The sequence below is a fragment of the Streptomyces sp. NPDC002133 genome (assembly GCF_040296405.1).
Classification (GTDB): Bacteria; Actinomycetota; Actinomycetes; order Streptomycetales; family Streptomycetaceae; genus Streptomyces.
Genome location: NZ_JBEOXF010000055.1, coordinates 1 through 49,456, shown reverse-complemented (window position 1 = coordinate 49,456; position 49,456 = coordinate 1). Strand labels below are relative to the sequence as shown.

At 68.2% G+C, this 49,456-nt stretch carries 33 protein-coding genes, 1 tRNA gene and 2 pseudogenes; 14 read left to right on the top strand and 22 right to left on the bottom strand.

Translation table 11 applies throughout. From position 1 onward, the window contains the following. Nucleotides 1–297: 297 nt before the first annotated feature. Together ABT078_RS33840 and ABT078_RS33835 are read right to left on the bottom strand one after the other, a co-directional pair. Nucleotides 298–780, bottom strand: a complete 483-nt coding sequence (locus ABT078_RS33840) for an ATP-binding protein (protein ID WP_351234631.1) — start codon at nt 778–780, stop codon at nt 298–300. A 125-nt stretch (nt 781–905) separates the two neighbouring features. Beyond that, complete coding sequence (locus ABT078_RS33835; RefSeq protein ID WP_351234629.1) at nt 906–2,132, bottom strand: IS110 family RNA-guided transposase; 1,227 nt, start codon at nt 2,130–2,132, stop codon at nt 906–908. A gap of 389 nt (nt 2,133–2,521) precedes the next feature. On the opposite strand from ABT078_RS33835, the gene ABT078_RS33830 reads away from it, so the two are divergent. Continuing rightward, nucleotides 2,522–3,337: a helix-turn-helix domain-containing protein gene (locus ABT078_RS33830; protein ID WP_351234627.1), complete on the top strand. Its 816-nt coding sequence runs from the start codon at nt 2,522–2,524 to the stop codon at nt 3,335–3,337. Next, complete coding sequence (locus tag ABT078_RS33825; RefSeq protein WP_351234625.1) at nt 3,334–3,546, top strand: DUF397 domain-containing protein; 213 nt, start codon at nt 3,334–3,336, stop codon at nt 3,544–3,546. Before ABT078_RS33830 ends, ABT078_RS33825 begins: the two co-directional genes overlap by 4 nt. A gap of 52 nt (nt 3,547–3,598) precedes the next feature. On the opposite strand, the gene ABT078_RS33820 is transcribed toward ABT078_RS33825, so the two are convergent. The 3 genes from ABT078_RS33820 to ABT078_RS33810 all read right to left on the bottom strand — a co-directional run bounded on the left by ABT078_RS33820 (nt 3,599) and on the right by ABT078_RS33810 (nt 12,855). Beyond that, on the bottom strand, nt 3,599–8,590 hold the full coding sequence (locus ABT078_RS33820) for a class I SAM-dependent DNA methyltransferase (RefSeq protein WP_351234623.1): 4,992 nt from the start codon (nt 8,588–8,590) through the stop codon (nt 3,599–3,601). A gap of 24 nt (nt 8,591–8,614) precedes the next feature. Continuing rightward, the gene (locus ABT078_RS33815) at nt 8,615–11,485 is read right to left on the bottom strand and encodes a DEAD/DEAH box helicase (protein ID WP_351234621.1); all 2,871 of its coding nucleotides are present in this window, start codon (nt 11,483–11,485) and stop codon (nt 8,615–8,617) included. A gap of 125 nt (nt 11,486–11,610) precedes the next feature. Then, the gene (locus ABT078_RS33810; protein ID WP_351234619.1) at nt 11,611–12,855 is read right to left on the bottom strand and encodes a serine/threonine-protein kinase; all 1,245 of its coding nucleotides are present in this window, start codon (nt 12,853–12,855) and stop codon (nt 11,611–11,613) included. Nucleotides 12,856–13,170: 315 nt separating this feature from the next. On the opposite strand from ABT078_RS33810, the gene ABT078_RS33805 reads away from it, so the two are divergent. Then, a complete protein-coding gene (locus ABT078_RS33805; RefSeq protein WP_351234617.1) occupies nt 13,171–13,386 on the top strand; it encodes a hypothetical protein in 216 nt (71 codons plus the stop codon). Between the two features lie 199 nt (nt 13,387–13,585). Continuing rightward, nucleotides 13,586–18,778 (top strand): PDDEXK-like endonuclease domain-containing protein, encoded by a 5,193-nt coding sequence (locus ABT078_RS33800; protein ID WP_351234615.1) that lies wholly within the window; start codon nt 13,586–13,588, stop codon nt 18,776–18,778. Nucleotides 18,779–18,856: 78 nt separating this feature from the next. Here the strand turns inward: ABT078_RS33800 and ABT078_RS33795 are convergent, their stop codons facing one another. Continuing rightward, nucleotides 18,857–21,028 (bottom strand): UvrD-helicase domain-containing protein, encoded by a 2,172-nt coding sequence (locus ABT078_RS33795; protein ID WP_351234613.1) that lies wholly within the window; start codon nt 21,026–21,028, stop codon nt 18,857–18,859. Between the two features lie 667 nt (nt 21,029–21,695). Here ABT078_RS33795 and ABT078_RS33790 point away from each other — a divergent pair. After that, nucleotides 21,696–22,472, top strand: a complete 777-nt coding sequence (locus ABT078_RS33790) for a transposase (protein ID WP_351234611.1) — start codon at nt 21,696–21,698, stop codon at nt 22,470–22,472. A 187-nt stretch (nt 22,473–22,659) separates the two neighbouring features. Here ABT078_RS33790 and ABT078_RS33785 read toward each other — a convergent pair whose 3' ends face one another. The 12 genes from ABT078_RS33785 to ABT078_RS33730 all read right to left on the bottom strand — a co-directional run bounded on the left by ABT078_RS33785 (nt 22,660) and on the right by ABT078_RS33730 (nt 34,796). Next, nucleotides 22,660–22,959, bottom strand: coding sequence for a hypothetical protein (locus ABT078_RS33785; protein ID WP_351234609.1), 300 nt, complete (start codon nt 22,957–22,959; stop codon nt 22,660–22,662). A 403-nt stretch (nt 22,960–23,362) separates the two neighbouring features. Next, nucleotides 23,363–25,444 (bottom strand): DUF262 domain-containing protein, encoded by a 2,082-nt coding sequence (locus ABT078_RS33780; protein ID WP_351234607.1) that lies wholly within the window; start codon nt 25,442–25,444, stop codon nt 23,363–23,365. Nucleotides 25,445–25,502: 58 nt separating this feature from the next. Then, nucleotides 25,503–26,351 carry an 8-oxoguanine DNA glycosylase OGG fold protein gene (locus tag ABT078_RS33775; RefSeq protein WP_351234605.1) on the bottom strand — a complete coding sequence of 283 codons (849 nt, stop codon included), beginning with the start codon at nt 26,349–26,351 and terminating at the stop codon, nt 25,503–25,505. 1,373 nt (nt 26,352–27,724) lie between these two features. Further along, the gene (locus tag ABT078_RS33770; protein WP_351234603.1) at nt 27,725–28,525 is read right to left on the bottom strand and encodes a hypothetical protein; all 801 of its coding nucleotides are present in this window, start codon (nt 28,523–28,525) and stop codon (nt 27,725–27,727) included. A 186-nt stretch (nt 28,526–28,711) separates the two neighbouring features. After that, a complete protein-coding gene (locus tag ABT078_RS33765) occupies nt 28,712–29,122 on the bottom strand; it encodes a hypothetical protein (protein WP_351234601.1) in 411 nt (136 codons plus the stop codon). A gap of 1,080 nt (nt 29,123–30,202) precedes the next feature. Continuing rightward, nucleotides 30,203–30,400, bottom strand: coding sequence for an NUDIX domain-containing protein (locus ABT078_RS33760; RefSeq protein WP_351234600.1), 198 nt, complete (start codon nt 30,398–30,400; stop codon nt 30,203–30,205). 92 nt (nt 30,401–30,492) lie between these two features. Further along, a complete protein-coding gene (locus ABT078_RS33755) occupies nt 30,493–30,861 on the bottom strand; it encodes a hypothetical protein (protein WP_351234598.1) in 369 nt (122 codons plus the stop codon). 68 nt (nt 30,862–30,929) lie between these two features. Further along, nucleotides 30,930–31,778 carry a hypothetical protein gene (locus ABT078_RS33750; protein ID WP_351234595.1) on the bottom strand — a complete coding sequence of 283 codons (849 nt, stop codon included), beginning with the start codon at nt 31,776–31,778 and terminating at the stop codon, nt 30,930–30,932. Between the two features lie 66 nt (nt 31,779–31,844). Further along, complete coding sequence (locus ABT078_RS33745) at nt 31,845–32,621, bottom strand: hypothetical protein (RefSeq protein WP_351234593.1); 777 nt, start codon at nt 32,619–32,621, stop codon at nt 31,845–31,847. 1 nt (nt 32,622) lies between these two features. Then, nucleotides 32,623–33,603, bottom strand: coding sequence for a radical SAM protein (locus ABT078_RS33740; RefSeq protein WP_351234591.1), 981 nt, complete (start codon nt 33,601–33,603; stop codon nt 32,623–32,625). 309 nt (nt 33,604–33,912) lie between these two features. Continuing rightward, complete coding sequence (locus ABT078_RS33735) at nt 33,913–34,335, bottom strand: DUF6415 family natural product biosynthesis protein (RefSeq protein ID WP_351234589.1); 423 nt, start codon at nt 34,333–34,335, stop codon at nt 33,913–33,915. 53 nt (nt 34,336–34,388) lie between these two features. Then, entirely contained in the window at nt 34,389–34,796 is a 408-nt protein-coding gene (locus ABT078_RS33730) for an ATP-binding protein (RefSeq protein WP_351234586.1), read from the bottom strand. A gap of 244 nt (nt 34,797–35,040) precedes the next feature. Between ABT078_RS33730 and ABT078_RS33715 the strand changes: the two genes are divergently transcribed. The 4 genes from ABT078_RS33715 (at nt 35,041) to ABT078_RS33700 (ending at nt 38,793) form a co-directional block, all read left to right on the top strand. Next, complete coding sequence (locus tag ABT078_RS33715; protein WP_502981435.1) at nt 35,041–36,441, top strand: helix-turn-helix transcriptional regulator; 1,401 nt, start codon at nt 35,041–35,043, stop codon at nt 36,439–36,441. Further along, nucleotides 36,438–37,325 (top strand): aminoglycoside phosphotransferase family protein, encoded by an 888-nt coding sequence (locus ABT078_RS33710; RefSeq protein WP_351234584.1) that lies wholly within the window; start codon nt 36,438–36,440, stop codon nt 37,323–37,325. The genes ABT078_RS33715 and ABT078_RS33710 overlap by 4 nt, the downstream gene beginning before the upstream one ends. A gap of 195 nt (nt 37,326–37,520) precedes the next feature. Next, nucleotides 37,521–37,856 carry a hypothetical protein gene (locus ABT078_RS33705; RefSeq protein WP_351234582.1) on the top strand — a complete coding sequence of 112 codons (336 nt, stop codon included), beginning with the start codon at nt 37,521–37,523 and terminating at the stop codon, nt 37,854–37,856. Between the two features lie 160 nt (nt 37,857–38,016). Beyond that, nucleotides 38,017–38,793: a transposase gene (locus ABT078_RS33700; RefSeq protein WP_351234580.1), complete on the top strand. Its 777-nt coding sequence runs from the start codon at nt 38,017–38,019 to the stop codon at nt 38,791–38,793. Here the strand turns inward: ABT078_RS33700 and ABT078_RS33695 are convergent. Further along, nucleotides 38,750–38,956, bottom strand: a pseudogene (locus tag ABT078_RS33695) (hypothetical protein); the annotation flags it as partial. The gene ABT078_RS33700 and the pseudogene ABT078_RS33695 overlap by 44 nt on opposite strands. A gap of 878 nt (nt 38,957–39,834) precedes the next feature. Here ABT078_RS33695 and ABT078_RS33690 point away from each other — a divergent pair. Next, nucleotides 39,835–42,123, top strand: coding sequence for a tetratricopeptide repeat protein (locus tag ABT078_RS33690; protein ID WP_351234578.1), 2,289 nt, complete (start codon nt 39,835–39,837; stop codon nt 42,121–42,123). Nucleotides 42,124–42,181: 58 nt separating this feature from the next. Here the strand turns inward: ABT078_RS33690 and ABT078_RS42950 are convergent. Both ABT078_RS42950 and ABT078_RS33685 read right to left on the bottom strand, forming a co-directional pair. Next, nucleotides 42,182–42,280 (bottom strand): annotated as a pseudogene (locus tag ABT078_RS42950) (hypothetical protein); the annotation flags it as partial. Between the two features lie 272 nt (nt 42,281–42,552). Further along, the gene (locus ABT078_RS33685; RefSeq protein ID WP_502981438.1) at nt 42,553–44,877 is read right to left on the bottom strand and encodes a M4 family metallopeptidase; all 2,325 of its coding nucleotides are present in this window, start codon (nt 44,875–44,877) and stop codon (nt 42,553–42,555) included. Nucleotides 44,878–45,405: 528 nt separating this feature from the next. On the opposite strand from ABT078_RS33685, the gene ABT078_RS33680 reads away from it, so the two are divergent. The 4 genes from ABT078_RS33680 (at nt 45,406) to ABT078_RS33665 (ending at nt 47,953) form a co-directional block, all read left to right on the top strand. After that, the gene (locus ABT078_RS33680; RefSeq protein WP_351234574.1) at nt 45,406–46,551 is read left to right on the top strand and encodes a LuxR C-terminal-related transcriptional regulator; all 1,146 of its coding nucleotides are present in this window, start codon (nt 45,406–45,408) and stop codon (nt 46,549–46,551) included. 141 nt (nt 46,552–46,692) lie between these two features. Next, nucleotides 46,693–47,148, top strand: a complete 456-nt coding sequence (locus ABT078_RS33675; RefSeq protein WP_351234572.1) for a bacteriocin immunity protein — start codon at nt 46,693–46,695, stop codon at nt 47,146–47,148. Between the two features lie 172 nt (nt 47,149–47,320). After that, nucleotides 47,321–47,851, top strand: coding sequence for an SMI1/KNR4 family protein (locus tag ABT078_RS33670; protein WP_351234570.1), 531 nt, complete (start codon nt 47,321–47,323; stop codon nt 47,849–47,851). An 18-nt stretch (nt 47,852–47,869) separates the two neighbouring features. Further along, nucleotides 47,870–47,953 (top strand) — tRNA-OTHER (locus ABT078_RS33665). A gap of 267 nt (nt 47,954–48,220) precedes the next feature. Here ABT078_RS33665 and ABT078_RS33660 read toward each other — a convergent pair. Further along, nucleotides 48,221–48,730: a GNAT family N-acetyltransferase gene (locus tag ABT078_RS33660; protein ID WP_351234568.1), complete on the bottom strand. Its 510-nt coding sequence runs from the start codon at nt 48,728–48,730 to the stop codon at nt 48,221–48,223. Between the last annotated feature and the right edge of the window lie 726 nt (nt 48,731–49,456).

Here is a 49,456-nt window from a genome sequence, read left to right as displayed (position 1 = left end):
CTTGCCCTTTTTGTCCAACGTCTCGTACTCCGCGAGGATCCTCGCCTTGTACTCCGCGGTATACCGGCGCGGACCGGTCGAACGGGCTTCCACCTGCGGATCAGGGGTCCCGTGGTCATTCGTGCTGGCCACCCGGGCACTACTCCTTCTCCGCCCTCGACTCAATGAATCATCCAGTATGCCTGACTCGATCTACTTTGACGGAGAGGGCACCACTGACATCGGGTTACCCACGCCATGGGGCGAGCGGGCTGAATCCTTCTACGCGGTGCCTTGTTCCTCCTCCGGCAGAATCGATCAACGTATCCGCGGCGGCTGTTCCTGGGCCGCCCGCTCCACAGAGGCACCGTGACGGGAGGGCGCGACGTTCACTTCTGCCCACACGGTTTTGCCGGGGCCGGAGAGGCGGTCGGTGACGCCCCAGTCTTCCGCGAGGGTGGCGACGAGGAGGAGGCCGCGGCCGGACTCGGACTCGGCGTCGGGATGCGTGGGGTGGGCGAGGGTGGGGCGGCACTCCGTGCGGGTGTCGGAGACCTCGAGGCGTAGGCGCTTGCCGTCCGGCTCCGCGAGGAGGCGGACGTGGAAATCCCGTCCGGGCACGCGCCCGTGCCGTACGGCGTTGGCGCACAGCTCGGCCGCGATCAGGGTCAGAGTCTCGTTGACGGTGCCGTCGTAGGCGTGGCCCCAGGAGTCCAGACAGCGGGAGACGAGAAGCCGGGCGAGGCGGGCCCCGCGCGGGGTGCACGTGAAGGACATTGCGAACTCGGTGTCGGCGTCCAAGGCTTGAGTTTGGGTTCGGGGCGTGTGCATGGAGCCAGCGTTGTGGCTCGAAGTGGCCCGCCACCAGCGCGGTGGCATGTACGGACGCACTCTGTACGTGGTGAGACACCCCATGTCGTTTGGTGTCAAGCGGCATGGGGGCGGGCGTGGTGTGACCAGGCGGTGGCTTCGTCGTAGAGGGTGCGGGTCTTGAGGCATCCGTGGAGGATGCCGACGAGGCGGTTGCCGACCTGGCGGAGGGCGGGGTTGTAGCCGGCGTCGCGGGCGCGTTGTTTGTCGTAGTAGCGGCGGGCGCCGGGTGAGGCGTTCAGGGCGGAGCACGCCTGGCGTTGCAGGGCGTCGGCGAGTCGGTTGTTGCGCACGTAGCGGGCCTGGACGGTGTGGCTCTTGCCGGAGGCCCTGGTGATGGGGCTGGTGCCGGCGTAGTTCTTGCGGGCCTTCGCGCTGGCGTAGCGGGTGGGGTCGTCCCCGAACTCGGCGAGCACCCGGGCGCCGGTGATCACCCCGATGCCCGGCATCGAGAGGTAGATCTCAGCGTCCGGGTGCGCGAGAAAATGTGCTTTCACCTGCGCTTCCAGCTCGGCTATCTGCTCATTCAGGGCGATCAGCAGCTTCGCGTGGGCGGTGGCGGCGACCGCGTAGGCGGCCGTGACCGGCTCGGGCAGACCAAGGTGCTGCTCGCACAGCGCGGTCTGGATCGTGGCGGCCTTCGCACTCCGGTTGTGCCGGCGGTGCCGGGTCAGGACGGCGGTGATCTGCGTGCGAGTCAGCTTCGCCGCGGTCTGCGGGGAGGGTGTCTTGATCAGCAGTTCCAATGCATCCGTGCTGGTCAGCTCCAAGTCCGCGTAGGCGTTCAGGGCGGCGGGAAAGTACTCGCGCAGGGTGTTGCGCAGCCGCTGGAAGGCGCGGGTGCGTTCCCAGATGAGGGTCTGGTGGGCGCGGGCGACGACCTTGACGGCCTGGGCCTGGTCGCTGTCGCCCGCGACGGGAGGCAGCTGGGCGCGGTCGATGCGGACCATGTCGGCGAGCGCGTGGGCGTCGCCCTTGTCGCTCTTGGCGCCGGAGGTGCCATACCGCTCCTTGAACCGTGCGGCCTGCCGCGGGTTGATCGCGTACACCTGGTAGCCGGAGGCGATCAGGGCCTGTACCCAGGGGCCGCGGTCGGTCTCGATGCCGACGATCACCTCGCCCGGGACGGGGTCGTCACCGCCGTACTTCGCCACGAGTTCGTGGAGCTTGGCGATGCCCTCCACGCCCTCGGGCAGTCTCGCGACTGCCAGCTTGCGGCCGCTCTCGTCCTGGACCTCGACATCGTGGTGGTCCTCGGCCCAGTCGTCGCCGATCAAAAGCAACTTGCCCTCCTCGCCTGGTGCTTCACGTGTCGTGCAGCCTGCGGAAGACACGGCACGCTCCCTAATGGATCCAGTGCTCACGCCATGCTCGGCGGGCACGCCACCCCATCAGCGGTCTGGCCTTCCGGCCGACCAGCAGGGGCACGGTCTCACCACAGAAGTCGGATGCTTCCGGGGCTTGGAGTGCTCACCTGCCAGCGGCTACGGCACCGAGTCTCACCGACCCGGCAGCTCCCATTAGGGGCGCCAGTACGCGGTGAAGGGGGAAGTGACGTAAAGGGGAGGGACAAGTACAGGCCGTGTCCGTATCGTAGACCGAGAGTTACGGTCGGCGAGCTGTACAGGCCGGTTCTGTACGCGCGGTTCTGCACGTGGGGGAGAGATCACCGTTGACGGGCCAGGGCGACAGCGAGGCGGGGTTCCTCCAGTGCTTCGGGCAGCAGTTGCGGCTGCTGCGGACGGCGAAGGGGCTGACGCGGGCGGAGCTGGGTGCGCTGCTCGGCTACGGGGAGGATCAGGTCGCGTCGGTGGAACTGGGGCGGCGGATCCCCAAGCTGGGGTTCATCGAGCGGGCGGATGAGGTGCTGGAGACCGGCGGCCTGCTCACGGTGATGAAGGAGGAGGTCGCTAAGGCGCGGTATCCGGCGTTCTTCCGGGACGCGGCGAAACTGGAGGCGGAGGCGGTTGAGCTTCATGTGTACGCCAACCAGGCCGTTCCGGGGTTGTTGCAGACGGAGGAGTATGCGCGGGCGGTGTTCGAGATGTGGCGGCCCCTGCTTGACGGGGAGACCGTAAATCAGCGCGTCGCAGCTCGACTGGTCCGCCAGGAGATCTTCTCCCGCAGGTCGATGCCTACGATCAGCTTCGTTATCGAGGAAAGCTCGCTGCGTCGACCACTGGGTGGACGCGAGGTCGCGCGCGGCCAACTGGAGCAGATTCTGCTTTACGGGCATCGGCGCAACGTCGAGATTCAGGTCATGCCGACTGAGCGCCAACAGCATGCTGGACTCGGCGGGCCGTTCACCTTGATCGAGACGCGGAAAGCGCGGAGGATCGCTTATGTAGAGGTGAACGAGCACAGCCGCCTCTACAGTGAGCGACCGGTGGTCCGGGGCTTCGAAGAGCGATACGGCATCCTGCGAGCCCAGGGCCTGACGCCGACAGATTCGCTGTCCTTCATTGAGAAGCTGCTGGGAGATACATGAACGTCGTTGACGCTGGCCTGACACCCAGCCCTGAGCTGTGCTGGTTCACGAGCTCCTACAGCAGCGGTGCGGGTGGGGAGTGTGTCGAGGTTGCTGCCGCACCCGCAGTTGTGCGAGTGCGCGACTCGAAAGACAAGGCCGGGCCCATCCTGAGCCTCACGTCAGACGCTTGGCGGGAGTTCGTCGGCTTCGTCGCCAAGCAGATGTGACCCGCCCGGTGCCCCGTGACCGATCACGGCCGGTCACGGGGCACCGCCATGTCTACGCGGACCAGCGGCCGGCGGCGATCTCCGCGTCCAGGCGGGCCTGGAAGTATGCGTGGGCGGCGCGCATTTCGGCCTCGCGGTCGGCCTTGTAGAACGGGGCGACGTAGCCAGCCAAGGGCGGGGTGGTGTCCGGGTTTTCCAAGTGGGTGAGGAGGGCGGGGTAGGCGTCCTTCGCCTGGCCCACCCCCTGGGCATGGAAACTCTTCGCGATCTTTCTGCCCTTCGCGTCGAAGTACATTTCCGACTCGTACTCGGACAGCACCGCATAGCGACCCTGGTAGATCGCAGCCAGCTGATCGGCGGTGATGCCCAGCCAGACGGAGACGAGCGCGTCGATCTCGACGAGCGCTGCCCGCCGTTCGTGCTCCGAGCGCAGAGGCGTGCCGTACTCCCACGTGGGGCCAAGACCCGAGGCGAGCGGCTTGAGGTGGGGCCACCCCTGGTACGCCCAGTCCTCGTAGCCCGGCCATGTGGGGTTGTACAGCTCCTCCCACAGGGGGGCGTAGGCGTTGGTCAGGCAGTTGAGGCGGAGGGTGCGCAGGAGGAGAGGGGCTGCCAAGGGGTGGTCGGCGACCGGGGCGGGCATTCTGTATGCCTCGGCATTCCGAAGGTGAGAGCGACCGGTGATGCGGAGCAAATAGTCCAGGGGGAGAGCTGCCCAGAATCCAGCACTGAGTGCTGTGAGCCCGTTGCCCGTGAAAAACATGGATTGCACAGCGTCCACATGTGCGGGACCGGGAGGGATGACGGCCGCGAAGAGGCTGCGTTCGTTCGCAGGTGGAATCATTACTCGCCACGCCAGCCGGAAATAGTCCGTGTACGGCCGACCCTCCCATGCGTCCTGCTCGGCGACGTAGCTGTCGCGGTCAGTGGCACGCACGTAGTTGGTGTGAGGTACAGCGTCCTCGGGCAAGGCTGTGAGATCCCAGGTCGTGTAGTCCTTGTTGCTCTTGCAGGGAATATTGGGCTGCTTGTTGAACGGTGTGCCCACCGCGAAGTGCGGCCCTTGCAACACTACTTCGGAGAAATCCTCAGGGGCGGATGACTCCCAGCGGATGAAGCCGTCCTCCCTGCCCATCTTTTCGTGGTAGCCGGCGCTGATCCGGGCAGTAGCTCCAAGACGAGTAGTCACCGCCGCCAGTGCGTTGATAGCCCCTTCTTCGTACACCGTTACCGGGTAGAGTAGGGCCGCCTGGGCGTCAGGAACACTGTTGTCACCGGCCAGCCGGTTCCACTCAGCGAGCCGCTTCTCGTCCACCGTCACCAGTCGAGACCGGTGAGGTCGGAGGTCCCATTCACCTTTGTGCTTCAGCCCGGGCACGGGGCCCGTGCCGTCGTAGGTGAGGGAGCCGGTCAGAGCTTCGGGCGCGTACAGCCATGCGGCCTGGACGAATGAGACGGGCTGCCGACAGCCGTAGATGTGGATGCCGAACTCGACGTGGTTGTCGATCTCCGCAAAGAGTTGCTGCTTTCGCTGGTTGACGAAGTGCGCATGTACCCGCAGATGCCTGTACGCGGCACCGCGGAGCGCTCCCTCCTTGACCCCGCTGAAGTGGCTGTCGGGGTGCAGCAGTCCGGCCATCCCCGGTTCTGCCGTGTTGGCCCATGTCCGGCACATGAATGCCCGATACAGATCCGGCTGTGTCCCGGCCAGCAGGGGGTATGTCGTCACGTTGCTCAGCATCGCGACCGTGCCCGTGTTGGAGGCCAGCTCATCGAGAAAGTACTCCCGAGCCTTCGTGTCTTCCCCCAGCACCTCACTCTTGCGCAGCCGCCACTCCACCACACCCGGCTTGTCCGCCAGCATGAACCAGGGTTCCAGCTCCGCGAGCACGGTGTCTTCCTGCCACCGCGGCCGCACCCAAGGCGGGTTCCCCACCTGCAGATCGAACCCACCGTGCCCTGCGAAAACGGACGCGTACTCCAGCTCCCAGTGGAAGAAGCCCTGCCGCTCGGCCACATCCTTCGCCACCGCCGCCCACGGATACCGGGACTCCAGCCAGTACGACCGGTCCATGCCCATCCAGTCGGGCAGTTCGTCCTCGTACCGCTCGATCTCCCTCAGCGAGTCGAACGATGCCACAAACGAGTCCGGCGGCACGTCGTCCGTGCCGAGTAGGGACTCCGCGTAGTCGAGCCAGTCGTCCAGCCCGACCAGCGGGATCACCGGGCGGCGCTCCTTCGGGCTGGCCTTCCGGGTGCCGCCCTTCGGGGCCTTGCGCTTCAGCTCGCCCGTAACGACCTCGCCGAACAGGTCCTCCGACTCCCACTCCATGAGCACCGATGAGTCGACCTGCACCGCCTGCCGCTGCGCCGCCCCCGCCCGCTCGTACACGTCCGCCGAACCATCCAGCAGCGCGGCCTCCTGTACCGGCCAGAACCACAGCGCGCACCACGTGTTCATCAGCGTCTTGAGGCGCCAGTACGGCGTGTCGACCGCTTCCAGGTCGGCCAGTACCTTCTCCCGTTGCACCGCTTCCTCAGGCGTCCGCAGCCAGCCGTCCTCCGCGCCCCATACGTCGATGCGGCGCGAGATTTCACGCTCGGAGATCTCCAGGCGGTGCAGGACCAGGCTCCACAGGTACTCAGCACGGCGAGTCAGCGCCTGAAGTCGCTTGGTATGGGCGGCGGTTGGGGACTTGGTGAGGGCCTTACGCCATGCCCCGAGCGCATTAGTCTCGTCCGGCGCCAGAACTTTGGCCTCCTTCTCGCCAGCTACCGCGCCCCACTCCTTCGCCGGAAGGAGGAAGTGGTACACCGAGCCGTCCGGAATCCCCTCAGGCGACCCAGCGCTCACCGCGTCGAGCGGGAAGCGTTCCGGCGTCGCCGTCAGCCACGCGCCCTTCTTCAGCTGCTCCGCGCGGTACACCTCCCGCCGCCCGCCGATGAGCGAGTTGCCGCGCCGCAGATGCAGCCCGAACCACGGCGCCTCCATGCCCGGGTGCATCGTGTTCAGCCACAGTGACACCTCCGCCAGCTCGACGGCCGTGTGGTTGAGGTCCACGCCGTAGGAGTTGTGCAGGGCGATGTAGGCCTTGGCCTTCTGCAGCTCGACCGCGTAGCGCTCCGTGTCGATCGCGACACCGAGCTCGTCCTGCCTGCGCCGCAGATACTCCGCCGCGACCTGGTTGATCGCCTCGTTGAGGAACGCGCCCGAGCCGAGTGCCGGCTCGCAGATCTTCCACTCCAGCAGCTCGCGCGCCGGCGTCACCGTGTCGTCCTGGTCGAGGCGGTGCTGCAACGCCAGTTGCACCGTCACCCGTGTCAGCGACTCCGGCGTGTAGTACGACGCCGACGTCTGCCGGTCGCGGCCCGACAGGCGGTACACGAACGAGCCCGGCGCGTACCGCACCCGCCGTTCCTCGCCGGTGTCCTCGTCCTTGGCGCGGACGAACACGTCGTCCGGGTACTCGTCGGCCTTCGTCGCCGGGACGAGCCACGAGCCGTCCTTCGGGTCGCCGTTCTTCGCGACCTCGTACAGCTCCTCACCCGCGACGAAGCCCGAGTAGGACATCAGGCCCTCGTACACCGCACCTAGCTGGTTGATGCCGAGCTGGGCGTACGAGATGAAGCCGCCGCGCTCCCGCCTCTTGCCGCGGGTCAGCATCAGCAGGCGCAGGACGCGGTACAGGGTGGCGTTGCGCAGGCGGGTGTCGACGAAACGGTCCTCGCCGACCTCCGTACGCTCGCCGATCAGCCGGATCGACTCCGGCTCGAACAGTTTGGAATGCAGCGGCTCGAAGCGCAGGCCGAGGTCCTCCGACGTCTTCTCGCCGACGACCTCCGCGTCCGCGCCGTGCGTCCGGCGCGGACGGTAGCCCTCCTGGACCTTGCGGAACAGCAGGTCCAGGGACTCGTACAGGTATACGCCACGGCGGGACTTCTCGTCGACCAGGTCGCGCTCGGCGATCAGTTCGCCGAGCCGTCCCAGGCCGTATCCCTGCTGGTACTCGGGGTAGTCCGACGGGAGGATGCCCAGCTCGGGGCGTGCCTCCGCGTACAGCAGGAAGAGGATGCGGTACAGGTAGCGCAGCGACTCGCGGGTCAACTGGCGGCCAAGCTCGGGGAGTTCCTTGACCTCGTCGGGGCGGACCCCGGCCTCCCGCAGGCGCTCCAGGACCTCGTTGGCGATCAGTTCGACGCTCAGGCGCAGGCCGTCCCGCAGTTCGCTGGATACGCCCACCGCGTGCTTGGTCGACTTGTCGACGAGCTCGGCGAGGGGGTTCTCGCCGCCCTCCTCCGGCGTGCGCAGCGAGTCCGCGCCGAACAGGGCGGCGACCGTGTCGAGTTCGCCGCCCGCCTTGGTGTCGTGGCGCTCCAGGGCCGCGTCCAGGGACACCGCCAGGTACCGTCCCTCGCCCCAGGCGGCCCGGTCGGCGAGGACGACCACGCCGCCCACCAACAGCAGGACATAGCGGGGGGCGTCCTCGCACGCGAACAGGAACGAGGCGAGCTTCGAGCCGGTCGTGACGGTGTGCTGGCCGTCGAGGCGCAGCTCGTCCAGCAGGCGGCCCGCACCGTCCGGGTCCAGGGCGTCGTCGGGCTCCGCCGACCAGCCGCAGTCGAGCGCCATCAGGCCCTTCTCGGCGTGTGCGACCCGCACCTCGTACGACTGGTCGGCGCGCACGACGGTCACCGTCTGCGGCTTCGCGTCGTAGCCGAGGGCGCGCAGCGCCTCCCCGTTCAGCGCCCGGACGCGTTCGCGCCACTCCGGGGCGTCGTACGTCGTGGCGTCGTCGCCCGTCGCGGCGCGCTCCTCGTCCATCGTGAAGTAGGAGCGCGCTGCGAAGTACGGGCGGCGCAGCGTCCGCAGGCCGGCGCGCGGGGTGATCGGGAGGGCGCCCTCGGGGCGTTCGGCGCCGGCGGTGTCCTCCTCGCGCTGCTTCCACTGGGCGAGCAGACCGGACTTGAGGTCTTTGGGCAGGACCTCGGCGAGGTAGTGCGCGGAGAAGTAGTCGCCGCGGTTGACCAGGGAGTCGTACGTCATCGTCGTGTACCTCTGGAGGTTCGGTCAGGCGGCGGAAGCGGGCGTGGGGGCGAGGACGGCGAGCACCCGGAGCATCGGGCGGCCCGTCGTCAGAAGGGAGTCGGCGAGTGAGGCGAGGCGCTCGCGGGTGCCGGACGTGGAGCCGCCGCCTGGGAGCGTGGGCTGCTCCCAAGAACCTAGACGCGCCTTGTACTCCTCGATCGGGGCACGCAGCGGCTCGTCCCACGCCTCCCGGTGGCGCTCCAGGAACGCCTCCGCCGTGTCCAGGACCGCGGGGATCGCCTCGGCGAGGCGCCCGGTGTCGTGGGGGACGGCGGGGTTCGCCATCGTGGGGCCGACGCCGGCGCGGCGCAGTATCGCCACCATGTCGTCGTCCACGTCCCCGTCCGCGTTGACCGCCATCCACTTGACGACCGTCGGGCGGCCGAGCGCGTTGGAGTAGATGCCCTGGACGAGGTAGGTGGCCCGGTCCACGTCGGCCGTCAGCACCGGCGCCTCCTGGCGGTCCAGGCGTACGAGGACCTTGTCGGTGAGCCACTCCAGCACCGGGTGCAGATCGGTCAGCAGGGAGATCTCGGGCCAGCTGGAGGTGGCCGAGGCGCGGGCGCGCTGCAGGCTGTGGTCGGCCAGTCGCCGGTTGAAGGTCACCAGCAGGCGCTCCCGCAGGCGCTGCTCACGGACGTACTCCGGGGGCAGCGCCTTCAGGCGGTGGACCAGGTCGGAGGGCGGGGCGAACGACAGCAGGCCGGACTCCTGGTCCGTCGACAGGTCAAGACGGTCGTGCGCGTCCGGGTACACCTCGCGCAGCGCCTCGTCGAGGAACTCGCGGGTGGAGGCGAACAGACGGGGCACGTCCGCCTTCCGTACCGAGCCGGAGCCGTCCTCGGCGTCCCCGTCCTGCGGCTCCTCGCCGACCGAGCCGAAGAAGTCGGCGAGGAAGTCGTCCATGCCGTCGTCGGCGTCCGCGCCGGAGGGGTGGCGGGCCGCCAGGGACTCGTCGACCGTACGGCCGCGCAGCAGGTCCTGGATGAGGGACTTCTCCTCGGCCTCCGCCCGGTACAGGCCCGACACCGCTTCCGCCGTCCCCAGCGACTGGTGCGCCTCCGCCTCACGCTCCAGGAGGCGCTCAGCGACGAGGGTGTCGTCCTTGGCTCCCTCGATGGAGCTGGTGAGGATCAGGGCACGGAACTGCGGCTGGTGCGCCTGTCCGTAGCGGTCGATGCGGCCGTTGCGCTGCTCGATGCGGATCAGCGACCAGGGCACGTCGTAGTGGATGAGCTGGTTGCACTGGCGGTGCAGGTTGACGCCCTCGGACGCCACGTCGCCGGTGAAGAGGATGCGTACGGGGGTGTCCGCGAGGCCGAAGTCCTCCACGCACTGCATCTGCTGCTCGTCCGAGAGGCCGCCGTGCATCACGCGGGCCGCCTCCGTGGCGGCCTTGCCCTTGAAGCCGAGTACCGCAGGGACGGTCTTCGCCAGCCACTCCAGGGTCTTCACGCGCTCGGAGAAGACCACGACCCGGGTGTCGGACTTCGGGCCGACTCCGATGTCCTCCAACTGCTCGACCAGCGCCCGGAACTTGCCCGAGTCCGCATCCGTCATCCCCGACGCCAGCTCCCGCAGCCGTTGCAGGGCCGTGAGCTCGGCGGCGGTCGCCTGCGGGTCGTCCTTCTTCTCCAGCGTCTTGATGCGGGTCGAGACCGTGGCCTTCAGCGCCTCGTGGGAGGAGAGGAAGGCCTTCAGCAGCGTGTACGGGAACAGGGGTACGTCGCTGACCGACTTCGAGCCGTCCGTCGGTAGCCAGACCTGGGCCAGCTCCTCGAAGATCTTCTCCTCGGTGGGCGTGGCCTCGACACGGATCGAGGAGGACGGGCCGCGGTCGGCCCACTGGCCTTTCATCTGGTCGCGGACCTCGGGGCTGACCTTCGTACGGCGGATGAAGAGGTGCTCGATGTCCTCGGCGCGGTAGTGCTCCGGGTCACGGATCGCGGCCGGGTCGAGCAGGGAGATCAGCTCGGCGAAGGAGCGGGCGTCGCCGTTGTGCGGGGTCGCGGAGGCGAGGATGAGCGCGTCGGTGTGCGGGGCGAGGGTGTGCGCCAACTGGTTGCGCAGCGAACCCTTGTTGATGAGGTTGTGCGACTCGTCGATGACGACCGCGTCCCAGGTGATGCGCTCCAGGTGGTGCTTGTACTGGTCGGTGTTCTTGAGCGTGTCGATGGAGACGATGACCCGCTTGAAGTACGTGAACGGGTTGCGGCCTGCCGGGATCTCCCGCTGGATCCGCTCGATGCCCACCGAGTCCAGGCGTACGAGCGGGATCGCGAACCGGGTCCACAGCTCGTGCTGGAACTGCTCCAGGACGTGCTGAGGCGTGACGACGAGGATCCGCTCGCCCCGGCCCCGCCGGATCAGCTCCGCGAGCGTCAGGCCGATCTCCAGCGTCTTGCCGAGACCGACGACGTCGGCGATCAGCATGCGCGGCCGCAGATTGCGGCCCGAGAGGGCGAGCTGTGCGGGGCGCTGCTGGTAGGGGAGCGGGTCCAGGAGGAAGGAGTCCGCGAGGGCCAGGCCGCGCTCGGCCTGGGGGAGCGGGGTCTTGCGCAGCACCGCTTCCAGGAAGAGGCGCGAGCGGCGGAAGTTCGGCGAGTCGTCGCGCACGAGTCGGGTCTGCCGGGGGTCCAGCAGCTCGATCCGGTCGAGCTCGGTGAAGAACACCGCCTCCTGGTCGCGGACGAACTCCGAGGCGCCGACCGCCTCGATCCGGGCGCCGTCGTGTTCGGTCCGGGTCGTGTTGCGCACCAGCCACACCTCGTCCCGTACGAGGATCTGGGCGCCCGGTGGGAACTGGGCGTCCTCGCCGCTCGTCGCGAGGGCGGTGGTGGGGTCGGCGGTCACTTGGGGCCTCCTGGGCGTTCACGTCGGCGGGTGGTGCGGCCCCATCCTGACGCCGGTCGTGTCACCGTCGGGGCGGGGTGGGCGCAAGTCACGGGTTCGGGGAGTCGCGGAGTGGGGCTGGGACCTCAGAAGGGGGCGCGGGCCGCGTACGTCGTGCGCAGCTGCTCCGCGGTCCGGCGGGCCTGAGCGGAGTGGCGCAAGGTACGGGCCGGCTCCTTGGGCCGTCGGGCGGCCGTCGGCGGGCGCCCTGGCGCGGGCTGCTCACGGCGGACCTCTTCCGGGGTGTCGACGCCGGTACGGGGTGCGGGATCGGGTTCCTCGCGCATCGTCACCGGAGTGGGGTCGGGTGCGCCATCATGCGCTGTGGAGGTTGGCTCTGGCGACTGCGGGGCGTGCGGCGCCGAGGCGGTCACGGTGCGCAGATGCTCGAAGCCGACGACGGGCCGCGCAGGACGCGGGGCGGGGGCATTTCCCGGCCCCGTCCGGTCCCGTAGCGCGGCCGTGTGCGCGGTGAGTCGCCGACGAGCCTGGGCGATCTTCATACCTTGGGCCTCGACGACCGTCCGGCACTGCTGCACCACGTCGCCCGGCGAGGGACGGTCCTCGGCGCTGTGGGCGAGCATGCCCGTCAAAAGCGACAGCAGCTCCGCGGGCACCCCTGAGAGGTCGGGTCCGGTGCCGGGGTCGGTGACGAGGTGGAACACCATGTACGGGGTCGCCGCCTCATGGGGATAGTGGCCGGTCGCCGCGAAGAGCAGCACGGCGCCCAGCGCGTACACGTCCACGGCCGACGTCAGCGGCTTCTCGCCGGCCGCCTGCTCCGGGGCCATGCACACCGGGGTGCCGACCACCTGGTTCGGGGCGGTCAGAGAGACGTTCGACTCGGAGAAGGCCGCCAGCCCGAAGTCGATGATCTTCGGGCCGTTGGGCCCCAGCAGGATGTTCGCCGGCTTGAGGTCGCGGTGCATCAGGCCCTGCGTGTGCACGGCCGACAGTGCCTCGGCGAGGATCGCACCGAGCGCGGCCGTCAGGAGCGAGGGCAGCGGGCCGTGGGACTTCACATACCGACCGAGGTCGGGACCGTCCACGTACTCGGTCGCCAGCCACGGCTGCTCCGCCTCGGCGTCCGCGCCCAGGAACGCGGCGATGCGCGGACCCCAGACGGTCTTGAGCACCTCGATCTCCTGGGCGAACCGCTGCCGCGACTCCGAGTCCACCACCGCCGGCTTGATCACCTTCACCGCGGCCGGCTCGCCACCGGGCGACTCCCCGAGGAAGACCTGGCCCATGCCCCCTTGGCCGATCCGGCCGAGGAGCTCGAAGCCGCCCAGCGAGACGGGGTCTTCGGGGCTCAGTGGAGTGTGCTGCACGTCCGTCCTCGGCTCTCGATCCTCTTGTGCGCCTGATCAGCGTAAATGCGTGCTTGGTGACACGGTAGTAGATGCGGATGGGGCGGGGGAGGGGAATGCCGGACGGGAGCACCCACACCTTATGGTGGCGGGGGTGTGGGGATGTTGTGAAGCTTGCTAGCATCCCGTGTACTAAGTTCACGCTACCCCGGGGGTGGCCGTCGGTCCAGACCGCGGTTCGGGGGACGGCGTGGCACATCGCACCGGACGGGCCGCGATCGTGGCCCTAGCATCAGTGGGGGGCACATGACCCAGCACGGGCATGGCTCAGCAAGCATGATTCACGCCGTCGGCTCGACGTACACGTATCCGGACGGTCTCTCGGTACGCGTCGAGGACATACGCCCCTACCAGCTGTCCGATCCCGAATACGCCTCGGGCTACCGCAACGGCGACGACGTCGTGGCACTCACCGTCCGCGGTGACGTTCAGTACGGCCGAAGCCGCCGCACCGCTGCCGGTCCCCTCCGCGCCCACGACCGCTGCCCCTGATCCCGGCCCCGCGCGCGATCCGCGCACGCTCCTCGGGGGCCCGCCGACGACACCGCCCGCCGTCGCACAGCCCGATGCACCGTCGGAGGGCACGGGCGCGGCCCGATCGGAGCCGTCGGCCGCGCACCCGAATCCTGATGCATCCGATGGGCCGGCCACGCAGGCGCACGACCTGCCCGCAGCGCCAGAACGGTCCCGAATGCCGCGCACGGCAGATCAGGGCGATCGCGAGAACACCCCGCACCGCGCGCCGAACGAAACACCCCAGCGGCCCGCGATGTCCGCGCCCGACGACGCCCGTCGCGTACGACAGATCTTCCGCTTCCTGGCCGAGGCCGAAGAAACGAGGGCCCGCCCCGTGCGCACCCTCGACGGGGCCGCGGGCACCGTCTGGTTCGCCGACCTGCCCGACGATCCCGGCGTCGAGGTGATGACCGACGGCCCGCTCTCCGGCGACGAACCGGCCTGGCTCAGGGTCCCCCGCCCGCATCGTGAGGACGCTCCACAGCCTCACAACACCCTCGCCCCCTGGGTCGACGAACGACGCATACGGGACTTCACCCAGCCACGCCCGCCGCACCTGCGGCGCCGCATCGACGAGGTGGCGCCCGACTGGTCGCACGGTATTCCCCTGGAGAAGACGTACACCGAGCTCGACGACCATCCCCAACGCGAACGCATCGAGAAGCTGTACGCAGCATGGGCACAGGAGTGGAGCGCCTGGGCGGAGCGGCGTCGTGCCATCGACCCGCTCGTAAGGCTCTACGACAGCCTGCACAAGATGCACGAGGACGCCGTCAACCTGGGTGAGGCCTACGAACTCGTCTTCGGCGTCGGCAGGTTGACCTGGCAGTCGGTCGACGGACAGCGCATCGACCGGCACCTCGTCACCCACCGGGCGGTCCTGCATCTCGACCCCGCCACCGGCACCCTCACCGCCGCCCCGGACCCCAGCGTCCAGGGCCTGCGCCTCGAGGAGTCGATGCTGGACGGCGAGCAGCGCGTCCACGGCCCCGTACGGGAGGAGATCAACCGCGGGCTGGAGGAGATCGGTGACGCCACCGACCCCGACGGCATCGACGGACTGCACGCGGCGCTGCGCACGTGGGCCAATGCCGCGCATGCCGCGACCCGATACCTCCCGGGCATCGAGCGGGAGAAGCCCCGCAGCCTGGACGTACCGCAGGTCGGCTTCACACCGGCGCTCGTCCTGCGGGAACGCAACCGGCGCTCGACCCTCGACGCCCTCAAGGCGATCGCCGAGCACATCGAACGCGGAGCCGAGCCCACCGAACTGCTCGCCTACGTGGCCGGCCGTGACGGCGCACTGACCGCCGCCGAACTCGCGAGCGCCGACGAGACCGGCGCCGAGAACGGAGAGGTCTACTTCGCGCTCCCCGCCAACGAGGAGCAGCGCACCATCGCCGAGCGACTGCGCGACAACCGTCTCGTCGTCGTCCAGGGCCCGCCCGGAACCGGCAAGACCCACACCATTGCCAACCTCGTCACCGACCTCCTCGCACAGGGCAAGCGCGTCCTGATCACCAGTCACACCCCGCGCGCCCTGCGTGTACTGCGCGACAAACTGCCCGAGTCCGTACGCGACCTGTGCGTCAGTCGCACCGAGGACGGTGCCGCCGCCCAGCGGGAACTCGAAGCCTCCGTACAGCGGATCCTGAGCGAATACGCCGGCTACGACCCGAAGGCGTCCACCAAGGACATCACCGTCCTGCAGCGGCGCCTCGCCGAGGCGCGCAGCCGGCAGCAGACGCTGCTGCGCGACCTCGCCGACGTACGGGAACTGGAGACCCGGCGCTTCGCCGCCGACATCGGCGACTACAGCGGAAGCCTCCAGGAGATCGCCGCACGTCTCGCCGCCGAGCAGGACGCCCACAGCTGGCTCGGACCCGTGCCGCAGGAGCAGCCCGCGGTCACCGCCGAGGAGGCGCTGCGACTGGTGCACTCCACCCGCGCCTTCACCCCGCATCTGCGGGCGCTCGCCGCCGACGTGCCGGGACCGGCCGAACTGCCCTCACCCGGCGTCTTCGAGGACGCGGTCACCACCATTCGCGCGGCCGACGACGCCCACGCCGCAGCGCGACAGGACCCGCTCGCGGAGCAGTACGACCCCTACGTCCGCGCCCTCAGCGAGGATGAGCAGAGGAGCCTGTCCCAGGCGCTCGACGCCTTCACCGGCGCCCGGGTCCGGGCCGTCTCCCTTGCCGTCGCCGTCGGCACGTGGGCCGAAACCGCCCTGCGAGAGGTCATCACCGGACAGGACTGGCAGGCCCGCAGCAGGCACGCCGCCGTCACCGACACCCTCACCGCCGCACAGGAGTGCCTCGATCGGCTCGGCACCGCGCTCGTCGACGGCCTCGAGCAGTACGACGTGTCGACCGCACTCGGCCTCGCCACCACCCTCCACGACGGACTGGCGCAGGGACAGAAGCTGCGCGGCCCACTCGGTACGCGCAGCAAGCTCGCCAAGGCCGTCACGGACTTCCCGCAGCGCGTACGTGTCGACGGCCGCCCCGCCGAAGACGCGGCAACAGCCGCCGTCGTGGTCGCACGCGTCCAGCTCGAACTCCGCCTCGCCGCCGTCGAGCGTGAGTGGGGCGTCCCCACCCAGCCCTGGCAGGGACACGGGCCTCGCCTGGCCCGGCTACGGCAGGAGAGCGAAGTCCTCGAGGCGCTGCTCACCGTCGCAACCGCCCGGACTGACGTCATGACCGCCGCGGCAACGTCCGCGGAACTCGCTGCCGCTCCCTGGCACGACCAGACGATCGAGACCGCCACACGCTCCCTGCTCCGAGCCGCCGCCACGCTGCGTGCAGCCGAGGACGCCCGGCGCCTCGTCGCCGACACCGCCGCACTGCTCCAGAAGTGGCTCGACCGCCCCGGCGTGTCAGCGGCCGTCGAGCGTCTGCGGGATGCCGTACGAGCCCAGGATGCAGACGGGTACCGCGAGTTCAGCGAAGAGATTGCCGAAGTACGGGAGGCCTGCCGGCTGCGCGCAGCCCAGGACGCCGCCCACACCGCTGTACACGACGCCTTCCCCGCACTCGCCCAGCGCCTCGTGGACAGCGCCGACGACCGCGAGTGGGACCAGAGGCTGCCCACGCTCGCCCAGGCCTGGGCATGGACCGCATGGCGGGAGCGCATCGAACGCCTCACCGACCCGGCAGCCGAACGCACCCTGCGCGCCCGCCTCACCGAGGCCGACGACGAGGCACGCATCACCCTCGCCCGGCTCGCCGCCGCCCGTGCCTGGCACCGCTGCCTCGGTCTGCTCACCGGCGACCAGTCCCGCGCCCTGTCCGCTTACCAGCAGGCCGTACGCCGTATCAAGGGCAAGTACCAGCACCGCTACCGACGCGACGCCCAGGACGCCCTCCGCAAGGCGCAGTCGGCCGTGCCCGCCTGGATCATGCCACTGCACCAGGTCGCGGAGACCGTGCCGATGGAGCGCCCCGGGATCTTCGACGTCGTCATCGTCGACGAGGCGAGCCAGTCCGGACTCGAAGCGATGCTGCTGAGCTGGCTCGCCGACCGGATGGTCGTCGTGGGTGACAGCAAGCAGGTCAGCCCTGCGAACGTCGGTCTGAAGCAGGACGAGTACTTCGCCCTCCGCGACCGGCTGCTGACCGCCCTGGAGCCCGACGTACGCAGCCTGTTCGGCCCGGAGTCGAGCTTCTTCGACCTCACCGAGGCGCTCTCCGCCGGCCGCGGCACGCTCATGCTCAAGGAGCACTTCCGGTGCATGCCGGAGATCATCGAGTTCTCCAACGAGCTCTGCTACAACGGCCGCCTCCAGCCACTGCGCCAGTACGGCGCCGACCGCCTCCCGCCCGTGCGCACCGTGCACGTCGAGGGCGGCGAGGCGCTCGGCGCCAACTCGCGACTCGCCAATATCCCTGAGGCCCATGCCCTCGTCGACGCGGTCGTGCGGTGCTGCGCCGATCCCGCCTACGAAGGCCTGACCATGGGTGTCATCAGCCTGCGGGGAAGCAAGGCACATCTCGGGGAGCTGGAGAACCAGCTCGCCGAACGACTCGACTACGACGAGCGCGAACAGCGCCGCATCCGGGTCGGCGACGCCGAGGACTTCCAGGGCGACGAGCGCGACATCATGTTCATCTCCTGCGTCAACTCGCCCACCACGGCGGCCGGTACCGTTCCCGGCGGCTTCACCGGCAAGACGTACGAGCAGCGCATCAACGTCGCGGCGTCCCGCGCCCGCGACCAGGTGTGGGTGTTCCACAGCGCTCGCACCGAGCAGTTCCACGAGAACGATCTGCGCCGCCACTGGCTCGACCGGCTCACCCTGCCCGCTGAGGAGGAGACCGCCGCCGTCGAGGGCGAGGTGCTGCCAAACGTGCGCCACGAGGCGTTCGACAACCTCTTCCAGCAGCAGGTCTACCGGGAGCTCGAGGGACAGGGCTACCGGGTGCGCCCCCGCTACCGGGTGGGCCGGCACACCATCGACCTCGTCGTCGAGGGCGGAACCCGACGGCTCGCCGTCGCCTGCGACGGTGACACGTTCGCCGAGGGCGAGGACGCGGCCACGGCAGCGGCTCGACAGCGGGATCTCGAGCGCGTCGACTGGACCTTCGTACGCATTCGAGGGAGCCGGTTCCACCTGGACAAGGAAGAGGCGCTGGCACCGCTCTGGTCGGAACTGGAACGGCTGGGGATCGAGCCGATCCCCGAGCCGGCACCCGAACACACGGAGCCGCCGCAGCCCATCGCGGAGGCCACCGGAGTCGAGCACATTGCCGAGCCCGCGGCCTGGGAACACTCGCTGGAAGAAGCGAGCGAGGAACCGGTGGTCGTCGCCGAGCAGTCCGGGGAGGTGCGCGCAGCCCGGCCTCCTGCCATCGAGGTGTCGTCCACGGCGCCGTCGCCGGAGGTCCACGATGCAGTCGCCGGAATAGGCAACCCGGCGCAGGCCATCCCCGTAGGCGCGTTCCAACGCGTTCTGGCGGAGATCACCGCCCTCCAGGCCGCCCTGGACACTCCTGATGAGCTCCCCCAGGACATCGACGCGGCGAACCTCGTCTTCATGCGCAAGAACCTTGCGGATCAGCGTGACCGCCGCACCCGGCGCGTCGCCTTCCTGCGGGCGTTCCTCGACGACATGGCGGTGGGAGGTGAAGGAGTGGCTCCAGCAGCGGTCATGCCCGGAGCGCTGCTCGCGCTCGGTTTCGACGGCCAGGCGGACCACGACACGCTGTACGCGGTGGCTGAACTGCCTGTCGACGGTGCCGAGGTCATCTCCCCCTCCTCACCGCTGGGCAGCGCACTGGTGGACAAGTCGGCGGGGGCGGAGGTCGAGTACCGCGCCGCGGACGGAGCCACGAGGCGAGTGAAGATCCTGGCGATCAAGGCCTGACCTCGCCACCTGATCCCGCACATGCGCACACGCACCTGGGGCGCCGCCTCCCACGGACAAGCGGCGTCCCTGGCGTGCTCACACGCCCGCAGCATCAAGGAGCGGACTACGCTCTCCGCTCCACGACACGGCCAAAGCGTCCCGTGCCCGCGTGCACGCCACGAATAGCAGGCAGTGCTCGGCGAGCAGATCCTGCTGGTGCTGAAGGGGATCGATCTCGGCGGGTGTGACCTGGGGCGCGAACGGCAGCACGGACGCAGTGACGCCGACGACCGCCACGCACCTGAACTCCAGTCCCTTCATCGAGTACATCGTCGCCACCCGCACACCGGCCACATCCGGTCCAGGGTCGTCCTTGACGGCGACGGCCGCGAGGCCCGCCCTGCGCAACCGCTGGATCACAGCATCGGCAACGGTGTTGAAGCGGGCGCACACAGCGATGTCGGACGGTCTGACGCCGTCCTGTTCGATCCACGTACGCACCTGTTCCACCAGTGCCACGAGCTCCTGGTCCTGGCTCGCGTGCCCGCGCGCCACAGGCAGGCGGCCGTGGAGTTCCGAGCGGTAGCCACGAAGGGTGTCGTGGGCGGCTCCTTCCTCGCCGTCCTCACCGAGCGCCACCACGGGCTGGCCGTCGATCAGCGCAGCCGACCACTTCAGGATCACCTCCGTGGAACGGTAGTTGAGCCGCAACCGGGCCGACCTGCCACGGATGTGGACACCGAGGGAACCCAGCGAGACCTGGGAGTCGTAGATCCGCTGATGAGGGTCTCCCACCAGGAACATGTCATCGGCCTGCATCGCCACGCATGCACGCAGGACGCGCCACTGCGCGGGATGCAGATCCTGTGCCTCGTCGACGACCACATGCCGATAGCGCGGCCCTGAAGCGGCCAGGATGCGCGCTGCCCTATCGCACAGTTGCGTATACGTCGCCGAATCCCGGGACTCGAGATCCGTCGTGAAACGCTGCATCACCTGCCATACCTGGGCCCGCTGCACCCTGCCGAGCTGCGTGCCCCGGCCGCGCCGCGCGCACCGCAGATAGTCGTCGACGGTTCGCAGATCCTGGGCCAGGACCACGTTGCGGTACTCCTGGGACAGGAACTGCTGCGTCCATGGGGATCGTTCACGCCCGATGGCGCGCGTCCACGCGCTCTTCTCCCCCGCGGGTGAGAGCGGCTTGGGACAACTGCCGTTCGCCTCACGGATGACGCGCGCCGCCAGCGCGTCCACCGTCGTCACGTCCACCCGGTCGAGGAGATGCGCGTCGGCCTTCCCGAGCAGCAGCGCGAGGTTGTCCCGCAGGGCCGCAGCCATCGCCTTGGTGAAGGTGGTCACGAGTATGCGGTCGCCGTCCCCGCCGGTGCGCAGAAGGTGGCGTATGCGGTGCAGGGCCACTACGGTCTTGCCAGTGCCAGGGCCGCCGGTGACCTGGGCAGGGCCGTTGAAACCCGGATGGTAGGCATACCGCCGCTGCGCCGGGTGGAGGAACACACGCCAGCGGGCCAGGTCCTCGTTGAGCATGCGTTCCAACTCGCCCGGCCCCGTGACCTCCACAAGCCGGTGCGGCGTGTTGAGGACCGCCTCGGCGAGGGTGACCGGGGCTCGGTCGGCCGCCGCGCGTACGGTCTGCCCGCGAGGGGCGATCACCTGCTCCCACACTTCTTCCGCGGTGTATCCGAGGCCGAGGAACTCAAGCACCTCGAACTGATCAGCGGGCATCATGGGCGGGGCCATGACCTTGAGATCATCAGGTGTCACACAGACTCTTGCGAGCCGCAGTACCTGGTCATCGATGCCGAGGTCGCGCAGCACCGTGTCGGAATGCTGCTCGAAAAGGCGGGTCGGCGTCGCGGCCGCCTTGCCGGAGAAGAAGGTCTCCATCTGTTCAAGGGCGTCGACGTTGCGCACTTCGAGAGCCCCGGTGGCGCCGTTGACGGAGTAAGCCCGCTTGCGGGCCCAGCCGATCGCCTCGTCGTGAGGGGCGACCCGCAACAGGGTGTAGAGGTCAGTGCCGTCGTCGGGAGCGAGGAGCACACCGCGGTAGAACTTCGTGATGCGGATGGTACGGATGCGCGGGTCGCGTGCCTGCTGCAGTTTCTCGAGGTGCAGCCCTTTGCTTGCGTGCAGCTGGTGCGCGGTGAGACTGCGGAACATGCGTATCGCTTCGTCCACCTCCCGCTGCACGGGGCGCTGCAGGGACACGAGGTCCGTGAGGAAGTCGTCGGAGAGGGCGAGCCGGGGCATCAGCGTCCTCGCAGGTCGGTTGATCGGGAGCGACGAAAGTACAGCTTAGGGAGTGCGCAGGCCTCGGGAACCTGAGCCGATAGCGGGGCTCTTCCCTCCGCCGCAGCGAAGACGGAGGCGGGCGGAGCCGTGTACGGAGAACAACTGGTGGGGTGAGCATGATCAGACGGAGGCCGCCCCCACGTCCGGCGAACACCAGGTGAGCGACTCAGTACGAGGCGTCGTTCGATGCTGGAAGATAAAGAACAAGATGAGGGCCCTATCGGTCGGTCGAAGTCCGAGCTGGTCCTGACCGAGGGCGAGCGGACCCAGTTGGTGTGCTGGGCGAGGCGGGCCAAGACTGCCCAGTGCCTCGCACTGCGGGCGAGAATCGTGCTGCGGTGCGCGGAGGGCGAGACCACAAGGCCCGACCGTGCCCAGGGCCAGCTGTACGACAGCGCCATCGGTGTGTACCACTTTGTCTTCGTACCAGGGGTAGCCCTCCCTACCAGGGCAGCATCCGCACCGTCCACGCACTGTCCGCCCACCGTGACCACGAACTGCAGCAACTCGTCGGCACTGTGGCTCTGCTCCGTCTGCACCCCGCAGTCGAGACCGGTGATCGCCGCAGTCCGCATGCGCCGCGGCAAGGCAGCCGACTCCCGCGGCGCCCCGAAGTTCGTCAGCGATGGCCCTGGCCACCGCCCGGGAGGCCGGCTGCACCGGCAACCGCATCCTGCGAGCCGATTCGCAGTTCTACAACGCCGGTGTGATCTCCGCCTGCCGCCGGGCCGGGGCCCACTTCTCGATCACCACCGGCATGAACCCCTCCATCAAACGGGCCGTTCTCTGCATTCCCGCCGAGGCATGGCAGCAGATCACATACTCGACCGCGATGCCCGACCCCGAGACCGGAGAGCCCATCTCGGACGCCGAAGTCGCCGAGATGCCCGCCTATACCGCCTTCGCGAGCCGCAAGAAGAGCGAGCGGGTCACCGCCCGACTGATCGTCCGCCGGGTCCGTGAACTCGCCAAACCCGCCGTCGTAGGCGAGCAGGGCGAACTGTTCCCCGCCTGGCGCTACCACCCCTTCTTCACCGACAACCCCGCCCAGACCCTCCAGGCCGAGCGGGAACACCGCCACCACGCGGTGGTCGAACAGGTCATCGCCGACAGCAAAGCCTCCACCCTGGCCCACCTGCCCTCGGGACACTTCCACGCCAACGCCGCCTGGCTCACCCTGTGGGCCATGACCTACAACCTGCTACGGGCCACGGGCGCGCTCACCTCCGCCTTCCATGCCAAGGCGACCACCGCCACCCTCCGCGCCCACCTGGTCCAGATTCCGGCTCGGATCGCCCGCTCCGCACGGCGTATCACCCTGCACCTGCCAGACAACTGGCCCTGGCACCACGCCTGGACACACCTCTTCGACGCCGCCCACGACCCACCCGGACCGGCCTGACGACCCTGCCCACCCCGCCCGCCAGGCCCAACCGGAACGAACACGTGGAAACGCTGGGCAGACCAGCGGATACCACCTGCCCACCCACAATCACCGACCCGAAACCGACTCAGGATCAGTCACACGCTCGCCAGCCCGCGTCGGGGAGAGCCAGCCACCTGAACAACGACCCTTTGGGAAACCCGAGTCACCCGGCATTCGCCTTGCGGCACTCCTGCGAAACAGCCAGATCGGGTGCAGTTGCGCTCAGGCGGCTAACTTCTTCAACGGCGGTCGCATGAGTTGCGTAGTCAACGCTCACGTCCGCAGCTAGCCCCCGTTGCTTCGTCAGCGCCTGGAGACCGGTGACGCCGTTCGACAGCGTGTCCCACCGGCTGTCCTTTTGCGCCGCCAGTGCGGCGTGCTCCACGGCCGGCTCCATGTGGCTGGCCGCTATCACCAGGTCTGCGGCCGTGGAATTGTCGCCAACGACCTCCACCGACAGCATCACCTTGCAGGCAGCCCGAGCTTCGCTCAGAGCGCTGTCCTTGTCGTTGGTCCCCGATGAACACGCCGCAGCGCCAGCCACCACGAGGCCTACCACAGCAACCCGTATCGCCCTATTCACGTCCCCACCCCTTTCGAACGCCTAGCGGGCGACAGCGTAGGGCCATTGGGCGAGTACACAGCCTATGGTCAGCCGTCAGCAGGGGGCGGTGCAACTGCCCACCTACGTGGCGACGGCTGTGGCTCATCACGGACGACGCACCGTCGTATCAGCTCGCCCCGCCTGCGCCAGGCCTCACGGGTCGTTCGTTGCAGCGACGACGACATTCGGGCCACGACCGGGGCTGGCGTCCCAGTCAGCTGGCCCAACAGTCACCTTTAAGCGGAGTCGACCGCCCAATCGTTCAGCCAATCTTGCGTGCGGCCCTCGGACTGGAACCGGAGACGGCTCTGATCCCAGGGACGTTGTCCGAGGCCAGCCTGGCGGCAACGGCTCCGGCGCTGATCTCACCGGCCTCGTACTGTGAGGTGCGGACCGCCACTATCTCCGCGACCGTGAGTACTGCCCCGACCGGGAGCGATGCGAAGGCCTCCTGCATGTGCAGCCCGACGTCGCGGCGAGGCTTGGGTACGCCGAGTCCTGCCGGTCTGCTGACGCTGGGCGTTGTCGGTGCAGGCCGAGAAGCCATGGTGCCGACCATGGAGGCGGGAGCCGCGCCTCCCGCAGGTCGCAGCCAGCGGCCGCAGAAGGCTGCAGCCAGATGATCGGCGCGGGCTACGATCGCCTCATCGTCCCACTGCTCTGGAAGCCGCCGGTTAAGAGCCAGTGCGCTGTGCAACAGGATCTCGGGCCGTTTGCGTTCCCACGGTCCGTTGGAAACGGAAGGGTTGAGTTTCCGGGAGAGCAAAGTCAGGTTGCCCGCGGTATGGACGAGGGACTGCCTGCGCTCGTGTGCCTCAAGGCTGCCGGGGTCGGGGAGAGGCCAGTGCACTTCCCAAGCCTGGGGCAAGAGGTGCTCGATGGTCAGTTCACCGTCGTACACCATCCGCTCAGCCTTACCTTCGTACAGCGCGTCCTCCAGTTCTCCGAGAAGTAGCCGCAGTCGGCCCCGCGTGAGTTGCTTGAACAACGGTTGCGTTCGGAAGACGTACCGGATGTCTTCGTCGCGTGGCCAGAACCCGGAGTCAGCGTCCTGCCGGAGCAGGAAGCCCTCCACGACCGCGGGGTCGTCCTTTGTCTTCAGTTCCTTGAGCAGCTCCAGGAAGAGGCGGTTGTAATTCTTCGTCGTCTGCCGGCAGACGGTCCGCCTTACGAGGTAGGACTCCAGTGCCGCCACAGCATCCGCACGGTCGGCCTCTGTGTACCGGGTCATGAGCCACAGCATTACGGGCATGACGGTGTTGATGTCCAAGACGGCGAGGGCATGGAGGAATCTGCCTTCGGGGGTGGGTGGCTGGATGTCTGCCGTCAATCGCCGGTAGACCGCAGCACGGTCCACGAGGTGTCGGATCAAAGCAACCAGATCAGTTCCGGAGTCATTGACGTACTGACGGAACGTCAGGAACAGCTCGGGTGTCAGCACCTCTTCAGCCAGCTCGCAGGTGAGGTACTGGGTAAGGAAGACATCCAGCCGGGGGCGCTTGAGGCGCCCCTGCCGCACTTCCTTACGCCAGTCTGGCGTCTCCAAGTACGACCACACCTCCCGGTGCAGCGCCTCCACCGGGAGGCCCTGCTCCTCCGCCCTTTGGAAGACCAGGTTCTTCACCAGATCGGAAGCCTGCAGCGGGGTGCCGCGGTCGTTCAGCGCCTCAAAGATCACCTGAGCGTTGTCGTCCGGCTTGAGATCGATGACGATGAGCTCGAACTTCTCACGCAGGACACGCACCAGGGAGTTGAAGCCCTCTTCCAGCTTGCCTTCATAGCGCAGTTCGTGCGCCCACTCGATGGTCCGAGCACGGAAGAACTGGTATGCCTGAACGATCACCGGGTCGCCTGTGCCCGTCGGGGTAGTGACATCGACGGCTCGCTGCAGGTCACCGTCCATCACGGCACGGAACGGGCGACGGTCCAGGTTGGTCGGCCACACCTTGTAGACCGCGCACGGATCGTCCGACATGTCATCGTCGTTGACGATCAACTTGGTGAGGGCACGACCGTATTTCTCCGCGACTTCCATCTCCCGCGCGACATCACGGACCGCGGCGAGAAGAACCTGGAGCGTCGTCAAGCGCTGCTGCCCGTCAATGACCTGACGCGCGGGCATCGACCCAGTGGAAGTAGCAAGTTGGTCCAGCACAACTGCGCCGAGGAAATGGGGGTGGACCTCCTCACCGGAGAGCTTCCGCTGCACCAGGGCTGCAACGTCCTCCCACAGAGGACGCCAATTCCTGTTCTCGTTCCAGACGTACGGTCGCTGAAAGACAGGAACGACAAGCCTCTGGTCCTGCCCGAACAGCGCGTACAAGCTCATCGGGTTCGCTTCCACCCTGCTACCGCTCCCATTCCTACGATTCAACGTCTCGTCTGCGCACCGGCTGCAGTCATTAGGAGGTGAGTGCACCGGTTGATGGTCTCCAAGCGCCGTCGAAGAGGGCGAGTTCCAGTAGGTCAGGCGTTGAGACCGGCCACGCGGCGTCGGAGGCTATGAGTTGTTTGCTGGCGGCAGTGATCCACCGGAGGTAGACCGCGTAGCGGTGGGCTGTCCAGCCGGTGTCTGACCAGATCCAACGTGCGGTGCTCGCTGCGGACGGAACGCCTCTTGCCGAGCCGCGCAAGTTGGCGTGGGCTCGCAGTACGCGGGCGACGCGCTGGTCGAGGATGAGCGCGCGGGGGCCGGGCGGCGGATTGAGGGCCAGGTCGACGAAGTAGAGCAACTTGGTGAAGAACGCGGGGCCAAGTCCTCTCACGGACTTGTCGAGCACGGCGTAGGCCGCCACTGGGTCTCGACCGCGCAGCACGTCCTCGGTCTGCGAGAGAGGTTCGGCTGAACCGGACATGGCAAGGATCTCTTTGAGGCGGTGCGGGCCGTAGCCCGTTCCGCCGGTGCCCCACACATACGCGGCTATCAGGGCCTTGTCCCACTGCGAGTCCGCTACAGCCTCCCGCACGGTCGCCACAACCTCAGAGCGGCTCAGCGCTACGGGGGCGGAGCTCGATTGAGGGGCCAGCCTGTCCGGCCATGGACGAATGGCTACCCACCGCGAAGGAACGTACGCGACCGCATGGCTCCCGGGCCCCGTTGAGTATGCCGCGCCGGGCCCGCTCAGCCACCCGGACAGCGCGCCGATGGCGTCAGGAGGCAGAGGCGGATCGAGCATTTCCGCGTCCAGAGCGTCGGCGAGATCCTGCCGCCTCATGCCGGCCCCCTCCAAGAGTGTGGTGAAGAGCAGCATGGCAGAGGCAAGGCGCCGTCAGCGCAGCTTTCCAGGATGCTGGCGATCAACGTCGGGTGTTGGCAAGAAGAACGGGACTCATGCCGATCATTGCTGCGACAGACCCCCCGGCTCGACGATCGAGCTCGCCCGTAGACCGGGAGTCAGACAACACGGTGTCCGGCCGGAAGCGATGCTGCATGGGCAGTGGCAGAACCGGACCAGCAAACTCGACTCGTTCAAGCCCTACCTCGAGCAGCGCATCGCCGAAGGCTGCACGAACGTGTCCCGGCTCCAGCGCGAGCTGCAAGAACGCGGGGCACGCAGCAGTTACAGCACACTGCGCGACTACGTCCGGCCACTGCGTCCCGATCGCCGGCCACGGGGAACACGCCGCCGATCGCCCGGCCTCCCTCACCCCGAGAGGCCACCCGCTGGATTTCGAGCCACCCCGACCACATGCGTGAGGACGACCGACAGCAGCTCAAGGCGCTGCTGGCCCGGTCACCCGAACTTGCGGCTGTCGCCAGCCACGTCCGCACCTTCGCGACCATCATGACCAACCGCGAAGGGGACCGGCTGCCCACTGGATCGCCGACGTCAGCGCGGACGAGCTGTGCGGCCTGGCCGGCTTCGCCAACGGACTGCTCCCCGACCTCGACGCCGTCGTTTACGGCATCAGCACCGACTGGTCATCCGGGCCGGTCGAGGGCCGCATCAACGACCTGAAGGCCCTCAAGCGCAGCATGTTCGGCAGAGCGAAACCACCACTGCTACGCAAGCGGCTCCTTCTGATCGCCGCCAGCCGCCGACTACAGACCGCAACCCCCTGCTGATCGACTTCACGAAATCCGTGCCTGAACCGAATGTATCCGTGTGTATCGGACCCTCGGCCGTGACGAGCTGGTGGACGAATTCGACCAGTGCCGGATCCGGTACCTTGCCGCGGAGTGGGATCGAGGCGCGGTCGAGGCCGAGGAAGTCGGCTGGTTGGTAGGGGACGCCCCAGTCACCGTTGTCCTCGGGGAGCTTCAGATCATCCTTGGGCATGCGGGAGCCTTTCTCGGATGGCGAAGGGATCGTGGGCAGGAGGGCGCAGGCTTGCGGATTTGGCGGCTGGGCCCGGTCGTGCGGGCTGTGCTCAGAGGGCGGAGTCGCGAATCACTTTCGGGTCACCGGGCCAGGTAATGACGGCTGTTCGGGGTCGCAGTTCGCGGCGACGAAGAGTAGCGAACGCTTGCAGTGGAGATCGAGGGCGTATTACAGGTCCTCGGACTTCGTGATCATAGCGTTCGGCTGCGGCACCTGGTTCGCGCGGACACCGTTGATCGCCACCGCCGGTACTTCAGGCCCTCGAGGCGTCACCGTGGCCCGCGGGGTGCTGGGCCGGCGTCTCAGCGCATTCGGACCATCCAATTTCCGGGATCGCCTGCGGTGAGTCCGTCGACCGGGCAACCGTCGTCCCACGTGCCGACGCCGGACGGGTCTTTCCCGGAAGACGACCAGCCGACGTGCGTGAATTGGGACAGGTCAACGGTGCCGCCGGTGGTGCGCGCCTTCAGAGGTAGGCGCACGGTGACGTTGTCGCCGTTGACCGTCGGCTGGGCGTCGATGTCTCCGCCGGTCTCCATGTCGTACCCGATGACGGATACGAACCATGTGGAGTCGAGGTACAGCATGGTGATCAGCCCGTTGTTGGAGTCCCCGTCACCGAACCAGGTGGAGTAGTTGGCATCCTTGACGTTCGAACCGGCGTAGGGAGCCGGAGCTTTGAGGGCGTACGAGACCGTCACGCCGTTCGTGTCCCTGCTCACCTCGGCCTGCTGGATGGACAGGTAGCTCGGAGCAGGGGAGTCGCTCTCCGTGACTGTGCCTCCAGCGGCGGAGTAGGTCATGTTCTTCACTGCCCCCTTACAGGACGCGGACGCTGGCAGCTTCACTGCCGGGTTCTTGGACGGTGTCGCCACCTCGTGCTTCCCGCCCTTCTCGTCCTGGTCGGGAGACTCCGTGTTCGGGGTGGAGGGGGATACAGCAGGCGTGGGGGAGGCCGTGACCGTGGGACCCGCTGCGGCGCTGGCCGCGGTGTGATCCTGACTGGTGCTGCTTAGAGCGATGACGGTCGTGCTGACCACTGCGAGGGCGGCGAGCGTGGCCAGTCGGCGCGTGCGGAGGTTTGAGGAGAGGGGCTGGGGCACGACTGAACTCCGTTGTGCTCGAATGGGAGTGAGAGATGAGCGGGCGCCGGGGGACTCGACGCGACTGGGCGGATTACGACGATGGCACGTGCACCGAAGCGCAGCCGGGAGGCCAAGGAGTGCTGTGCGCAGGGAGCTGGCTGCTGCCGGCCCAGGGAAACGCGGATGGGCGGGGCGAGACCAGTTTTAGGGGGCATTGACATGGGTGGCAGTCTCCGCCTCAACACTCACGCCCGACGTCCGCCGCGGCGGCAGGAGACGCGGAAGCTCAAGACCGGCCCAGACAAAGCCGGGTGCCGCGCCGATGGCCAATCCAAGCAGCAGCGCCACACAGGCCGTGCCCCATCCGGTGGCGAGCACCACGACGGGTGCGACAACCAGCATGGAGACGAGTACCCCGGAGAGCCATGCCTCTCGCCTCTCACTCGGCGCGAACGGCTGCTGCTCCCGCCAGGCGACCACGGCGCCGTAAGCGAGGCAGGGCATGAGGAACACCGTTCCAAGGATCCAAACCCATCGCCATTCTGCGACGAACCAGAGGGCGGCCAGCCAAACAAGCCAGCCGATGACGACCGTACCTGCGATACCTAGCAGCACGGCGCAACCAACTGCACTGTCGCTGCGAGATCCGCCGGAACTCCCCATGACAACTCCCACGATGACCACATGATCAGAATCACCACCCCCCGGTGGTCAGCGGAGCATATATGCACTTACCACTCCCCACGGTGTGAGGGCCCCCCGTGGCTGAAGTCCTGCAGACGGAACCAGTTCCGACCGAGCTGTGCGACCCGATGGCCGCCGTGGCGCGGGACGCGGCGAGTGGGTGCAGAGTCCTCGCCGACAGCGCTTCATCGGACCAGAGCGCCTGTATCGCGTTGGCCCGTGATGCTCGGGACGTCGGCGAGCTCCGCGCCGCCGTGGGAATCGACTTCGGCGGTCTGAACGCAAGGCTGGAGGGACTGGCACCGCGCTGTGGACCGATCAGCCACGCAGACCTGAATGAAGAGGCGATGCAGCAACACGTCGACCTGCACAGGAAGTGGCTCGTGATTCGGTTCCGCTGGGCGGCCAAGGACCAGTTCGACGCGCGGCAGCCGCTGCCCGACTGGCGTTGCTGCGCTCACTGGATGTGGATGACCGTCCCGGCCGCATGGGCATACATGGTGGACACCACCGATGCCGGACAGCTGCGAGCACACGTGGAAGAGGTGCTCACCGTACGCCTGGGGCCCCGGCTCCCCATGAGGGCCAGCAGCTTCCGGCAATTGACAGCTGAGGAGCAGGAACGGGAGTTTGTTAGCCCACACGGCCGCCGACCTGGTCTCACTCGTCAGAGCCGTCCGCCGCTCGCTGCCCAAGGCACTTGCAGTTGCCGATCCGGCGGACGACACCACCGCCCTGCTGGACGCGGCAGGGGCACTCGACGTCCGCAGCCTCACCGAGGACGACGTCGTTGCCTGGCTCGCAGTCCTCGGCCAATGGCCGGACATGATGCCCAGGACGACCGATCTCAGCCGGCACGGACTGATCGCGGCTGAGCTGGAGTGTGGCCGGAACGAGGCGGACCACGCGCGCGCGGAGGCGCTGGCACCATCTCCGGTCGCAGGCGATCGCTTGGGCGATCGGGAACCGCGAAGCCACGGCCGGCGAGTAGGCATGTCCTCTCCTTCTCCGCTAGCGCGACTGTGAAGTGGTCAACTCCGAAGTGCGCGCCTCGCGCACGATCGCGTCGTACGGGTCCTCTCCGGGATCGACCTTGCCGGACGGGAGGTTCAACAGGCCATCGGTGTAGCCGGTGTTGTGGCGTCTGGCAAGGAGGATCGTGTCCTGGCGCTTCATGATGAGCATGGCGTCGTTCTGCGGGTGGTCCACGGAGTCCTTCAACGTCTGCGTCGCTGGGACTCTATGGTCAGGTGGCCAAGAGCCCCATCTCGGTAACCTCCTTGGCGATCTACCGGACGCGCTCAGCGGTACTCGGGCCGGTCGGGAGTTCGAGGATCGGCACGCCGATTTCTGCGCAGGCCTTGAAGACGACGTCCTCGGCCTGGTCTTGGAGGTGGGAGGACTTTCTCCCTCATACGGTCACCTCCGGCCTCCTGGTCGAATTTGTCGCGGCAGAGGGTGCGCATTGCGGAGAGCATGGTCGCGGTCTGCGGCTCGGCGGTATCGAGGACGAGCGAAGCGAGGGCCAGAACGTTGGCGGGGGTCTTGTCGGTGATGAGGACCTGGTGGTGGCGGGCTGCGCGCAGCGGGACGGTGAGCTGCTGGGCGAAGAGGTCTACTTCGGCGACCAGGTCGAAGTGGCCTTTGCCGTGAAGGACGACTTCTGCCATGAACGGGCTGCTACGTGCGGGCTCACCCGTGCACATCGCGTTGACGGACTGCTCTCGTGAGTGGCTGGTCAGGCCCTGGATGAGTGTCGTCTTGCCGGCCGCACTGGTGCCTTCGACGGCGATGACGGCTGTTTCACGGATCGGCACGGTGCCTCCAGGAGGTTGGTGAAGGTCGGGTGCTCCAGCCACGCCCAGGCGCCCTTGGTGCCCTCGGCGAGGGCCTTGTTGACGTTGAGGCCGTCCGGCGCCCAGTGGCCGAGGTCAGCGACTCGCGCGGCGACGTAGGCGGTGGACAGGGAGTGGCGCAGGTTCAGCACGCTGACGCGCTCGCGCCCTTCGACGACGCGTTCATCGGTCCACTTGCGGTGCCAGCCGGGCATCGTGACTCGCTGGAGCTCGGGCTGGGTGACGTCGAGGCCGAGCTCGGTGCACACGTCTACGAGCCGCCGGGAGGCTCCTTCGAGCAGGTGTCCGGCGTCGTACCGAGTGTCGATGTAGCGCTTCTCTGCGTCGTTGGCGCGGCGGCCCTTCCAGTGACTGCGGGCGCGGTCAAGGTGAGGGTTCGGGGCGGGGGCGCTCTTGGCGAGGACGCCGAGGTCGGCGCAGAGCTGGTGGCCGGTGACGATGTCGGCGTGCTCGGTGACGGCACGGAAGGTGTTCGCGGCCGTCGCGACGAGCTGGTCCTGCTCGCCGGGCTCTTCGACGTAGACGCTGGTGTACTCGAACGCGATGTCGGCGAGGTCGGTGGAGCGGTCGGCCGGGAGGTCGAGCCAGACGATCGAGTAGCAGAACGGCTTGTTGCCGTTGGTGATGCGGTAGTTCTTCGTCCACTCCACGTCGATCGACGCTAGGCGGACGACGCCTGTGCGGGGCGCGGGAGGCTGGGTGGGGCGGCTCAGGCTGCTGATGGTGATCATGTGTCCTCGCAGGGGGTACGGGGCCCCCGGACGGGCGTCTGGGGCCCCGCGGGCGACGCTACTGGGCTACGCAGCCGGGGTGGTTCGGAACAGGTTAGGCAGCTCGTCCCACGCGACGCGCTCTAGCGACGCGAACGCGGGTGGTGGCTCCTCCCAGTCGAGGAGGCCGAGGTGCCGGCCACCGAGGAGGGCGACGGTGTACGCCTGCGCGAGGGCCCCGGCGGCGACGCTCTGCGTCACGCCGTCGATCGTCTTGGGGTCTCCTGCGGCCTCGGCCAGATCCCGGTAGCGCTGCTGGACGTGCCCCTGTTCCTGATGGGGGAGCAGGGCGTGCCCGAGGGGAAGCCAATGGGCGTCAGCGGTGTCGGCGAGCAGGCCGTTGGACGGCATGTCGATGGCCGTGTCCACGCACCGCGCGATCCCCGTGTCCGGCGTCCGGCGGGACTTCCACGCCTCGGTGATGCCGGTGACCCCGGCGCTGTTGGGCCGCAGGGTCTTCATGACGTGTAAGTCGTCGGCCGCGTTGTGCCACGCGAGGGCGTGAGCGTCCCTCCGGGTCTGGACGAGGAAGACGTCGAGGACCTTCAGGATCGACTCCGTGTCCTCTTCACGCTCGGCGAGCCACGCGATGTAGCCGAGGTTCAGTGGCCCGGGCGACAGCTGCACGGTCTTGGTGCGGTGAACGTTGACCAGGACTGCGCCGGCGCCCATCAGTACCGGTGTGCCGCCAGCGTCCGCCCACAGCAGCGCAATGCCCGTCAGCAAGCGCTTCTTGCTCTGCACGAGGTGGTCGGTGGCCCCGTACGGGACATCGGACCAGCCGAGGTTGGTCAGGCGCCGCACGTCACACCCCCTGGGTGACGCTGCTGATCGTGCGGGAGAGGTACTTCTGCATGTGGTTCTTCTTGTAGGGGTACCGCTTCCAGATCTCGGTGACCGGCTCCTCCAGGACGTTGCCGATGTTCAGCCACAGGTCCGGGGCGTCGTACACCGGCCAGGCACGGGCGACGCCGTTCGGCTCGATGCAGATCATGTGACCCTCGTTGTCCGGCGTCCAGGTGGTCAGCCGCAGAGCCGGACTCCACCGGTGCGTGGTGCGCTCGGCGATGAGCCGGTCAAAGGCATGCTCGGCTTCCTCGTTGCTGATGAACTCGTGCGCGGGGAGCTTGAGGGCATTGCCCTTCCGCAGCGGCATGATGAACTTGATCTTGCCCGCGTCAAGGACGTCGGCGATCTGCGTCACGTACGGCATCGACGGCAGGTAGGAGCGGGTGATGACCGCGGACAGCGAGATCGGGATGCCGCGCTCCTGGAAGGCGCGGATGCCGGCCATCGTCAGGTCGTACTCCTGGCCGCGGATGCGCTGGAACGCAGCGCGGGGGCCCTCGAACCCGACGTTGGCGTACGCGATCTTCCCGGCGATGTTCTTGGCGTGCTCCATGCCGTGGGTGGCGTTCGTGGGCACGGCGAGGATCGCATCCCTATGCCACATGTCGACGATGTCGCTGAAGTCCTTGCGCATCATCGGTTCGCCGCCGGAGAGGAACACCCGGGCCACCCCGCTGAGGTTCTCGCGCATCGTGTCGAGCTGGTCGATCGTCGGGTCAGGCATCTGGAGGGTCTCGGAGCACATGTTGCAGTCGAAGTTGCAGCGCTTCGTGACCTGCACGATCACTGACAGCGGGACCGCTGCGGCGTCGGCGAGGGCATGAACGTCCAGGTCGACTGGCGCCTCGAAGTAATGGCCGGTATTCGAGAACTCGACTCCGCTGCCCACTGGCCGCCGGGTCTGGGTTGGAACGACGGGGATGCCGAGGTTCGTCATGCGGGACTCCATTCGATGAGGTGTGGATAGTGCTGGTGATGTGGGGGATGTGCCGCTCGGGGCGGTGGTCGGGCGGTCGCCCGGGTCTTGTCGACGGGCGCTGCTCACCGTCAGTGGACGGGCTCTGTGAGAGCCAAGGCAGCGTGTTCACCGCCGTCGTCGAGGTCCCAGCGGGCGGCGTTCCGCCGGACTCGGCGCAGTTCCTCGATGACCGCGTAGGGGGTGGCCGCGGCGCACCGGGCGGCTGGGCCGGCACACCGCAGGGGGTTCGGCGCGGGCCGCGCCGGAGAGGGACTCTGTGGCCGCCGCTCACAGCTCTGTGTCCTCGGCCAAAAACTCCAACACGTCCTGTACGACGAGGGCGAGAAGTCGAAGGTGCCCGCGTGCCAGTACGAACTCAGGAGGCGGTTTCTCTTTTCCCAGTGCTCGCGCACGGGCGACGGCTGCCGTGACGTCCTCGCTGGTCTCGTCGCAGCCTGGCTCCGCAGCAAGGTCGGCGAGCTGGGGAATCAAGCCGCGCAGCTTCTGCGCCAGCCCGTCAATCTCGTGCTCATCCAGCCGTGACTGCTCGCCGAGCACAGCGTCCAGGACGTCGAAGGCGGTATCGATGGGCAGCCCGGCCTGGAGTCGTTCCACAACGCGCTCGAGCGTCGCGGTGTCGACGGACCACACGCCCGCAGGCTCCATGTCGGACTCGTCGAGCGTGCACCGGCCAGAGGCCTGCTGAGCCATGGTGCGGGGCATACGAGGTCTCCATAGGTAAGTGGGCGGTGGGGCGTTGGCAGTTAGGCAGTCGGCGAATCCGCGTCCGCCTGCGGGTGAAGGAGAGAGACCCACACGTCCTTGCCCGCCCGGTTGGGCGAGATGCCGAAACCGTCGGAGATGGCGCGCACCAGGACCAGGCCGCGGCCGCTTTCGTCGGTGTCCGAGGGAGCGAGGAGCGCGGGCTCTCGTGGGTCGCTGTCGCGAATGTTGACGCAGATGCCGCCTGGGATCCTCTGTACGAGGAGGCACGCGCTTCGCCGGCCGCTCGGGTCGCCTACGGTGTGCTCGCAGACGTTGGTCAGCAGCTCGCTCACGGCGAGGAGAGCCCGGTCTGTGAGCGCGTCCAAGCCGTCACCCCACAGCTGCAGGTGACTGGACACGATGCGCCGAACCAGGGCGATGGCACTCGGCGTCACGTCCAGAGCCATCTCCAACTGCCCAGGAATGCTGGCTGTCAGAGCACGACCGACAGCATCCCTTGCAGGTGCTTCAGCGTGTTGATGCATCACAGTTCCGTTCGTTCGGCCAGAACCCCGTCGAAGAGCCCTAGTTGCGGTGTGTACTGGTTCCAACCCGTTCCGCAACTATTGAGGCAGCACGGGGAGCAAACGTGCAGCGTCTGATGCCGACACCTCCAGGAATCGGCATCACAGACCCCGAGAGGGCGAAGGAATGCCGCAGCCGGAGAAGCAGCTCAACCCGGGGGAGTCCCCCGAAGCCTGGTTCGGCAACGAGTTGCGTCACCGCCGGAAACTCGAAGGCATGTCGGCCCGTCAACTGGGCCGGTTAGCGCAGGTCAGCGATGATGTGATTCTTGCGATCGAGAAGGGCAAATACCCCAGCTGTCAGCAGCCGCTCGCCGCCCAGCTCGACGCGGTCCTGAACACCGGAGGCGTCTTCGAGCGGGCCTGGCCAATGGTCTTCGGTGATGCCGATAAGAAGCGGCGCGATGCCGATAAGCGAGCAGATACACCCGAGGAACGAAGTGCCGAGGTCACTCAAGGCCGCATCCTGGGCAGACATGTATCGCCACCTCTGACCGGGAGTCCTGCGCCCGTGGACCGTCGCCACTTCCTCGCCGCCAGCAGTCTCGCTGCGTTCGCCCCCATAGACCTCGTCCAACTCGTCTCACCCTCCGCCCCCGCTCAACAGCCCGGCACCATCACGCCCCTCGACATCGAACAAGTCCTCGGCGTGGCCTCGAGCATCAGCCGCTGGGACAACTCGTACGGCGGGGGCGGGATGGTCGCAGACATCTCCAGCCGCGCCATGCAGTGGGCGGCCGGCCTGCTGTACGCGGACTGCCCGGACGTACTGCGGTCCGACCTGTTCGCGGCCGTCTCCCGCCTTGGGATCGCCGTGGGCGCGACCGCGTTCGACTCGTACGCCCACGACGATGCCCGGCGGACATGGAAGTTCGCAGCGGACTGCTCCGAGGAAGCCGGCGACTGGCACCTGCGCGCCAAGACGTACAGCCTCCTGGCGCGCCAGGCCGTATGGGTGGGCGAGCCGGACGAGGGCTTGACCCATGCCGAGAAGGGCCTGGTCCGTTCCGACCGGCTGACGGCCACCGAGCGGGCCATGCTCCACACAGCACGCGCCAGGGCTTTCGCCAGGATGAAGAACGTAAAGGACACCCTCGCCGCGGTGGGACAGGCCGACGAAGCCTTCGCCGATCGCGACACCTCCGAAGACCCTCCGTGGATGGCCTACTACGACCAACCGCAACACGCCGGCGATACCGCCCACGCGCTCTTCGACCTGGCGGTCCTCGCCGGTCAGGACCCGGGAAAGGCTGGAGAACGGTTCTGGGCAGCAGTTCAAGGGCACGACCCCGCGTTCGCCCGGTCTCGAGCGATGTCCAGGACCAAACTGGCGTCCCTGATGATGGCGAAGGGCGACCCCCGGCAGGCCGCTGTGATCGGCCATGACGCCCTGAACGAGGTAGGGCGACTCACCTCACGGCGCGCTGCCGACGGCCTCCGTCAGCTCGGCCGGTTCGCCGCCTCTCACCCCAAGCTCAGCGACGCCAAAGACCTGCAGGAGCGGATCGCCGCTACCGTGCGGGCATGACGACGTCTGCCGCCGCACCCGCTCGCCTTGCCCTGGAACAGGCATGTTCCACCGTTGGTCTCGACGCCCGCGATGCCGTCCCCGTCCGGATCGCCGAGAACCAGATATGGCGACTTCCCGGGCGGGGCGTGATCGTGCGCATCGCCCGGCCTGGCCAAGCCGCGGCCGCCCGCCGTGAGATCCAAGTCGCCCGATGGCTTGCCCAGAACGCCGTCCCCGCCGTACGTCCGATCGACGTTGAGCAGCCTGTCGAAGCCGACGGCCGCCCGGTGACCTTCTGGGCAGAGCTCCCCGCACACGAGCACGGGACCGAGACCGACGTGGCGCTGCTGCTGAAACAGCTGCACGCCCTGCCGACGCCGGACTTCGACATCGGGTACCTCGACCCGTTCGTACGCGTCGCCGCGCGACTGCAGGCGGCCTCGACGCTGAACGAGGATGACCGGCGCTGGCTCCAAGACCTTCACCAAGGCCTCGCGGCAGCGTGGGAGGAGCGACCGGCGGGACTGCCGGATTGCGTGATCCATGGCGACGCGTGGCCGGGAAACCTGGTCCGCACGGGCACCGGCAGACTGATGATGGACCTCGAGCGGCTCTCCGCCGGCCCGCCGGAATGGGACCTGGTCTCGACAGCCGTGCGCATGACGACGACAGGCGCCGTCACCCCGCAGCAGTACGCCACATACTGCGAGGCCTACGGCATAGATGTCACAGCCTGGCCCGGGTACCGGATCCTCGCCGGGGCTCGCGAGCTACGCATGGTCACCTACGCGGCCCAACACGCCGCCAGCAACTCGGAGTGGGCGCCACAGGCCCAGCATCGCGTCGACTGCCTACGCGGCCGCCGCGGCCCCCGGCCGTGGAACTGGAAAGGGATCATGTAGCGGCCGGAGCTGCCACGACCGAAGCAGCTCGGCGATCTCGTCGTCGGTGTTCGGTACAGAGGTACGGAACGCCGCCCCTTGCGAGCGCTTGTTGGGATCGGCTCCACCGCGACCTGGCCGTCCTCGCCCTCGACTACCACATCGAGAGCTTCGGTACGAATTGCGGTGGCCTTCGCATTACCGTCGCGGACCGCTTTGACGATCACGGCCAGTTCGTCGGCGAACTCACCGACGCAGCCGCCGCGCTTATCGACACCGCGGAACTCGCCTCCGAGGCTCGGGCCTGCGGCGCACGTCCACCACTCCCAGGTCCTGCTCTCCCTCGACGACACCGCGGAACACCTGGGCCTGCTCGACGGCAGCGGGGAGGAGCGCACTACCTCCAACGACATCGACGACAGCAATGTCCTCGTGGCCGAACTCGCCGCAGATGCAGACGAGAAGACGAAGGCGCCGCTGACGGCCTGTTCATCCTCACCGCCCGCGCCCTCGCCGCACGCCACGCCAGCGGCACTCACCAGTGCCCCATGAATCACTGTCTACGACCTGGACGCCAGCGGCATGCGCGAGGTCGGCATCACCGAGGCCCTGGTCCGCGCCCACCGGCTGTCCCCCGGCATCAGCCGCAGCGACGACCTTGTGATCCTCCGCCTCCTGACGACCGTCCTCGACGCCGCGGCGGGACCGCGTGATGTCACCGAGTGTCGCGACCAGAAAGATCGATGCGTATCCGCTGCACGCAGTCCAACGGGAGAAGCTGCGAGCTCCTACCACAGCATGGGACGGAAGCCGTCGACAACAGCCCCCGACCCTTCAAGCCCGAAACCCAGCAGGGCCGTGGCCGGCCTGCGACGCGGTATCCGGCATTCGGCGGCGGCTACACCCTGGCCGAGATCAGCAAACGGCCCGAGTGCTAGGTCTCGTACCAGACCCTCCGATACCGGCTGACCGACCCCAAACAGCCCGGCAGAGAGCGGACAACAGACGAAGCCGAGACGCCCGCCACCACCCCGGCACAGCGCGGCCCGCGCCGAGCCCCAATCTGATCAACGGGCGCAAGCGGCACGTCGTGGTCGACACGCTCGGCCTGCTGCTCGCGGTGATGGTCACCGCCGCGGACACCGGCGACCGCACCGCCGCCCAGGTCCTGCTGGCGCGGGTCACCGACACACACCACCGGCTGAACCTCGTCTGGGCCGACTGCGGCTACACCGGCAGCCTCGTCGAGCACTGCCTGGCCGCGCTCGCTCTGGCCCTTGCGATTGTCAAACGCACCGACGACATACGCGGCTTCGTGGTGCTGCCCAAGCGATGGATCGTCGAGCGGTTCTTCGCCCACCTGATGCGAAGCCGCCGCCTGGTCCGTGACTTCGAGCGCCGCACCACCAGCGCCGAAGCGATGATCTACTGGTCTATGGTCCCGCTCATGACCCGCCGCCTGGCCCGGCCACACTCGCGGCGAGCGTGAACCGGCCCGGCTGCCGCTCGGCCAGCCAGCCGCGAGCCACCAGCCGCTTCGCCTTCGACCGCAGCGCCTCTACCTTCGCCGGCACCGCATCCAGGCCGAACAGGGCGGCCATCTCCTGGCACGTCAGAGGACCTTGGTGGAGCCGACGCCGGTCCTCGAGCGCCAGCATGGCATGGGTGGGCAGCGCGTGCAGCGGTGAGGTCTCAGGTGTCGAAGGCGCCGAGCGGTCGCGGCCTCGATGACGCCTGCTTTGCCGCGGTAATCCGCGTGCCGCCGTCGATGTCCCGGGCCCGCTTCGACCTGCTGATGTCGAGCACAGATCAACCTTCGGCTTCGGCTGCCCGACTGGTGTTGCCGTGAGCGCCTCAATCAGCTGAAGCGCCAGGGCCAAGTCGGCAAGGAGGGGCAGAGCCCTGCCGCTGGCCATCGTCTTACGATTCAACGGTGAATCGGCCTAAAACGGTCGCCGTAGGTCGGACTAGCCCAACTTCTGCTGAATCCGGACGCCAATGCACCGTGATCCACCAGAAAGGGTTGGCAGTCTTCGGAGACGGGGGGTGCCAGTCGTCCCCTGAGATGTCACCCTGGGAGTGAATTGGCGTGAGGCCAATGCGAGGGGGGCGAGATGGCGCGTTCGGTGCGGTGGGCCCTGACCGCCGCAGCCGCGGCAGTGGCATTCGGACTCGGTCTATGGGCCGCCCGGTCGGCGTCGCTCGGATGGCTGCCGCGCGCGGAATCCGATCGGTGGGCCGTGGCGGCCGCCTTTGCCGCGGTCGTTGCAGGCGTTGTCGGCACGGCGGTCGGATGGTGGGCGGTAGGAATCGAACCGCCCGTGGCGCGGTCGGCCGGACGGGTCAGCCAGAACGCAACGGCGTCCGGACACGCCCGGACGGTCCAGATCGGCGGTAGCCAGTACACGTCAACTGCTGCGCCGGCCGGGGGAGCCAACCCTGTTGGGCAGGTGGACCAGCGGGCGGAGGCGTCTGCGAATGCAGAGATCCATCAGGTCGGCCGGGACCAGCAGACCCCCGGAGGCTGAGGGTGTCCGACAACAGGCTCCGCAGAGAGCGCCGGGCAGATCAGAGGGCCGAGGCGGCGGACGCGGCGCAGGTGACCCAGGTCGCCGGGGACCAGTACATCCATGTGCATGCGGCTGCGGGTCCCGCCCCCTTGGCCACGGCCGCGCTCCCCGCCGCCCCGACCCAGCTCGTCGGTCGCGATGACGAAGCCTCCCGGCTTCTGCGGCTCCTCGACCCGGCGATCGGCGGGCCGAACACGAAACCGGCCGTGGTGGTCTCTGCCGTCTCCGGTCTCGCAGGCATCGGCAAGACCGCCCTGGCCCTGCAGGTCGCGCACGAAGCCGCGGTGGTGCACGGCTGGTTCCCGGGCGGCGTGATGTTCGTGAACCTGCGCGGATACGACCCCGGGGGCAAGGTGACCCCCGAGCAGGCGCTCGGTGCGCTGCTGCGGGCCCTGGGCGTACGCGACGAGGAGATGCCGCCGACACCCGACGAACAAGCCGCCGTCTTCCGCTCCAAGCTGGCCCGACTTGCCGACGAGGGGCGCCACGTCCTGCTGGTCGCCGACAACGCGTCCAGCGCCGCTCAAGTGGAGCCGCTGGTCCCTGCACGCCGTGAGCACCGGCTGCTGGTGACGTCTCGGGACACCCTGGCAACGCTGCCCGCCCGCCAGTTGGGCCTGGGCGAGCTGACGCCTGCGTCGGCCGGGGCCCTCATCACTGCCGCGCTCAGCCGTGCACGCCCCGATGACCCCCGACCACACCGAGAACAACCTGCACTTGCCGAGGTGGTGGCGTACTGCGGCGGGCTGCCACTGGCTCTGGAGATCGCGGCCGCGCGTCTCACCGGCGACCCAGGGCTGCCCATCGCCGATCTGGCAGCCGACCTGGCCGACTCCCGTACCCGCCTCAAGGCTCTGCACTACGACGACGGCGGGCAGCCCCTGGCCGTTCGTGCGGCCTTCGGTCTCTCCTATCGACGACTGTCCCCCGAAATGGCCGCATTGTTCCGCCTGCTCTCGCTCAACCCCGGTCCCGAACTGTCCACTGATGCCGCGTCCGCACTGGTCGGCCGCCCGGCACGGGAGGGCCTGGCGGCCCTCGCCCGTGCCGCGCTAGTGTCCGAACACCCTGTCGGCGCCGGCCGGTGGCGCATGCACGACTTGATTCGGCTCTACGCAGCCGAATTAGCCGCCGAGGACGACGCAGAACACCAAGCGCGGGCCGTCGACCGCCTCCTGCGGTATTACCACACCACACTGACAGCGGCGTCGAGCTTTCTGTGGGGCCGATCACAGGACGACACCTCCGGGCCCTTCGCCAGTCGTAAAGAAGCGGTGGCCTGGCTGCAGACGGAGCGGCCGAATCTCACCGCAGCCGCGCGCAGCGCCGCTGCTGGTCACCGGGACGCCGTCGGCCACCTGGACATCGCTGTGAGTATGGCGTTTTCCTTAGGGGTTTTTCTCTTTCGATGGCGATACCACGACGACGACATCGCCGTTCTCACCGATGTGGTGCGGGCCGCCGAGCAGACAGGCACCCACCCACGCGCGGTGGCCGGACTGCGCAATGGCCTCGGTCTGTCCCTGTCGAGTGCGGGTCAGGCAAGCGCGGGGTTGCGGGAACTGCGGAAAAGCGTCGAGTCATACCGCACCCTCGCAGGTACCGACCCCACCGTGGAGCCGTCCCTGGGGCGGGCCCTGGCCAACCTGGCGTACTACGACGACAGCCCCAGGGACCGCCGTGCCGCGGCCGAGGAAGCAGTGGCCATCGGGCGCCGCTGGTCGGCGGGCGGCGATTCGGCCGATGACGTCGTCGAGTTGGCCGGAGCACTGGACAATCTCAGCCGGGCGCTCGCGGACCTTGGACTGTACGCGGAGGCCCTGGAGCCTGCCCGCGAAGCCGTCGAGATCCGCAGGCGTCAGGTTGCACTGGCGCCCGGCGGCTTCGAGCACTTTCTCGCGGAGGTACTGATCAGCCTCGGCGACAGGCTTCTGGCCACGGGGCGGTACGAGGAGGCGATGGCATCGGCGGAGGAAGGCGTGGCAACTTACTCACGCTTGGCCTCCGAGTCCCCAGCCGCTCACGAACCACTGCTCCCGGGCGCTCTGGGCACGCTCGGCCTGGCGTACGCCTTGGCGGGGCAGCTTGACGCGGCACGTGACACTTACGCCCGCGCCATGGCCGTCGTCGAGAGGCTCGGCGATCGCTACCAGGAAGCGCCGTCGTTGCGCGCATTTGCTGCGCACCTGGCCCGAACGGAGAGAAGGCCGCGAAAGCGAGGCCGGTGGGGATGGAGCCGGCGGTTCTGAGCTTTGATGTTGAACCCGTTCGGTCGTGGTGAGCATCTGGCGGGCTCATCGAGACGATGACGAGGTCAGGGTCGGCGGCGCGCAGTCGGTCGGTTTGCCCCTCGGCTGCGGCCCGACCGACCGCGGTACGGGTGGCCATTTCGGCGTACGAGGTCATCTGCCATGCGCGGCGGCCAACGGCAAAAAGCGATCAGCTCCCGTGGCGGGTCCCGGATGCTGCGGGTCCCTAACATCAGACTTTCGCGGTGCACCGTTCCCTCCCAGGCTCGTAATGCGGCGCGGCGAGGTTCCCGGACCCATCGACTCGGAACGCGCTCGGGAGCCCGTCGCCCCAGCCTCGCCGACGGGTCGCCGGCAGGGAGAAACACATACCGCCGCGCCCGTTTGGTCGGGCGCGGCGGGTGTGGGTGGTGCGGTGGAGAAGAAGGGTCAGAAGGTGAGGCTCCAGCTGTCGAGGTAGCCGGGGTCGACGGTGAAGATGCCGGGGGTGTTGTCCTGGACCCGGAGCTTCCAGGTGCCGTTGGCGGGTACCGCCGACGCATCGACGGTGTAGGTGGTGTGCAACTCGCCCTCGCCGATGTCCCAGTACCAGTCCTTGACCGGGATCTCCGTGCCGCTCTCGCTGACCAGGGTGACTACCTGACCGCCGATCCACGGGTGGTAGAGGTCGAAGCTGACCTTGAGGTCACCGGGGGCGTTGCCCTTGCGGCCGGTGACGATGAGCGGGGACTCGATGGTCTTCCAGTTGGGGATGTCGAACCGGGCCGGGTTGACGAAGAAGTCACCGCCGGAGGCCAGGACGGTCCACGCGAAGCGCACCGTGCGCTTGACCTTCGGGGAGTTCTTGATGGTGACGGCTGCCTTGAAGTGGCCGGCCTTCTTCGGAGTGCCGCTGATCAGGCCCGTTTCCGCGTTGATGGACAGGCCCTTGGGCAGCCCGTGCGCGGAATACGACAGGGGGCCCGGCCGGGAACTCGTCGCTTCGATCTGCCGGCTGGTCGGCTGGCCGACAGCCGAGTTCCGCGTGGAGGGGGCGATCACGGCGATGTGGTTCACATAGCGGGCGCCGACATTGACGGCCGCCCAGGCGTTGCCGACGGCCTCGTAGGCGTCGCTGGTCGGACCGAACAGGTCGGCGGCGGCCCGGAGGGTGGCGGCGCGGGCTCCCGCGTAGTCGGTGCTACTGGTCATGTAGACGGTCAGCGCCCGGTACCAGACGGCGGTCGCGTCGCGCCGGCCGAGACCGGCGACCGGGAGGCCGTCGTATGTGGGGCTGTCGTAGGCGACGCCGTTGATGGTCTTCTTCCCGCTGCCCTCGGAGAGGAGGTAGAAGAAGTGGTTGGCCACGCCCGAGCTGAAGTGCGGGTCGAGCTTCCTGGTCTCGGGGGTCCAGTAGTCCTGGGAGGTGCCCTTGGCGGAGGCGTCCTTGGAGGGCTGGTCCATGTAGCGCAGCGGCTTGCCGGTGCCGCGGACGTCGGCGAGCTCGCCGATCATGTAGTCGGGGACATCTGTGGCGTTGTTCGTGGAGAACTCCACGGAGGTGCCCATGATGTCGCTGGTGGCCTCGTTGAGGCCGCCGGACTCACCGGAGTAGGTCAGGTTCGCGGTGGCGTAGGTGACGCCGTGGGTCATCTCGTGTGCGGCGATGTCGAGTTCGGTGAGTGGCTTGGCGTTGTTCAGGCCGTCGCCGTAGGTCATGCAGAAGCAGCCGTTGTCCCAGAAGGCGTTGGCGTATCCGTCGCCGTAGTGGACCCGGGAATAGGCGCCCACACCGTCGTTGGCGATGCCGTTGCGGCCGAAACGGTCGTGGTAGAAGTCCCACGTCTGCCGCTGGCCGTATGCGGCGTCCACGGCCGCCGTCTGGCGGTCGGCCGCCGTTCCGTCTCCCCAGACGTCGTCGTCGTCGGTGACCAGGACGCCGCTGCCGCCGACGCCGGTCAGGTCGTACGTCTTGTGGCTGCCGCGCTCGGGGTCGGTCAGCTCGTAGAGGCTGCCGTTGTGGGCGGTGCCGATCGGCACCTGACCGCTGTACTGGCTGTGGCCGGTGCCTGAGTGGATCTGTTCGACGCTCTGGAGCTGCCTGCCGGTCGTGGCGTCGGTCACCACGCTCAGGCTGCTCGGGGTTCCGTCCTCCTGCTCACCGCTGACGACGGACTGCCAAGCGAGCGTCGGCGTTCCGCCCCCGAGCCAGACGACCAGCTTCGGCGATCCGTCCGTGGCCGCGTCGTCGGTCTTCTTGGCCTTCGCCGCGGCCAGGGCGGTCTTCTTCGCCGTCGCGGCCGTGACGGCGGCCTTGGTCGTCGGTACCGACACCTTCGCGTTCGAGGCCTTGGTGACGGTACGGACCGCGCCCAACTCGTGGACCACCAGGTCTCCGCCGATGACGGGCAGGCCGGCGTAGGTGCGCTCGTAGCGGGTGTGCACGGTGCCGTCGGCGTCCTTGACGACGTCCCTGGGTATCAGCTCCTCCCGATCGCCCAGCTTCAGGGAACGGGCGGTGGTGACGCGTGCCTCGGTCGCGGCCTCGAGCAGGTTCCCGCGCTGCGCGGTGGAGAGCGCGACGGCCCTGGCGCCGGGTCTGGGTTCCGCCGTTATCTGCCGTGGTGCTTGATCCGTGCCGACCGAGGCAGGGACGGTGCCCGAGGCGGGCAGGACCGAGACGATGAGCGCGGCCGTGGCGACGGCCGCAATGGCCGCGACACGCCCGTAACCGGAGATTCCATGACCGGAGGGATGGAGCTTGTGAGGCGACATGGCCCTGCGGGTACGGAAGTTGTTCGGCACTGCTGAAACTCCTTCTGTCCGGACGTGTGGTGCCGGCCGATGAGGTGGGGGAGCCAGAGGCTGTGAGCGCCTACGGCGTGAAGGCGCGAAGGCGTGCGATGTGGGTGTGGGGCGACGCGGTCGCACGGGCGGTGGTCGGAACGGACTTTGGCACCGCCTTTTGCGAGGGCCCCGAGAGAGGGCCGCGGCCGGCTGTCGGCCCAAGCTGCTCGGGCTGCCCCAGGTAACGTCTCGACGTGTCGACCGGGTCCTGAGAGGCCGAACAGGATTCGACGCACCATCGCGTCGGCGGCTGGTGATCACCCTGTCCGGAGCGAGATCCGCCCGGCAAGGAGGTCGGGAGTGCGGGTACGCGCAACTGCGCAGATGTGAACAGGAACAGACGGGAGACGGAACGAGTCCGCCCCGGCGGCACGGGAATGTAACGAGCACGTGATCACTCCGGTTGACTCCTCCGCGTACGATCGGCCAAGCTGGCGCACCGAAAGGGGGACGACTGTGGCGGATTCGTCAGATTTGCCGTGGGCGGGGACCGGTCTGAGCCCCTTGGCCGGCCGGGTACTCGAATGCCTGGTCACACAGCCGGAGCTGAGCAGCGAGGCGGTTGCCGACGCGCTCGGGGTCACCTCGGCAGCCGCCGAACGCGCCCTGAAGGCACTGGAGAACGAACACCTGGTCGTCCGCGTCAGTGACCGGCCCACGCGTTGGAGCGCGGGCCCGCCCCGCTCCACACTCGGTTCGCTGCTTGCCCAGAGGCGGCAGGAACTGGCGCGGGCGGAGCTGTACATGGAGCGGTTGCACGAGGCATACCGCTCGGCGTCGCACCGGCAGGTCACTTCCGACCTGTTCGAGGTGGCGGAAAGCGCCGAGCAGGTCGGGGTGCGCTACGCGCATGTGGTCGCGTCCAGCCGGCACGAGGTGCTCCACCTCGCCAAACCTCCATACGTCACCGGGTCCGCGGGCCTCGAGGGCAACTCGGTGCCGACTGCCCGCGCTGCCGTTTCGGACGCGCCGACTCCGGAGGTGCCGGTGCCCGACGGAGTGCGGTTCCGGTCGGTGTACGACACCGACGGGATGACCGACACCGTTTCGATGCGCACCGCCCTGAGCGGCACAGCCCGGGGCGGGGAACTTCGGCTGCTGGCCGGGCTCCCGATGAAACTGGTGGTGTTCGACGCGACGGCCGGCATCATGCCGCTGCGGCAGGAGGACCCGTCTGCGGGTTCGTTCATCGTGCACTCGGCCACGCTTCTCGGAGTGCTCACCGCGCTCTTCGAAAGCGTCTGGGAACGGGCGACCCCGGTGTCGCTGGACAGCGGCCCCGGTCGACCGCCGATCACTGCGGCAGAACCGGACGACCAGCCTCCGGGGCGGATGCGCGACATCCTCACTCTGTTGCGCGCGGGCCTGACGGACGACGCGATTGCCCGGGTTTTGGGGCTGAGCCGACGAACGATCCAGAAACACATCAGCGAGACCGCCGAACTCCTCGGCGCGCGGACCCGCTTCCAGATCGCACTGCTGGCCCGCGAACGCGGCTGGCTCGGGGGACGCCTCGGGCGCGGTGGCGGCCCCGGCCGAACAAACGGGCGGGTGACCGGCCTTGAACAGGACTGTGACCCTGCTCGGCCAGCGACTCCATGACGCCCACCACGTCCACTGAGACTCCCCGTGCACCCGTAATCGAACAGGCAGCAAAGCTAGACGGGGCATCTCAGCCGCCCCCTAATTCCTTGCTAAGCCAGCCATGGCAACGGGTCGGCGCCGGTGGACATAATTCGGGCTGTGGACCTGAGACCGGAATTGCTGCCCCCGCCTGTGAGCCGGCAACGGCTGGATGAGTTGAGCTGCGAGATCGATCGGATCACTGACCTGCTGGCCGTCCGCTCGGGGGCCGCTGACGAGGCAATCCGCGCCTTCAACGCGATGACCGGCCACGACTACGTGGCCTTCGACTTCGCCCACTACCACGGGAGCAGGAGCGTGGAGGAGTTTGCCAAGGAGGCGGCCAGGCCCGCTCGCCCCCGGGTAGCAGACATCACGCGGGACGACCTCGTCGAGATCGTCCGCAGGATCCTCGCTGCCTCCTCGGAGAGCGACTACTACCTGTGCCTCCTCGAAGCGAATGTGCTGCATCCTGGGGTCAGTGGTTTGATCTTTCATCCCCCAGAAGACCTTCAAGATGCATCTGCGGAGGAGATCGTCGACGAGGCCCTGAGATACCGGCCGATCGCGCTCTGAGGCCACGACGATGAGCCAGCCACCGCCTGTTGTTCGGCGCGGGCTCGAGTGGTGCCGAGCCATGTGGAGTCGGTGACAGTGTCCGAGGCGGGCAGTTGCGGCCTGCGCGGTGTCAGCACCGAGACGACACAGCCCCTTGGCCTGGCTGCCGCTCGTGACATGATCCGACCTCATGGATGAGCGTTCGCTGTCGCCTGAGTGGCTGTCATTGTGGGTCAGCAGCGTTTCAGGCGTGCTGAGCGGGATGGTCGGAGGGTTTGAGGCCAAGTACGGCTACCCTCCAGGCACCAACGAGATCCGCATCGCTGATCACGGCGATCAGGGAGCAGTCCGCGCCCTTGCTCGGGTAGACCAGGCCGCTGCTGATCTGGTGACTTTCTACGGCTGCATCGGCGATGTGGTGCTGGGGGATGTCGGCAACGGCTACTTCATCCGCTCTGCAGACGATGTCCTCGGCCAGTTGGAGGAGGAGGGAGCGGTGCGCCTACCGGAGGGCGACCATCCTTGCGGCATGGTGATCGGATCGGACGGTGGGGGTCTCCTGTTCGTCGCTGACTCTGGCGGTGCTGTCTACCGGACAAGGACGGCGTCGCTGTATGAGCCCGAGTTCGACAAGGTCGCGGAGGACTTGCAACAGTTCCTCGAACTCCTCGGTCGGTCCGTAACGCGCTTTGTCGCAACAGGCGAGCCAGGGTATCTCTAGGCCCTGCCGGCCGCCGCTGGGGATGGGCGAGTCGACCTCTGAACAATCTTGAAAACCGTCGTGGCGGCGACGTCACCGTGGGTTCAAATCCCACACCCACCACAGTGGTTGAAGGCTCCTGACCAGCGAAGTTGGTCGGGAGCCTTCGCCGTTTCTGGTCCCCGTGGGCTACCGCTGTTCCCCGTCATTCCCCGCCTGATCGGCACGTCAGGGGCACGACCGTAGCTCTATGCAGAACGGTCAGCGATGTCCGAACCGTCCTCGCCAGGGTCATTCGGAGCCGGTGGTGGAAGGTCAGTCGATGGGGTTGCTGTACTTCACTGCTGTACCGCAGCCTGGCACCTCGCTCGACGAGTTCACAGACTGCTTTCAGCGTAGATTGAGCAGCATCACGTCATGGAGGTCCGCGCGGTAAGCGGCCGACGCCGCCTTGTTCGCCGGGTGGACGTTCAACAGCACCCGCTCGGCTCTGATGCCGTCGAGCAGTGTCTTGTGCAGACGCCGCGCAACACCCTGTCCTCGCCATGGTTGGCGTACGGCGAGTTCCATGAGCCCGAAGGTGCGGTGCCCGTCCTCGCGGCGCATGTCGTCGGGCACGGGCTCGGTGAGTTCGTCCCACCACCCCGTGTCAGGCCTGAGCGGGTAGCCGTACGCCATGCCGATCGGCTCGCCGTCCTCGGTACGGGCCAAGGCAGCGCGAAAGGTGCGGTTGCGAGCCTGTACGGGGAAGCGGCGGAAAGCGGCGGCGACGTCGTCCTCGGTCTCGTTGTAAGGAGGCTCGGCGAACGCTTCGGCGTAGATCAGCTTGAACGTGTCCTTGGCCTGCACTGCGGCCGACCCATCCATGCGCTCTATCGCGATGGTCCTTTGCTGCGCCATGTGGTGCCCCCCTCGAACGGTCTCGCAAATGCGCTCGCCGCGCACTCGCGGCCGCTGAAACTCCCGGATCTTACCGACCAAGGGCAGTGAGACGGTGCTTCCCGCACGATCGGGCACGGGAGGGGCACGGCGTCTTCTGATCCGTAGCTCTAGCCGGATCGGGTCAGCGACGGTCATACCAGCCGCTACGTGGCCCCCGGGGGGACGCTATGGGACGGGGCGGTTGCTGCGGTTGCGGTACGGCCGACTGCTTCGTCCCGAAGCAATGAGGGCGGCCGTTTGACCTGCGAACGGGCCGCACGTGACCTGCGCGAACTGTCCGAGAGGGTCCGTGGATGTACGCCTCGGTGCGGGGCCGTTGTAGCGCAGTTGGACACTCGGTCGGTGCCGTGCGCCGTGGGTTACACCGCACCTCCGGACGGGACCAGGGACGCCTCATATGTGCCCAGACCCGATCGGCCTAGGCGGCTGTGCTGCTGGTTGCCCACCGTGCGAGCGTGAACGTGGGCTGCGAGATGGCGGGCGCCTGTTGCGCCTGGACGGTGCATTCAGCGGACAGCCTGCTGCGGCGGGACGTCGGCTGTCCCTTCCAAGCCCCGCACGTACCAGGGGGCAGGAGGAGAGCCATGAGCCAGCGTGTCGTCTACACCCGTGGCGGATCGCCCGCCGAGGTCCTGACGGTCATCGAGGAGCCGGAGCCGGCAGCGCCCAAGCGCGGTCAGGTCC

Excerpts from the sequence above, each read along its gene's own strand:
- ABT078_RS33800 (WP_351234615.1), top strand. The coding sequence starts at position 13,586 with ATGCCGCGCACGGCAGATCAGGGCGATCGCGAGAACACCCCGCACCGC.
- ABT078_RS33795 (WP_351234613.1), bottom strand. The coding sequence starts at position 21,028 with ATGCCCCGGCTCGCCCTCTCCGACGACTTCCTCACGGACCTCGTGTCC.
- ABT078_RS33755 (WP_351234598.1), bottom strand. The coding sequence starts at position 30,861 with ATGGCAGAAGTCGTCCTTCACGGCAAAGGCCACTTCGACCTGGTCGCC.
- ABT078_RS33715 (WP_502981435.1), top strand. The coding sequence starts at position 35,041 with ATGCCGCAGCCGGAGAAGCAGCTCAACCCGGGGGAGTCCCCCGAAGCC.
- ABT078_RS33670 (WP_351234570.1), top strand. The coding sequence starts at position 47,321 with ATGGATGAGCGTTCGCTGTCGCCTGAGTGGCTGTCATTGTGGGTCAGC.
- ABT078_RS33685 (WP_502981438.1), bottom strand. The coding sequence starts at position 44,877 with ATGTCGCCTCACAAGCTCCATCCCTCCGGTCATGGAATCTCCGGTTAC.
- ABT078_RS33730 (WP_351234586.1), bottom strand. The coding sequence starts at position 34,796 with ATGGCTCTGGACGTGACGCCGAGTGCCATCGCCCTGGTTCGGCGCATC.
- ABT078_RS33660 (WP_351234568.1), bottom strand. The coding sequence starts at position 48,730 with ATGGCGCAGCAAAGGACCATCGCGATAGAGCGCATGGATGGGTCGGCC.
- ABT078_RS33825 (WP_351234625.1), top strand. The coding sequence starts at position 3,334 with ATGAACGTCGTTGACGCTGGCCTGACACCCAGCCCTGAGCTGTGCTGG.
- ABT078_RS33790 (WP_351234611.1), top strand. The coding sequence starts at position 21,696 with ATGGCCCTGGCCACCGCCCGGGAGGCCGGCTGCACCGGCAACCGCATC.
- ABT078_RS33710 (WP_351234584.1), top strand. The coding sequence starts at position 36,438 with ATGACGACGTCTGCCGCCGCACCCGCTCGCCTTGCCCTGGAACAGGCA.
- ABT078_RS33785 (WP_351234609.1), bottom strand. The coding sequence starts at position 22,959 with ATGCTGTCGGTGGAGGTCGTTGGCGACAATTCCACGGCCGCAGACCTG.
- ABT078_RS33735 (WP_351234589.1), bottom strand. The coding sequence starts at position 34,335 with ATGGCTCAGCAGGCCTCTGGCCGGTGCACGCTCGACGAGTCCGACATG.
- ABT078_RS33820 (WP_351234623.1), bottom strand. The coding sequence starts at position 8,590 with ATGACGTACGACTCCCTGGTCAACCGCGGCGACTACTTCTCCGCGCAC.
- ABT078_RS33775 (WP_351234605.1), bottom strand. The coding sequence starts at position 26,351 with ATGCTGCTCTTCACCACACTCTTGGAGGGGGCCGGCATGAGGCGGCAG.
- ABT078_RS33750 (WP_351234595.1), bottom strand. The coding sequence starts at position 31,778 with ATGATCACCATCAGCAGCCTGAGCCGCCCCACCCAGCCTCCCGCGCCC.
- ABT078_RS33805 (WP_351234617.1), top strand. The coding sequence starts at position 13,171 with ATGATTCACGCCGTCGGCTCGACGTACACGTATCCGGACGGTCTCTCG.
- ABT078_RS33740 (WP_351234591.1), bottom strand. The coding sequence starts at position 33,603 with ATGACGAACCTCGGCATCCCCGTCGTTCCAACCCAGACCCGGCGGCCA.
- ABT078_RS33700 (WP_351234580.1), top strand. The coding sequence starts at position 38,017 with ATGTCACCGAGTGTCGCGACCAGAAAGATCGATGCGTATCCGCTGCAC.